The 56,854-nt window shown below is 68.5% G+C and carries 49 protein-coding genes, 2 tRNA genes, 2 rRNA genes and 1 pseudogene (2 of these 54 cut by a window edge); 33 read left to right on the top strand and 21 right to left on the bottom strand.

Translation table 11 applies throughout. The features are described from left to right. The 7 genes from acsF to ABN401_RS09725 all read left to right on the top strand — a co-directional run. A protein-coding gene (gene acsF / locus ABN401_RS09755; RefSeq protein ID WP_349684649.1) for a magnesium-protoporphyrin IX monomethyl ester (oxidative) cyclase crosses the window boundary here: on the top strand, positions 1 to 184 show its 3' end. 938 nt of this gene lie to the left of the window's left edge; 184 of the gene's 1,122 nt are visible here — the last part of the coding sequence; the start codon falls outside the window, past its left edge; it ends in the stop codon at positions 182 to 184. 2 nt (positions 185 to 186) lie between these two features. Next, complete coding sequence (puhE, locus tag ABN401_RS09750) at positions 187 to 1,167, top strand: putative photosynthetic complex assembly protein PuhE (protein WP_349684648.1); 981 nt, start codon at positions 187 to 189, stop codon at positions 1,165 to 1,167. 29 nt (positions 1,168 to 1,196) lie between these two features. Further along, on the top strand, positions 1,197 to 2,414 hold the full coding sequence (gene hemA / locus ABN401_RS09745) for a 5-aminolevulinate synthase (protein ID WP_349684749.1): 1,218 nt from the start codon (positions 1,197 to 1,199) through the stop codon (positions 2,412 to 2,414). Positions 2,415 to 2,629: 215 nt separating this feature from the next. Then, on the top strand, positions 2,630 to 3,424 hold the full coding sequence (xth, locus tag ABN401_RS09740) for an exodeoxyribonuclease III (RefSeq protein WP_349684647.1): 795 nt from the start codon (positions 2,630 to 2,632) through the stop codon (positions 3,422 to 3,424). A 15-nt stretch (positions 3,425 to 3,439) separates the two neighbouring features. Then, the gene (locus tag ABN401_RS09735) at positions 3,440 to 3,952 is read left to right on the top strand and encodes a hypothetical protein (RefSeq protein WP_349684646.1); all 513 of its coding nucleotides are present in this window, start codon (positions 3,440 to 3,442) and stop codon (positions 3,950 to 3,952) included. 229 nt (positions 3,953 to 4,181) lie between these two features. Beyond that, positions 4,182 to 5,093 carry a cobalamin biosynthesis protein CbiG gene (locus ABN401_RS09730; RefSeq protein ID WP_349684645.1) on the top strand — a complete coding sequence of 304 codons (912 nt, stop codon included), beginning with the start codon at positions 4,182 to 4,184 and terminating at the stop codon, positions 5,091 to 5,093. Between the two features lie 93 nt (positions 5,094 to 5,186). Next, a complete protein-coding gene (locus tag ABN401_RS09725) occupies positions 5,187 to 5,594 on the top strand; it encodes a hypothetical protein (RefSeq protein ID WP_349684644.1) in 408 nt (135 codons plus the stop codon). A gap of 4 nt (positions 5,595 to 5,598) precedes the next feature. Here the strand turns inward: ABN401_RS09725 and recN are convergent, their stop codons facing one another. The 4 genes from recN to ABN401_RS09705 form a co-directional block, all read right to left on the bottom strand. Continuing rightward, the gene (recN, locus tag ABN401_RS09720) at positions 5,599 to 7,311 is read right to left on the bottom strand and encodes a DNA repair protein RecN (RefSeq protein WP_349684643.1); all 1,713 of its coding nucleotides are present in this window, start codon (positions 7,309 to 7,311) and stop codon (positions 5,599 to 5,601) included. A 70-nt stretch (positions 7,312 to 7,381) separates the two neighbouring features. Continuing rightward, the gene (locus tag ABN401_RS09715) at positions 7,382 to 7,660 is read right to left on the bottom strand and encodes a BrnA antitoxin family protein (RefSeq protein ID WP_349684642.1); all 279 of its coding nucleotides are present in this window, start codon (positions 7,658 to 7,660) and stop codon (positions 7,382 to 7,384) included. Next, positions 7,641 to 7,925, bottom strand: coding sequence for a BrnT family toxin (locus ABN401_RS09710; protein ID WP_349684641.1), 285 nt, complete (start codon positions 7,923 to 7,925; stop codon positions 7,641 to 7,643). The genes ABN401_RS09715 and ABN401_RS09710 overlap by 20 nt, the downstream gene beginning before the upstream one ends. 50 nt (positions 7,926 to 7,975) lie before the next feature. Further along, positions 7,976 to 8,818 carry an outer membrane protein assembly factor BamD gene (locus tag ABN401_RS09705; protein WP_349684640.1) on the bottom strand — a complete coding sequence of 281 codons (843 nt, stop codon included), beginning with the start codon at positions 8,816 to 8,818 and terminating at the stop codon, positions 7,976 to 7,978. A 201-nt stretch (positions 8,819 to 9,019) separates the two neighbouring features. Between ABN401_RS09705 and ABN401_RS09700 the strand changes: the two genes are divergently transcribed. From ABN401_RS09700 to ychF, 9 genes and pseudogenes are all read left to right on the top strand, one after another. Then, on the top strand, positions 9,020 to 9,952 hold the full coding sequence (locus tag ABN401_RS09700; protein WP_349684639.1) for a ribose-phosphate pyrophosphokinase: 933 nt from the start codon (positions 9,020 to 9,022) through the stop codon (positions 9,950 to 9,952). An 82-nt stretch (positions 9,953 to 10,034) separates the two neighbouring features. Continuing rightward, entirely contained in the window at positions 10,035 to 11,222 is a 1,188-nt protein-coding gene (locus ABN401_RS09695) for a hypothetical protein (RefSeq protein ID WP_349684638.1), read from the top strand. Positions 11,223 to 11,329: 107 nt separating this feature from the next. Next, positions 11,330 to 12,397 (top strand): hypothetical protein, encoded by a 1,068-nt coding sequence (locus ABN401_RS09690; RefSeq protein ID WP_349684637.1) that lies wholly within the window; start codon positions 11,330 to 11,332, stop codon positions 12,395 to 12,397. Positions 12,398 to 12,525: 128 nt separating this feature from the next. Continuing rightward, positions 12,526 to 13,155, top strand: a pseudogene (locus ABN401_RS09685) (50S ribosomal protein L25/general stress protein Ctc); the annotation flags it as partial. 159 nt (positions 13,156 to 13,314) lie between these two features. Then, positions 13,315 to 13,560: an antitoxin MazE-like protein gene (locus tag ABN401_RS09680; RefSeq protein WP_349684636.1), complete on the top strand. Its 246-nt coding sequence runs from the start codon at positions 13,315 to 13,317 to the stop codon at positions 13,558 to 13,560. Continuing rightward, positions 13,557 to 13,883 carry a type II toxin-antitoxin system PemK/MazF family toxin gene (locus ABN401_RS16360; RefSeq protein WP_432763546.1) on the top strand — a complete coding sequence of 109 codons (327 nt, stop codon included), beginning with the start codon at positions 13,557 to 13,559 and terminating at the stop codon, positions 13,881 to 13,883. Before ABN401_RS09680 ends, ABN401_RS16360 begins: the two co-directional genes overlap by 4 nt. Beyond that, entirely contained in the window at positions 13,883 to 14,512 is a 630-nt protein-coding gene (gene pth, locus ABN401_RS09675; RefSeq protein ID WP_349684635.1) for an aminoacyl-tRNA hydrolase, read from the top strand. Before ABN401_RS16360 ends, pth begins: the two co-directional genes overlap by 1 nt. A 69-nt stretch (positions 14,513 to 14,581) precedes the next feature. Then, positions 14,582 to 15,082, top strand: a complete 501-nt coding sequence (locus tag ABN401_RS09670) for a copper chaperone PCu(A)C (RefSeq protein ID WP_349684634.1) — start codon at positions 14,582 to 14,584, stop codon at positions 15,080 to 15,082. A 203-nt stretch (positions 15,083 to 15,285) separates the two neighbouring features. Beyond that, positions 15,286 to 16,386 (top strand): redox-regulated ATPase YchF, encoded by a 1,101-nt coding sequence (gene ychF, locus ABN401_RS09665; RefSeq protein ID WP_349684633.1) that lies wholly within the window; start codon positions 15,286 to 15,288, stop codon positions 16,384 to 16,386. Between the two features lie 1,155 nt (positions 16,387 to 17,541). Here the strand turns inward: ychF and ABN401_RS09660 are convergent. Continuing rightward, entirely contained in the window at positions 17,542 to 18,027 is a 486-nt protein-coding gene (locus ABN401_RS09660; protein ID WP_349684632.1) for a hypothetical protein, read from the bottom strand. 100 nt (positions 18,028 to 18,127) lie between these two features. On the opposite strand from ABN401_RS09660, the gene ABN401_RS09655 reads away from it, so the two are divergent. Together ABN401_RS09655 and ABN401_RS09650 are read left to right on the top strand one after the other, a co-directional pair. Beyond that, on the top strand, positions 18,128 to 20,341 hold the full coding sequence (locus ABN401_RS09655; protein WP_349684631.1) for a TonB-dependent hemoglobin/transferrin/lactoferrin family receptor: 2,214 nt from the start codon (positions 18,128 to 18,130) through the stop codon (positions 20,339 to 20,341). Between the two features lie 32 nt (positions 20,342 to 20,373). Beyond that, a complete protein-coding gene (locus ABN401_RS09650) occupies positions 20,374 to 21,351 on the top strand; it encodes a DUF6607 family protein (RefSeq protein WP_349684630.1) in 978 nt (325 codons plus the stop codon). 202 nt (positions 21,352 to 21,553) lie between these two features. Here ABN401_RS09650 and ABN401_RS09645 read toward each other — a convergent pair whose 3' ends face one another. Both ABN401_RS09645 and acs read right to left on the bottom strand, forming a co-directional pair. Next, on the bottom strand, positions 21,554 to 23,203 hold the full coding sequence (locus tag ABN401_RS09645) for a M28 family peptidase (protein WP_349684629.1): 1,650 nt from the start codon (positions 23,201 to 23,203) through the stop codon (positions 21,554 to 21,556). Positions 23,204 to 23,292: 89 nt separating this feature from the next. After that, positions 23,293 to 25,224, bottom strand: a complete 1,932-nt coding sequence (gene acs / locus ABN401_RS09640) for an acetate--CoA ligase (protein WP_349684628.1) — start codon at positions 25,222 to 25,224, stop codon at positions 23,293 to 23,295. A gap of 115 nt (positions 25,225 to 25,339) precedes the next feature. Here acs and ABN401_RS09635 point away from each other — a divergent pair, with 115 nt between their 5' ends. The 4 genes from ABN401_RS09635 to ABN401_RS09620 all read left to right on the top strand — a co-directional run bounded on the left by ABN401_RS09635 (position 25,340) and on the right by ABN401_RS09620 (position 29,068). Further along, positions 25,340 to 26,230 (top strand): DUF4232 domain-containing protein, encoded by an 891-nt coding sequence (locus ABN401_RS09635; protein WP_349684627.1) that lies wholly within the window; start codon positions 25,340 to 25,342, stop codon positions 26,228 to 26,230. A gap of 39 nt (positions 26,231 to 26,269) precedes the next feature. Continuing rightward, complete coding sequence (locus ABN401_RS09630; RefSeq protein WP_349684626.1) at positions 26,270 to 27,466, top strand: glycine C-acetyltransferase; 1,197 nt, start codon at positions 26,270 to 26,272, stop codon at positions 27,464 to 27,466. After that, positions 27,463 to 28,515, top strand: coding sequence for an L-threonine 3-dehydrogenase (tdh, locus tag ABN401_RS09625; RefSeq protein ID WP_432763545.1), 1,053 nt, complete (start codon positions 27,463 to 27,465; stop codon positions 28,513 to 28,515). The genes ABN401_RS09630 and tdh overlap by 4 nt, the downstream gene beginning before the upstream one ends. Before the next feature lie 106 nt (positions 28,516 to 28,621). Next, on the top strand, positions 28,622 to 29,068 hold the full coding sequence (locus tag ABN401_RS09620) for an opioid growth factor receptor-related protein (protein ID WP_349684625.1): 447 nt from the start codon (positions 28,622 to 28,624) through the stop codon (positions 29,066 to 29,068). Between the two features lie 43 nt (positions 29,069 to 29,111). Here ABN401_RS09620 and ABN401_RS09615 read toward each other — a convergent pair whose 3' ends face one another. Then, complete coding sequence (locus ABN401_RS09615) at positions 29,112 to 30,131, bottom strand: DNA topoisomerase IB (RefSeq protein ID WP_349684624.1); 1,020 nt, start codon at positions 30,129 to 30,131, stop codon at positions 29,112 to 29,114. Positions 30,132 to 30,222: 91 nt separating this feature from the next. Here ABN401_RS09615 and rlmJ point away from each other — a divergent pair, with 91 nt between their 5' ends. Beyond that, positions 30,223 to 31,041, top strand: a complete 819-nt coding sequence (rlmJ, locus tag ABN401_RS09610; RefSeq protein ID WP_349684623.1) for a 23S rRNA (adenine(2030)-N(6))-methyltransferase RlmJ — start codon at positions 30,223 to 30,225, stop codon at positions 31,039 to 31,041. Positions 31,042 to 31,172: 131 nt separating this feature from the next. Here rlmJ and ABN401_RS09605 read toward each other — a convergent pair whose 3' ends face one another. Further along, a complete protein-coding gene (locus tag ABN401_RS09605) occupies positions 31,173 to 31,478 on the bottom strand; it encodes an antibiotic biosynthesis monooxygenase family protein (protein WP_349684622.1) in 306 nt (101 codons plus the stop codon). A gap of 113 nt (positions 31,479 to 31,591) precedes the next feature. Between ABN401_RS09605 and ABN401_RS09600 the strand changes: the two genes are divergently transcribed. Further along, positions 31,592 to 32,281 (top strand): type 1 glutamine amidotransferase, encoded by a 690-nt coding sequence (locus ABN401_RS09600; protein ID WP_349684621.1) that lies wholly within the window; start codon positions 31,592 to 31,594, stop codon positions 32,279 to 32,281. Between the two features lie 12 nt (positions 32,282 to 32,293). Here ABN401_RS09600 and hemF read toward each other — a convergent pair whose 3' ends face one another. After that, positions 32,294 to 33,181 (bottom strand): oxygen-dependent coproporphyrinogen oxidase, encoded by an 888-nt coding sequence (gene hemF / locus ABN401_RS09595; protein ID WP_349684620.1) that lies wholly within the window; start codon positions 33,179 to 33,181, stop codon positions 32,294 to 32,296. Positions 33,182 to 33,278: 97 nt separating this feature from the next. Between hemF and ABN401_RS09590 the strand changes: the two genes are divergently transcribed. Together ABN401_RS09590 and ABN401_RS09585 are read left to right on the top strand one after the other, a co-directional pair. Further along, a complete protein-coding gene (locus ABN401_RS09590; protein ID WP_349684619.1) occupies positions 33,279 to 34,571 on the top strand; it encodes a M20/M25/M40 family metallo-hydrolase in 1,293 nt (430 codons plus the stop codon). A 53-nt stretch (positions 34,572 to 34,624) separates the two neighbouring features. Next, complete coding sequence (locus tag ABN401_RS09585; RefSeq protein ID WP_349684618.1) at positions 34,625 to 35,881, top strand: dipeptidase; 1,257 nt, start codon at positions 34,625 to 34,627, stop codon at positions 35,879 to 35,881. Between the two features lie 5 nt (positions 35,882 to 35,886). On the opposite strand, the gene ABN401_RS09580 is transcribed toward ABN401_RS09585, so the two are convergent. Beyond that, complete coding sequence (locus tag ABN401_RS09580; RefSeq protein ID WP_349684617.1) at positions 35,887 to 36,294, bottom strand: hypothetical protein; 408 nt, start codon at positions 36,292 to 36,294, stop codon at positions 35,887 to 35,889. Positions 36,295 to 36,611: 317 nt separating this feature from the next. Between ABN401_RS09580 and ABN401_RS09575 the strand changes: the two genes are divergently transcribed. Next, positions 36,612 to 37,091, top strand: coding sequence for a TspO/MBR family protein (locus ABN401_RS09575; protein WP_349684616.1), 480 nt, complete (start codon positions 36,612 to 36,614; stop codon positions 37,089 to 37,091). Here ABN401_RS09575 and ABN401_RS09570 read toward each other — a convergent pair. After that, positions 37,072 to 37,530, bottom strand: a complete 459-nt coding sequence (locus ABN401_RS09570; RefSeq protein WP_349684615.1) for a tRNA (cytidine(34)-2'-O)-methyltransferase — start codon at positions 37,528 to 37,530, stop codon at positions 37,072 to 37,074. The two genes, ABN401_RS09575 and ABN401_RS09570, sit on opposite strands and share 20 nt — an antisense overlap. A 197-nt stretch (positions 37,531 to 37,727) precedes the next feature. Here ABN401_RS09570 and petA point away from each other — a divergent pair, with 197 nt between their 5' ends. From petA to ABN401_RS09545, 5 genes are all read left to right on the top strand, one after another. Then, the gene (gene petA / locus ABN401_RS09565; protein ID WP_349684614.1) at positions 37,728 to 38,285 is read left to right on the top strand and encodes a ubiquinol-cytochrome c reductase iron-sulfur subunit; all 558 of its coding nucleotides are present in this window, start codon (positions 37,728 to 37,730) and stop codon (positions 38,283 to 38,285) included. A gap of 11 nt (positions 38,286 to 38,296) precedes the next feature. Beyond that, the gene (locus ABN401_RS09560; RefSeq protein ID WP_349684613.1) at positions 38,297 to 39,625 is read left to right on the top strand and encodes a cytochrome b; all 1,329 of its coding nucleotides are present in this window, start codon (positions 38,297 to 38,299) and stop codon (positions 39,623 to 39,625) included. Positions 39,626 to 39,630: 5 nt separating this feature from the next. Further along, a complete protein-coding gene (locus ABN401_RS09555) occupies positions 39,631 to 40,500 on the top strand; it encodes a cytochrome c1 (protein WP_349684612.1) in 870 nt (289 codons plus the stop codon). Positions 40,501 to 40,643: 143 nt separating this feature from the next. Further along, entirely contained in the window at positions 40,644 to 41,345 is a 702-nt protein-coding gene (locus ABN401_RS09550; protein WP_349684611.1) for a TMEM175 family protein, read from the top strand. Between the two features lie 33 nt (positions 41,346 to 41,378). After that, a complete protein-coding gene (locus ABN401_RS09545; RefSeq protein WP_349684610.1) occupies positions 41,379 to 43,022 on the top strand; it encodes a M28 family metallopeptidase in 1,644 nt (547 codons plus the stop codon). A 4-nt stretch (positions 43,023 to 43,026) separates the two neighbouring features. On the opposite strand, the gene ABN401_RS09540 is transcribed toward ABN401_RS09545, so the two are convergent. The 4 genes from ABN401_RS09540 to ABN401_RS09525 form a co-directional block, all read right to left on the bottom strand. Further along, positions 43,027 to 46,377 (bottom strand): S41 family peptidase, encoded by a 3,351-nt coding sequence (locus ABN401_RS09540; protein ID WP_349684609.1) that lies wholly within the window; start codon positions 46,375 to 46,377, stop codon positions 43,027 to 43,029. Between the two features lie 109 nt (positions 46,378 to 46,486). Continuing rightward, on the bottom strand, positions 46,487 to 47,605 hold the full coding sequence (locus ABN401_RS09535; protein WP_349684608.1) for an osmoprotectant NAGGN system M42 family peptidase: 1,119 nt from the start codon (positions 47,603 to 47,605) through the stop codon (positions 46,487 to 46,489). Between the two features lie 10 nt (positions 47,606 to 47,615). After that, complete coding sequence (gene ngg, locus ABN401_RS09530) at positions 47,616 to 49,385, bottom strand: N-acetylglutaminylglutamine synthetase (protein ID WP_349684607.1); 1,770 nt, start codon at positions 49,383 to 49,385, stop codon at positions 47,616 to 47,618. Then, positions 49,375 to 51,150, bottom strand: a complete 1,776-nt coding sequence (locus tag ABN401_RS09525) for an N-acetylglutaminylglutamine amidotransferase (RefSeq protein ID WP_349684606.1) — start codon at positions 51,148 to 51,150, stop codon at positions 49,375 to 49,377. Before ABN401_RS09525 ends, ngg begins: the two co-directional genes overlap by 11 nt. A 65-nt stretch (positions 51,151 to 51,215) precedes the next feature. Here ABN401_RS09525 and ABN401_RS09520 point away from each other — a divergent pair, with 65 nt between their 5' ends. After that, on the top strand, positions 51,216 to 51,701 hold the full coding sequence (locus ABN401_RS09520; RefSeq protein ID WP_349684605.1) for a MarR family winged helix-turn-helix transcriptional regulator: 486 nt from the start codon (positions 51,216 to 51,218) through the stop codon (positions 51,699 to 51,701). 18 nt (positions 51,702 to 51,719) lie between these two features. Here ABN401_RS09520 and ABN401_RS09515 read toward each other — a convergent pair whose 3' ends face one another. The 5 genes from ABN401_RS09515 to ABN401_RS09495 form a co-directional block, all read right to left on the bottom strand. Beyond that, on the bottom strand, positions 51,720 to 55,421 hold the full coding sequence (locus tag ABN401_RS09515; protein ID WP_349684604.1) for a class I SAM-dependent DNA methyltransferase: 3,702 nt from the start codon (positions 55,419 to 55,421) through the stop codon (positions 51,720 to 51,722). Between the two features lie 150 nt (positions 55,422 to 55,571). Beyond that, positions 55,572 to 55,677 (bottom strand) — tRNA-Met (locus tag ABN401_RS09510). 44 nt (positions 55,678 to 55,721) lie between these two features. Beyond that, positions 55,722 to 55,798, bottom strand: a tRNA-Met gene (locus tag ABN401_RS09505). 61 nt (positions 55,799 to 55,859) lie between these two features. Further along, positions 55,860 to 55,974 (bottom strand): 5S ribosomal RNA (rrf, locus tag ABN401_RS09500). Positions 55,975 to 56,047: 73 nt separating this feature from the next. Further along, positions 56,048 to 56,854 (bottom strand): 23S ribosomal RNA (locus ABN401_RS09495); it runs 1,976 nt beyond the window's last position.

The raw sequence follows: 56,854 nt of genomic DNA, 5'->3' as shown, positions 1-56,854 counted from the left end.
CATGGAGACGCTGCGCCGGACCTCGGACGCCATCGGCGCGGCCAAGGCCAGGGGCGGCGTCATGGGGGCGATCGCCCGCGTGGGTTTGACGCTGAAGGCGGGGGCGACCTTCCTGAGCCTGTACCTGCTGCCGGTCGACAAGCACCCCCTGCCCGCCGACGTGCGGATGGAGCCGCGCTGGTAGTCATGGTCGTCGCCCAGCCCCTGATCGTCGCGGCCGTGCTGTGGTGGATCTCCACCGGCGCGATCCTGTGGCTGGTGCGCCGCGACGCCGCCGGCTTCGGGGTGTCGCTGGCGCTGGGCGGGATCGTGGCGGCGGCGGCGGTAGCGGGTCTGTGGCAGTCGGCCGACGATGCCTCGGCCAACGGGGCCTATGTCGCCTTCGGCTGCGCCCTGGCCGTCTGGGGCTGGCACGAGATGGGCTTTCTGATGGGCAAGCTGACGGGCCCCCGTCGCACTCCCTGCCCGGATGACGCCACCGGCTGGCGTCGCTTCGCGGTGTCGGCGCAGACGGTGATCCACCACGAGATCGCCCTGGCCCTGACCGCCGTCTTGTTCGTCGCCCTGACCTGGGGCCAGCCCAACCAGACCGGCACCCTGACCTTCCTGTTGCTGTTCGGCATGCGGCTCTCGACCAAGCTGAACATCTTCCTGGGCGTGCCCAATCCCCCTGCGGACCTGTTGCCGCGCGGCCTGTCCTATCTGGGCAGCTATTTCCGCCGCGCCCGGTTCAACGCCCTGTTTCCCGTCTCGCTCGCCGCCTCGATCGTCGTGACGATCCTGCTGGCCGAGGCGGCCCTGACCAGCACGGGCGGCGAGCGGACCGGCTATATACTTATGCTGTCGCTCGCGGCCCTCGGCCTGCTGGAGCATGGCTTCCTCATGCTGCCGAAGTCGCACAGCCGCGCGCCCGAAAGCGCCCTGTGGGCCTGGGCGCTCGGGCCAGACACCATCTCGGATGTCCGCTCATCCCTGCGAAAGCAGGGACCCAGTGCTTTGGGCGATGACAAGCTGAACGCGAGTCTCAACGACCGATCGACCCGCCCTGTCTCACAAAAGGACTGGGTCCCCGCTTTCGCCGGGATGAGCGGAGATTGGGAGACGGCGGAATCGGGCTCGGGCCGGACGCCAACAAACCACGTCGTTCTCAATGAGGCCGACCGATGACAAGAACCATGACCGGGGGGAAATCCGCCATGAACTACGAGACCTTCTTCAAGGCGGAACTGGACAGTCTGCGCGACGCCGGCAACTACCGCGTCTTCGCCGACATCGAGAGGAAGCGCGGCAGCTTTCCCAAGGCCACCAAGCACGGCGACGGACCCGACGAGGTCACCGTCTGGTGCTCCAACGACTATCTCGGCATGGGCCAGTCCGCCCACGTCCTGAAGGCGATGCACGAGGCGCTGGACAGCTGCGGCGCGGGTGCCGGCGGCACGCGCAACATCTCGGGCACCAACCACCATCACGTCCTGCTGGAACGCGAGCTTGCCGACCTGCACGGCAAGGAAGCCGCCCTGCTGTTCACCTCGGGCTACGTCTCCAACTGGGCGGCGCTGGGCACCCTGGCGGCGCGGCTGCCGAACTGCGTGGTCCTGTCCGACGCCTGCAACCACGCCTCCATGATCGAGGGCATCCGCCACAGCCGCGCTGAACGCCAGATCTTCCGCCACAACGACCCGGAACACCTGGACCGCCTGCTTTCGGCCATCGACCCCGACCGGCCCAAGCTGGTGGCGTTCGAGAGCGTCTATTCCATGGACGGCGACATCGGCCCGATCCGCGAGATCATCGAGGTCTCCGAAAAGCACGGGGCCATGACCTATCTGGACGAGGTCCACGGCGTGGGCCTGTACGGGCCGCGCGGCGGCGGCGTGGCCGAACGCGAAGGCCTGATGGACCGGATCACGGTCATCGAGGGGACGCTCGGCAAGGCGTTCGGCGTCATGGGCGGATACATCGCCGCCTCCTCGGCCCTGTGCGATTTCGTCCGCAGCTTCGCCTCCGGCTTCATCTTTACCACGGCGCTTCCCCCCGCCGTCGCCGCCGGTGCCTGCGCCAGCGTGAAGCACCTCAAGGCCTCGGAGATGGAGCGCGCCCGGCACCAGGACCGCGTGGCGCGCGTGCGCCAGCGTCTGGACCTCGCGGGCATCCCGCACATGCCGAACGACAGCCACATCATCCCGGTGATGGTCGGCGACCCGCACAAGTGCAAGATGATCTCCGACTGGCTGATGGAGAACCACGGCATCTATGTGCAGCCGATCAACTATCCGACCGTGCCGCTGGGCACCGAGCGGCTGCGGATCACGCCCTCGCCGGTCCATTCGGACGAGGACATCGATCGCCTGATCGACGCCCTGTCGGAGATCTGGAGCCACTGCGCCCTGGCCCGGACCGCCGTCGCGGCCTGACGCCACGTTCCTCTTCTAGCTCACTTCAACTCCGCTCATCCCCGCGAAAGCGGGGACCCAGTTCTCAAATGAGGCACATCAGCGGGATGAGGGTCAGCGTCGGCACGCTGCCAGTCATCGCCCAAAGCACTGGGTCCCCGCTTTCGCGGGGATGAGCGGATAAGAAAGGGTGCCGCTGCTTGCCGGGCGAGCCGACGCTCCTTACCGTCCCGGCGATGCGTATCGCCACCTGGAACGTGAACTCGGTCAACGCCCGCCTGCCCACCGTGCTGGCGTGGCTGGAGGCGGCCGCGCCCGACGTCGTCTGCTTCCAGGAGATCAAGACCGTCGACGAGAAGTTCCCGCGCGAGCCGTTCGAGAGCCTGGGGTACAACGTCGAGGTCCACGGCCAGAAATCCTACAACGGCGTCGCCCTGCTCTCGAAGTTCCCGGTCTCGGAGGTGCGGCGAGGGCTGCCGGGCGAGGATCTGCTGACCGAAGGGGCGGAGGACCAGGCCCGCTATATCGAGGCCCTGATCGAGGCGCCTCGACCGGTGCGCGTCGGCGGCCTCTATCTGCCCAACGGCAATCCGATCGGCACCGAGAAGTTCGATTTCAAGCTGCGCTGGATGGCGCGGCTGAACGCCCATGCCCGGTCCCTGCTGGCCCAGGAGGAAGCCTTCACCCTGTGCGGGGACTACAACGTCATCCCCACGCCGGACGATGCGAAGAACCCGAGCGCCTGGGTCACCGACGCCCTGTTCCAGCCCGAGAGCCGCGCCGCCTTTCGCGCCCTGAGGGGCCTGGGGCTCTATGAGGCGGGCGAACTGGGCAACCAGCCCCCCGGCACCTACACCTTCTGGGACTATCAGGCCGGTGCCTGGCAGAGGGACCACGGCATCCGCATCGACTTCCACCTGCTGTCGCCCCAGGCCGCCGACCGCTTCGTCGGCGTCGAGACCCACCGCGACGCGCGCGACATGGACAAGCCGTCGGACCACGTCCCCGTCGTGGTCGAGCTGGCCGACTGATGGACGAGGCCCGGAATGGATGAGGCCCTGCGCGTCATCCTGCTGGTCGCTCTGGCGGCGGCCGCCCTGACGACCGCCGCCCTGACGCTGAACTGGTGGATGGAGCCGCAGCGCCGCCTGCGTCGCGCCCTGCTGAAATCCCTGGGCCGCCCGCCGGAGGTCGAGGCCATGGCTCCGGCGGAGGGCAAGGCGGCAGGGCTCGATTTCGACAGCGGACAGGTCGCCGTCCTGTGGGACCGGGGCGCGCACGGCCTGGTCTATGGCTTCGACGAGGTCGAGGGCGGCGAGATCATCGTCGACGGCCATGTGGTCGCCCGCATCCGTCGCGGCGAGCCCCGGAAAGCCCTGGACGTCATGGCCCCGGACGCCGAGCTGGTGACGCTGCGGCTGCTGTTCGCCGACGCGCGCTGGCCGGAGTTCGAACTGGCGCTGTGGAACGCGCTCGCCCCCGCCCACACCAGCACCCCGCCCGAGGCCCTGCGCCTGGGCCGCCGCTGGCTCAGCCACCTGGAGGCGCTGCTGAAGTAGGTCCGTCTCTTTCCCTCCCCCTCGGGGGAGGATGGTCGGAGCGAAGCGCAGACCGGGTGGGGGCGGCCCGGCGAGCCAGACACTGACATCGCCTGTGCATCGCCCTGCCGCCCCCACCCGGCCGCTTCTCGGCCTGCCCTCCCCCGAGGGGGAGGGAGAGGGTTGGCGCATGGGGCCTGACGGACTAAACGTCCGCCACCCCTCCCCGCGACTGCCCCAAGGAGCCCCCGTGGCCCGCCTGTTCGACGCCTATATCATCGCCGACTGGACCGCCGCCGAGGGCAAGAAGCTGGGCGAGAACTCGGTCTGGATCGGCGTGGCCAAGCGCGACGTGCGCTTCCGCCTCTATACCGAGACCCACAATGTCGCGACGCGCACCGAGGGTGAGGCCATGATCCGCACCCTGCTGGCCGACCATGCCAAGCGGGGCGACCGGGTGCTCTTGGGATTCGATTTCTCGTTCGGCTATCCGGTCGGGACGGCCGCGCGGCTGGGCCTGACCGAGACGCCGGCCTGGTCGGCCGTGTGGAAGTTCGTGGCCTCCAACGTCGTCGACAAACCCGACAACACCAACAACCGCTATCAGGTCGCGGCCAAGATGAACCGGCTGATGACCGACGAGGCGTATCCGCTCTGGGGCGCTCCGGCCAAACAGGCCCAGCGCTGGTTGACCACCACCAAGCCGCCTCAAGGGACCGGCGACATCCCCGAATACCGCGCGACCGAGAACGCGGTGCGCAAGGGCAAGCTGCAGCCCAAGTCGAACTGGCAAATGCACGGCGCGGGCGCGGTCGGGGGCCAGACCCTGGTCGGCATTCCGATGGTGCGTCGCCTGCTGGAGCACCTGGGGCCGTCGGCGGCCGTCTGGCCCTTCGGCACCGGATGGCGGGCGCTGGACACGGCCGACGTGGAGCCCCTTTCGGTGCTGGTCGCCGAGGTCTGGCCCTCGATGTGGCCGACCACCGCCGCCGAGGGCGAGTTCAAGGATCAGGCCCAGGTCCGCACGACCGCCGAAGCCTTCGCCCTGATGGACGAGAAGGGGGACCTGTCGAAGGCCTTCGCCCCGCCAAAGGGCACGGATGAGGCTCTGATCGCGCAGGTCGAGGGTGAAGAAGGCTGGATCCTGGGCGTCGGAGCCTGACACTTTCCGACGCGTCGTCGCGGCCGCTGGACCTGCGGCCACGCTTGACTATGGTTCGCTGAAACGGCGCACCGCGCGTCCGTGGAGGGGCCCATGCTGAAATCCATCCTGGCCGTCGCGGCCGTGTCGCTCGCCCTGACGGCCGCGGCCGTCGAAGCCGAAGCCTCGCCGGTGGCCACGCCACAGCAGGGCTATTCGGTCGTGCCGGTGGCGCCGAGCGAACGCTCGGGCCGGTCGCGCCAGATCCGCTGCAGCGTCGGCCAGATGCGCGAGACCAACTGCACCTTCACGCCCCTGTTCGGCGACGGCAGCTTCCAGCTGGACGGGCCCGACATCGCCTACCGTCTGATCATCTCCGACGGCGAAGGCTATCTGTTCGAAGTGTTCAGCCGTGACGAGCGCGTCGCCGTCGGCGGCACCTATCGCCGCGACAACCGCGACCGGGCCTGCTGGGTCGCGGTGGAGCGGACGCCGGCGCCGTCCCGCATCTGCGCGCGCTGAGCCTCTAGCCGATCAGGGCGCGGGCGGCACCCCGCGCCTCGTCGGTGACGACGGCGCCGGACAGCATCCGGGCGATCTCCTCGCGGCGCTCGGCGTCGGACAGGGCGTCGACGGTCGTGGTCGTCTGGCCGTCGGCGTCGGCCTTTCGCACCTTCCAGTGGGCCTGGCCGCGTGCGGCGACCTGGGGACTGTGGGTCACGACCAGGACCTGGCCGCCGGTCGATAACCGCTTCAGCCTCTGACCCACGGCCTCAGCCACGGCACCGCCGACGCCCTGATCGACCTCGTCGAAGATCATGACGGGCTGACGCTGGTCCTCCCGGCCGGCCAGCGCCGCCTTCATGGCCAGGGCGAAGCGCGCCAGCTCGCCGCCCGAGGCGATGGCGTCCAGCGGACCGAACGCCGGATGGCCACTTGGCCCGGCATTGGTGGCGATCTCGAAGCGCGCCGTCTCGACGCCGAGCGGACCCCGCCGCCCCTCGGCCACCGGCTCCAGCGCCACGCGAAACCGCGCCCGCTCCAGCTTCAGCGGCCCCAGTTCGCCGGCCACCGCCTCCGACAGTCGCTCGGCCGCCGCCTCGCGCGCGGAGCTCAGCAAGGAGGCGGCCACGTCATAGGCCTCGCGCGCCGCCGCCGCCTCGCGCGCCGCGACCGTCATCGCCTCCGCCCCATCCTCGATCAGCCGCAGCTGTTCGCGCAGGGAGACGCGCAGCGCCGGCAGGGCGTGCACCGTGGTGTTCAGCTTGCGCGCGGTGGCGCGGAGCGCGAACAGCCGCTCCTCGGCCTTGTCCAGCCGCCCGGGCTCGAAGTCGAAGGCGGCGGCGGCGGCGTCGACCTCGGCGATGGCCTCGGCGGCCTCGACCATCGTGCGGTCGATGGCCTCCGCAGCACTGGTCAGGCGGACCAGCACCGGATGGTCGTCGCCGACGCCCGCCTGGGTCGCCCTCTGGCGGGCATGTTCGACGGCCCTCAGCGCCGCCGACAGCTTCTGGCTCAGCTTGTCGCCACCCAGGTTGGCGCGGGCATCGGCCAGATCCGCCACGGCCTTCTCGGCCGCGCCCAGCACCGCGCGTTCGCCGGCCAGTTCGGTCTCCTCGTCCTCGCGCGGATCGAGGGCGTCCAGTTCGGCCAGGTTCAGCGAAATTTCTTCGGCCCGCGCCGCTGCGTCGGCCGCCTGGGCGCGCAGGGCCTCCAGCCGGGCCTCGGCCGCCTTCACGCGTTCGGCCGCCGCGGCCACGCTCGACAGCTGGGGTGTCAGACCGCCATAGGCGTCCAGCAGCCCGCGGTGCGTCTTCCAGTCCAGCAGGCCCACCGTCTCGTGCTGGCCATGCACCTCGACCAGACGCGATCCGATCTCGCGCAGCGCCGCCACGCCCGCGGGCTGATCGTTGACCCAGGCGCGACTGCGTCCGTCGGCCGAGACCACGCGGCGCAGGATCAGGTCCTCGCCCGGCGTGACCTCGAAACCCTTGTCCTGGATCAGGGCGATCAGCTCGGCGTCATCCGGCGCGGTGAAGACGGCGGTGGCCACGGCCTGCCGGGCCCCGGCCCGCACCAGTCCGGCCTCCCCCCGCCCGCCGAGCGCGAGCCCCAGGGCGTCCAGGATGATCGATTTGCCCGCGCCGGTCTCGCCGGTCAGCACGGTCAGCCCCGCCTCGACCTCCAGGTCGAGGACATCGACCAGCACCACGTCGCGGATCAACAGTCGGGTCAGCATGAGAGCGCCAGAAGGACGTGGGTGCGATTCGGCATCCCGTGCAGTCTAGCCGAGAACAGGCGGAGAACGATCAGTCCGTGAATCCCGCGCCCTTGCGAAGCGCCGCGTTCATCCGCGACTGCCACCCGGAGCCGCCCGCCTTGTAGAAGTCGATGATCTCGGCATCAAGGCGCAGCGTCAGTTGGACTTTAGGCGAGGGCTTACGGGGGCGACCGGGAGAGCGCGCGAATTGAGCGAGGACGTATTCCGGGAACACCTCCGACGCGGGACGCAAGTTCGCAGCGCGCTCGGCGGTCAACTCCGGTGCCTGGTCCAGATCCAGATCGAACTCAGCTGGAGCTTCGGACACGCCTGATGCCTTCGACATAACGCACCTCCCGGTGATTGGCCTTCCTCAAACTGATCGCCCGAGTGATGTCATCGCGTCGCGTAAAGACCAGCACATGCAGGCGACCATCGAGGTCTCCGTAAGCGAGCCAGCGTGACTCCCGATAGCCGAAACGTTCATCGGCTTCGATGAGCGCTTCTTCGAAAACAACATCTCCGGCTCGCCGCAACGACACGCCGTGCTTGGCGATGTTGGCAGCGTCCTTGTCCGGGTCGAACCCGATCATTTATGTAGCTACAAAAACGACCAGACGCAAGGCAGGCTCGCGCCGTGAGATCAGCCCGGAATGATCCGCTGCAACCAGCTCTCGCGGCGACCCGTCGGCTCGGTGTCGGGGCGCTGGCCATCCTCGGTCAGCAAGGCATAGGCCTCGGCGTACCAGGGGCTGCCCGGATAGTTGAAGCCCAGCACGGCGCCGTTGCGGGTCGCCTCGTCCTTCAGGCCCAGCGCCAGATAGACCTCGACCAGTCGATACAGCGCCTCGGGCGTGTGCGAGGTGCGTTGGAAGGCCTCGTTCTCGACCACGGCCTGATAGCGGCCGATGGCGGCCAGCGGCTGCCGGGCGCGCTGATAGTAGCGGCCGATGGCCATTTCCTTGCCGGCCAGCTGGTCGTTGACCAGGTCGATCTTGACCACCGCGTCGGTGGCATAGGGCGTTCCGGGATAGCGGCGCGCGACGTCGCGCAGCCCGGCCAGGGCCAGTTCCGCCCGCCCCTGGTCGCGACCCACGTCGACGATCTGCTCGAAGTGACAGGTGGCGCGCATATAGAAGGCGTAGGCGGCCGAGGGGCTGCCGGGGAACAGCTGGATGAACCGGTCCGCTGCCGCGATCGACTCTTCGTAGCTGCCGTTTCGATAGTAGGCGTAGATCTGCATCAGGATCGCGCGACGCGACCACTCCGAATAGGGATGCTGGCGCTCGACTTCCTGGAAATAGTCGACGGCGTCGGCCCAGCGGTTGCGCTGCAGCCGCTCGTAGCCGGTGTTGTAGAGCAGCTCGACCGGCCGCTCCTCATAGGCCAGGCGAGGACGCTGGCTCCCGCCGTTGCACGCCGCCACCGTCAGGGCGGCGACGACCGAGAGGGCCAGAACGGACGAGGACCGCAGGGAGATCGGCAAGTCGAAACCTCATGACGCGCAACCGGACCCGCCTGACGGCGGCAGCCGGATTTTCAGACCGCGTTCTCTAGCACCGGCATTCGCGCCGCGCCATGCGCCGCACGAGGCGAACACGGCTTGCGACGAACCCCCCGGCTGGTAAAGAGCGCGCCAGACAGACCGTCGTCATTGGCGGAGTGATGACGGCGAAAGGATGACCGGATGAAGCTGCTCTCTGGCAACTCGAACCGGACGCTGTCCAAGGCCATCGCCGATCACCTCGACATGCCCCTGACGAAAGCCCAGGTGAAGAGGTTCGCCGACAACGAGGTTTTCGCCGTCATCGAGGAGAACGTCCGGGGCGAGGACGTCTTCGTCATCCAGTCGACCTCCTATCCGGCCAACGACAACCTGATGGAGCTGCTGATCTGCATCGACGCCCTGGTGCGGGCGTCGGCGAAACGGATCACGGCGGTCATGCCCTATTTCGGCTATGCCCGTCAGGACCGGAAGACGGGCGGGCGCACCCCGATCTCGGCCAAGCTGGTGGCCAATATGATCACCCGCGCCGGGGCCGACCGGGTGCTGACCATGGACCTGCACGCCGGCCAGATTCAGGGCTTCTTCGACATCCCGACCGACAATCTGGTGGCGACGCCGGTCCTGGCCCAGGACATCAAGGATCACTATCAGCGCGGCAATCTGATGATCGTCTCGCCCGACGTGGGCGGGGTGGTGCGGGCCCGGTCCCTGGCCGAGCGGCTGAACGTCGACCTGGCCATCGTCGACAAGCGTCGACCCAAGGCCGGCGAGAGCGAGGTCATGAACATCATCGGCGACGTCCAGGGACGCGAATGCATCCTGTTCGACGACATCGTCGATTCGGGCGGCACCCTGGTGAACGCCGCCAAGGCCCTGATGGAGGCCGGCGCGACCCAGGTCTCGGCCTATATCAGCCACGGGGTCCTGTCCGGCCCGGCGGTCCAGCGCGTCACCGACGGCCCGCTGAAGGAACTGGTCATCACCGATTCGATCGAACAGCCGATGGAAGTCGCCAACTGCGCCAAGATCCGCACGGTCCCGGTCGCTCCGCTGATCGGAGAGGCCATCCGTCGCATCGCCAACGAGGAGTCGGTGTCGAAACTGTTCGACTGATTGGCCGTTGGATTTGGACTTCGCCTCAAAACCGCCGATTGTGGCGCGTCTGGTCGTCACGAGGTCCAGGGGAGTTCCTGACATGCGTTTCGCCTTCGCGCGGCTTTCCGCGTCCGTTCTTGCCCTGACACTGGTCGCGAGTTGCGCCTCCGGCCCGACGGAGGAGGAGCGCGCCGAACAGGCCCGGGTCGCCGCCGAACAGGCCCGTCTGGCCGCCATCCCGAACGTCTCGCTGAACAGCAATGTGATCCAGGAAGCGGCCGTCTACCTGGCGTTCACGCGCGACATGGGCACGCTGCGGGGCGGCTTCGCCGACGCCGCCTCGATCCAGGAGGCGCTGCGGCGCGGTGCGGCCTATGACGCGCGGCAGGTGTCGCGGGGGCTGGTCGCCTATGCCTCCATCCTGGCCATGCAGTCGCCCGAGTTCGTGGCGGGGGTGCGCGCCAACGCGACCGACCGCGAAAGCCGCAACGCCCTGGTCGCACGCATCGTCGCCGACCCGGCCTCAGCGGGACGCCTGCCCGGGGCCGACGTGGCCGCCGGTCTGATCATCGGGACCCTGGAAAACGACATCCGCCTGCTCCGCGAAGCCGCCGATTCGGTCGAGAACGACGCCTATGCCATCCAGGCGGACGGTCGTCGCGACTGGGCCCGGGTCGCCGTGCCCGAGCGCGAAGCCCGTCTGAACACGGTGCGGGGTCTCAGCCGGCCATCGCTCGCGCCCGCCGAGGAGGCCGCGCGCCTGTCGGCGGCGGTCCAGTCGGGTTCGGGCCTGAACGTCGCGGCGGCCCGCCCCCGGACGCCGCCCTATCCGCAGTCGGTCGAGAACGCCCTGGCCCTGGCCGCCCTGGCTCTGCTGGACGGCGCCGGCGAGAACGCCCGGTCCAACACCGACGCCCTGATGTACGACCGCGCAAGTCTGGACTGTTTCGAAAGCTCCAAGCTGAACCTGTTCCAGTGCCTGGCCGCCTCGCGCCCCAGCTACGAGGACATGTTCTGTCTCGGCCGGCACGTCGTGCGCGATCTGGGCCAGTGCGCGCGCGGCGCCGCCCTGCCGACCGGTCAGATCACCGTCGGCGCCCCGACCCAGAGCCGGGCCGACACCACCCCGCGCATCACGCCCCGGACGCTGGACGCCGAAAGCCCGGTGGTCGCTCGCGAGCCGGAGGCGACGCCCTCGTCCGCCGCTCCGGCGATCGTCACGCCCCAGACCGCTGTGCCCACCCCGACGCAGCGCCTGAACGCCCAGACCCAGGCGCCGCAAAGTTGAACTCGCCTGTCGCGATTAACGGACGGCAAACCATAGCGACGGCCTTATAACCCCTTCAGTAGCCCGGCGACGCAGAGCGCCGGGGTGTTCTCGTGGGGAAATCGTCCATGCGTCTGGCTTATCCGCGCGGCCTCGTGCTCGCCGCCATCGCCGCCGCCGCCGTGCTGTCGGCCTGTTCCAAGCCAGAACCCGTCGTGGTCGTCGAGGCCCCGCCGCCCCCACCCCCACCCGTCACCCTGAACCAGGGCGTCGCGGACGCGGCCTCCATCTACGTCAGCTTCATCCGCGACGTCGGAACGATCCCGGCGGGCGGCTTCCAGGACGCCGAGTCCATCCAGGCCGCCATGCGCCGGGGGGCCGCCTACGATCCCGCGACCCTGTCGCGCGGCATGATCGCCTATGGCTCGATCCTGGCGCTGCAGTCGCCCGAGTTCGTCCAGGGCGTCCGCACCTATGCCGTCGACCCGACCGTTCGCGCCGAGATGATCGCCAACATCTCGCGCGACCCGGCCTATGCCGCCGGACTGCCCGGAGCCGCCGCCGCCGCAGGGCTGATCGCCGCGACCCTGGGCCAGGACATCGTCACCCTGACCGCCATCGCCGAGGGCGTGGAGGGCGACGCCTACACGATCCAGGAGCGCCGCGATCCGCGTCGCCGCTGGGCCACCCAGCCGATCGCCAGCCGCGAAGTCCGGCTGGAGTCGGTCAAGACCATCTCCGCCGGCCAGATGCTGCCGTCCGCCGAGGATTCCGCCCGCCTGTTCGCCGCCGCCAACGCCGGGGCCGGCCTGTCGCTGACGGGTGGGGCGGTCGAGGCGCCGTTCACCCCGGCCGTGGTTCACTCCCTGGCCATCGCCGCCCTGGCCGCCCTGGGCGCGGCGGGCGATGAGGCGCGGTCGAACACCGAGGCCCTGTCGATCGAGGCGAACGCCCAGTTCTGCCTGGACATGTCCAAGCTGAACCTGTTCCAGTGCCTGGCCGCCTCGCGTCCCAGCTATGAGGACATGTTCTGCATCGGTCGCCACATCGTGCGCGACCTGGCCACCTGCACCACCGAGGCGGTCGTCCGTCGCGCCCCGACCCTGGAGCCGGGAACGGTCGTGGCCGAGGTCACGCCGGTCGCGGCCGAGGCCACCACGGCGGCGCTGCAGGCCACGGAACCTCAACCCAACTGAGGCAGGGTTGCCCGGTTGCGTCCACCGACGCTTGCGTGTAATAGCCCGCGCTCTTGAATTCGAGGGTTGATGACCCCGCCTGTGCGCGCCCTGACGGCGCAGGCGCTTTTGTTGTTGAGGCGAGCCCGATGGCCGAGATCATTCTGAACGTGGACGTCCGCGAAAACACCGGCACCGGCGGCGCCCGCGCGGCCCGTCGCGCCGGCATGGTCCCCGGCGTCCTGTATGGCGGCGACAAGGCCCCGGTGGCCATCTCGGTCAACGAGAAGGACTTCCGCAAGAACCTCTACACCGGCAAGCTTCTGGGCCACCTGGTGACCCTGAAGTACGGCCAGGAAAGCCAGTCGGTCATCGCCAAGGACGTGCAGTTCGACCCCGTGTCGGACCGCCCCCTGCACTTCGACCTGATGCGCGTCGACGAGAACCAGACCATCAAGATCGAAGTGCCGATCCACTTCATCAACGAAGATCAGTGCAAGGCCTTCCGCCAGGGCGGCACGCTGGAGATCGTCCGTCACTCGGTCGAGATCCTGGTCAAGGCCAACCACATCCCCGAAGACCTGATCGTCGATCTGGCCGGCCACAAGCTGGGCGACACCATCCGCTGGTCGGACGTCAAGGTCCCCTCGGACGTCGAGGCCACCATTACCGACCGTGACTTCGTCATCGCCTCCATCAAGGTCTCGTCTGCCGCCATCGCCGCCGATCAGATCGAGGAAGCCATCGCCGAAGAGACCGCCGAGGCCGAAGCCGCCGCCGTCGAGGCCGGCGAGGTTCCAGCCACCGAACAGGGCGGCGACGACGCTGCGGAAGACGGCGAAAAGACCGAAGGCTGATCCCCGGATCGTCGCTGAACATCGGCCCGCCCGGCTCCGGCCCGGCGGGCTTTTGTTTGCCTGCCGTTTGCGAAAGCGACGGTGGCGCGCTACCATCCACCCATGAACGTCCACGCGCCCAAGCCGAACAAGTACAAGGCCTACCGCGAGCGCAAGAAAGCGGCGGGGTTGAAGCAGGTCCGCATCTGGACGCTCGATCCCGATGTTCCGGGATTTCGTGAGGCGATGAAGGCTGCCTTCGAGCGAGAAAGGAACAGCGTGGAAGCCGGGGAACTGCAGGATTTTCTCGATGCAGCCGCTCTTGAGACCTGGCCACCTTACGAATGAACCGAGGCGACGTCGTCACCGCCGTCTTGCCCCGCGAACAGGGTAAACCACGACCGGTGGTGATCGTTCAATCAGACACGCTGACTGGCTCCAACACCGTGATAATCTGCCCTCTCACAAGCCGGGTGGAGTTCCAGGCACCACACCGCCCCCAGATCGAACCTTCCGAGGCAAATGGACTGCGCTCTACGTCTCTGGCGATGACCGATAAGCTTCAGGCAACGCCACGCGATCGCTGCGGCTTCGTCATCGGGCGCTTGGAGGACGGAGATCTGTCCTTGATCGAGGCTGGAATTGTATTCGTCCTCGGAATGCAGCGCTGATGCTCATCATCGCCGGCCTGGGCAATCCGGGCACCAGATACGAGAAGAACCGCCACAACATCGGCTTCATGGCCGTGGACGAGATCGCGCGTCGTTGGCGGTTCGGCAGCCCTCGCGCCAAGTTCCAGTCGGTGATCGCCGAGGGCGAGGTCGAGGGCACCAAGGTCCTGCTGATGAAGCCCCAGACCTTCATGAACGAGAGCGGCCGCGCGGTCGGAGAGGCGGCGCGGTTCTACAAGGTCGACCCGGCCTCGGTGATCGTCTTCCATGACGAGATCGACCTGGCCCCCGGCCGGTTCCGCATGAAGACCGGCGGCGGCGCGGCCGGTCAGAACGGCGTGCGCAGTCTGATCAGCCAGCTGGGCCCCGACTTCCGCCGCGCGCGGATGGGCGTCGGCCACCCCGGCGATCCGAAACGGGTCCACGGTCATGTGCTGAGCGACTTCCACAAGGCCGAACAGCCTTGGCTGGAGGCCCTGCTGACCGCCTGCGCCGACGCCCTGCCCTTCGCCGTGCGCGGCGAGGACGACCGCTATCAGGGGGAGGTCCTGCGCCTGGCCCCCGCCCCCAAGTTCAGCCCCCGCCAGGCGGCGCAAGGCGGCGGAACCGGGCAGACCTCGGGCGAATAGTCGCGATGGCGTCGGAGGACGCGCAACGCTATGGCGAACTCTCGACGTCCCCTGACCGGATGCCATTGGATGACTCTGAACGTTTCGACGGCCGCGAGGCTCTCCCTGCTCATCACGACGTGCTTCGCCGTTGCCGCTTGCTCGGAGCCCAGCGGCGGGAGCGCGGCCAGCGACGCCGCCGCGACCGTCGCCGTCACCGACGCCCTGTGCCGCCCGACGCCGAACGGGCGTCAGGTCACCGGCTGCTACATGACCGTCACCTCGCCCGTCGCCGACACCCTGGTCTCGGTCGCCAGCCCGGTCGCCGCCCTGGGCCAGATCCATGAGACGCGCATGGAGTCCAACATGATGATGATGCGCGAGCTGGAGGCGGGCCTGCCCCTGCCCGCCGGCGAGACGGTCGAGCTCAAGCCCGGCGGCACCCACATCATGCTGATGGGCGTGGCCGAGCCGCTGCGCGCGGGCCAGAGCGTGCCCCTGACCCTGACCTTCGCCACGGCGGCCGCGGTCGAGGTCGTGGCCAGCGTGGGCCAGCCGACCGTCGCGGACGAGGACCACAGCGGGCACTGAGGCGCAACAGAACGGCGCGCCTGACAAACCGCACCGAACCCGCTAGACCTTGATCGGTTGAGGAGAAATCGCTTCGCGATTTCGCCGATGCCGTGAATCAAGGTCCAGCATGACCCGTGGGGCCTGATCCGACCGGAAAACCGCTCGCACTTTTCCGGATCAGGCCCTATGGGCTCGCCCTTCCCTGAAAGCGTCCGAGACCCATGGCCCTGAAAGTCGCGATCGTCGGCCTGCCCAATGTCGGCAAGTCCACCCTGTTCAACGCCCTGACCAAGACGGCGGCGGCCCAGGCGGCCAACTATCCGTTCTGCACCATCGAGCCGAACACCGGCGACGTCGCCGTGCCGGAACCGCGCCTGAACGTCCTGGCCGAGATCGCGGGGTCCAAGGAGATCATCCCCTCGCGCATCACCTTCGTCGACATCGCCGGCCTGGTGCGCGGCGCCTCCAAGGGCGAGGGGCTGGGCAACCAGTTCCTGGCCAACATCCGCGACTGCGACGCCGTGGCCTTCGTCGCCCGCTGCTTCGTCGACGACGACATCACCCATGTCGAGAACCGCATCGATCCGATCTCGGACCTGGAGATCATCGAGACCGAGCTGATGCTCGCCGACCTCGAGAGCCTGGAGCGTCGTCGCGTCCAGATGGAAAAACGCGCCAAGGGCGGCGACAAGGAGAGCCAGCTGAGCCTGAAGCTGGTCGACCTGGCCCTGTCGAAGCTGAACGCCGGCAAGCCCGCCCGCACCGCCCTGCCCGAGGTGTCCAGGGAGGACCGCAAGGCCTGGGACATGCTGCAGCTGCTGACCGCCCTGCCCGCCCTCTATGTCGCCAACGTCGACGAGACCTCCGCCGACAAGGGCAACGACCTGTCCGACAAGGTGGCCGAGCGCGCCAGGGCCGACGGCGCCAACACCGTCGTGATCTCGGCCAAGATCGATTCCGAATTGGCGGTGCTCGACGAGGCCGAGCAGCTGGAGTTCCTGGAGAGCATGGGGCTGGCCGAGCCCGGCCTGAACCGCCTGATCCGCGAGGCCTATGCCCTGCTGGGGCTGCAGTCCTATTTCACCGTGGGCCCCAAGGAGGCCCGCGCCTGGACCATCCACATCGGCGACACGGCCCCCCAGGCGGCGGGCGTGATCCACACCGATTTCGAGAAGGGCTTCATCCGCGCCGAGACCATCGCCTACGACGACTACGTCGCGCTCCGCGGCGAGGCCAAGGCCCGCGAGGCCGGCAAGCTGCGCGCCGAGGGCAAGAGCTACGTCGTCAAGGACGGCGACGTGATGAACTTCCTGTTCAGCTGAGGCAGGCGTGCGAGCCGCTTTATCGACGTTGCGGCTGTCCGCCACGGGTGGGAAGCGGTCATCGACCTCAGACCCGAAAGTCGCAACCATGCCCTGCCATCAATATCGAAGGCTGTTCGCCCGTTTGGCCTCCGCCTCTAGGCGGCGCTCGACCATCACGGAGCGAATTTCGCGGACACGGTTTCGGGTTTCTTGAGCCTGCCGACAGATTGCCTTCGATCGCGCCACGGCCACCTTTGCTTTTTCGATAGCGTCGCTCCACCCATCCATGCCATCCAGCCTTCCGTCGGTCTGCCTGTTCCAACGATGAGCATGACACAACGATCCGAGGTGCCGCCACCAGCCCCGTGCAGCGACAGCACATCCTAGACGGTTCGCTTTGGGTCGGGACCAGACGGTCGCCTATGGGTGGCTAGCGGACGTTGCGATCACCGTTGAGCGTCGCGGGTAACTTCGGCCCAGTTGGCGTCGTAAGAGAAGTCAGTCATTGATCGATCTGAGATGAAGCCGATCCGCAGTCACATCGCCTCGTTAGTTGGAGCCGCGTTCGCGGTTCTCGCCATGCTGATGGTTTCATCGGTCAGCGTCGCAGCGCCTGCGTCGATGATGAAGGTCACGTCCGATGAGCCCTGCGCGGATATGACTTCGAAGAAGGGCTCCCCACCATGTTCGCCAGACTGCGCGGTTATCTGCCACGCCCTGCTGGTAGCCCCGGTTGTTGTGGGTGAGGTGAAGGTCTTCGAGCCTGTGTCCTATCTGAGCGGCTACCCAAGATTGACGTCAGTGATCGTTGAAGGCGATGACCCGCCCCCCCGATAATGCTGGGCGGCAACGAACTCAAATCACCCATCACATCTGGAATAATCAAATGAAGAACGTTTTTGCTGTGGCAGGTCTGATCCTGCTCGCATCCGGAACCGCCGCTTTTGCGGCGTCTCCCGAGACCGTGATCCAGGCCGTCGCCTCTTGCTGCGATGCCCTGGCGGCCTGCTGCCAAGGCGCTTCGATGCCTTGCTGCCCCTAGCTCTTTGCTGAGTTAGGTGTGGAACGCCCGGTCGAAAGGCCGGGCGTTTTGCTTGTGTAGATGTCTGCATTGGGTCGGAAGCAGACCTTGGGTTTCACAATCGGACTGAAGATCCTTTGGGATCACGCTGCCTACGGCACCGCAACCGCCGACACCGCCGTCTCCTCCAGCGTCGTGCATTTGTTCAGCGTCACCGCCTCCGTTCCCCTGTCCAGATAGGTCAGGCGCATGACGTCACCCGTTACCTGAAACCGCACGCGCTCCGAGGCCATCTGGCCTTCAGCCACGCAGGCCAGGGTGGCGATATAGCCATCGACGACCTCGTCGATCGCGGCGATCGAACAGCTGTTCTCATAGCCTTCGAAGCGGGTCGGCGTGATCTCGATCGGCCGCTCCGCTCCCTGCGGCGCGGCGCACCAGGCCACGTTCGCCGCCCATCGGCCGACGAAGCTGGTCGGGCCCCGTCCGGACATCATGGACACGGTGCCGTCGTCGGCGGGCGCGGCGGGGTCGGCGACCTCGATCGGCTGGGCGGGCTCGGTCGGCGGATTGACCGGTCCGCTCTCGCCGCAGGCGGACAAGGCGGTGGCAGCCAGCAGCGGCAGGAGCGTTTTCATCCGCCCTGAACGCGAACGGCTCAGCTCGGTTCATAATTGCGATTGAATTGCAGAAGCATTCGCATTACCCAGAGCGCCGTCCTCAAGCGGAGCCTTGTCCATGCGTGCCCCCCTGTCCCTGTCGGTGTCCGCCGCCGCCCTGATCCTCGCCCTGCCCGCCCTCGCTGAGCCCGACGCGACCGATCCGTCCGAGACCCGGCTGCCGCCCGTCACCGTCGTCGCCACCCGCACCGAGACCCGCGTGGACGAGGCCCCTGCCACCGTCAGCGTCTTCACGGCCCAGCAGATCGAGCGGCTGCTGATCTCCGACATCAAGGATCTGGTCCGCTATGAGCCGGGCGTCAGCGTCCCCAGCCAGCCGGCCCGCTTCGGCGCGGCGCTCGGCACCACCGGCCGGGACGGCAACGCCGGCTTCACCATCCGGGGCCTGGGCGGCGACCGCGTGCTGATCGTCGTCGACGGCGTTCGCAGCCCCGACGGCTTCACCTTCGGGGCCCAGAGCGTGGGGCGCGGCGGCTATTCGGACCTCGATCTGATGCGCTCGGTCGAGATCCTGCGCGGCCCGGCCTCGGCGCTGTATGGCTCGGACGGGGTCGCGGGCGCGGTCAGCTTCACCACCAAGGACCCCGCCGACCTGCTGACCGACGGTCGCCCCTTCGCCGCGCGCGGTCGGGTCGCCTACAGCTCCGCCGACGAAGGCTGGACCGAAGGCCTGGCCGTGGCCGGTCGCGCCGGGGCCGTCTCGGGCCTCCTGGCCTACACCCGCCGCGACGCCCGGGAGACCGAGACCGGCGGCGACAACGACGTCATCGGCGCCCTGCGGACGACCGCCAACCCGCAAGACATCCAGTCCAACGCCGTGCTGGGCAAGATCGTCTGGGACGTCGCGCCCGGCCACGCCTTGCGCCTGACCTATGACCACTATGACGTGGACGTCGCCGCCGATGTGCTGAGCGGCCGCACCGCCTCGGTGCTGGAATTGCTCGCCGAGGACGAGACCACCCGTGACCGCATCGGTCTGGACTGGCGCGGCACCGACGTCTTCGGCCTGGAGCGGGCCCAGATCGCGGCCTGGTGGCAGGACGCGACCACCCGCCAGTTCACCTTCGAGGATCGCACCCCCGCCGTCGACCGCACCCGCGACAACCGCTTCGACAACGCGGTCTACGGCCTCGCCGCCGACGCCCGCACGACGCTGAACCTCGCGGGCATTTCCCACCGCCTGACCTTCGGCGGCGACGGGTCGAGTACCCGCCAGCAGGGCATCCGCGACGGCACCGTGCCGCCGTTCGGAGAGACCTTCCCTACCAGCCCCTTTCCCGTGACCGACTATGTGCTGGCCGGCGTCTTCGTGCAGGACGAGATCAGCCTGCTGGGCGATCGGCTGCGGATCATCCCGGCCCTGCGATATGACGCCTATGAGCTGTCGACCGACGCCGACCCCCTGTACGTCGGGGCGCGCGCCGATCAGTCCGACAGCCGCCTGTCGCCCAAGCTGGGCGTCGTCTGGCAGACGACCCCGACGTTCCAGCTGTTCGCCAACTATGCCGAGGGCTTCAAGGCCCCGACGCCCAGCCAGGTGAACAACGGCTTTTCCAACGCCGCGTTCGGATACGTCTCCGCTCCCAACCCCGATCTGGAGCCCGAGACCAGCCGCAGCGTCGAAGCCGGCCTGCGGTTCCGCGACGTCGATTTCGCCGGGGGCCGCATGGCGCTCCAGTTCGTCGCTTTCCAGTCGGACTACGAGAACTTCATCAGCCAGCAGGTGGTGTCGGGCGGCTTCACTCCGGCGAACCCGGCCGTGTTCCAGTTCGTCAACTTCACCGACGTCGAGGTCTCGGGCCTGGAATCCCGCGCCAGCATCGACTGGGACAACGGCTTTCGCCTGAACCTGGCCGGCGCCTGGGCGGAAGGGCAGCAGACCACCGCCGGCGCGACCACCCGCCTGCCGACCATCGATCCGATCAAGCTGGTCGGCGGCCTGGGCTGGGACGAGCCCCGTGGACGCTTCGGCGGCGAGGTCATCGTCACCTGGTCCGACGCCAAGAAGGCGCGTGACACCAGCGGCCTGGCCTGTTTCAACGCCGTGCCCGCCAACGGCTGCTATGTCGGCGAGGCGTTTCAGCTGGTCGACGTCACCGGCTACTGGAACGTGACCGACAGCGTCACCGCCCGCGTCGGCGTCTTCAACGTCTTCGACGAGACCTATTCCTGGTGGAGCGACGTCCGGGGCGTCGCGAACACCTCGGCCGTCGTCGACGCCTACACCCAGCCGGGCCGCAACGTCGGCCTGTCGCTGTCACTGCGTCTGTGACGCGCCCCCTTCGCAAAGCCAGAGAGGTTCCGATGCGCAGTCTTATGATCGCCGCCGTGCTGATGACGACCCCCGCCCTGCCCGCCTGGGCCGCCGCCATCCAGCCGACCCCGGTCCAGGCCGAGGCCGCCGCCTTCGAGCGCGACCGACAGGCCATCCTGGCCCAGGTCGGCGACTACCGCGTGCGCTTCGACATGCGCGAGACCGTCTCCTTCCGCCCCGGGTACGACCCGCTGGAGCCCAAAACCTCGAGCGGATTCGAGAACGTCCGCGTCGTCGAGGACACCGGCCGCCACATCGTCCTGCAGCACACCCTGGTCATGGAGCACGAAGGCCAGACCCTGGTCATCAAACACTGGCGCCAGGACTGGACCTATGAGCCCTCGACCGTCCTGACCTATGCCGGACCGAACCGCTGGGTGGTGAGCGAGGTTCCGGCTGGCACCCGCGCCGGGGCCTGGTCCCAGACCGTCTGGCAGACCGACGACAGTCCCCGCTACGGCGGCGTCGGCCGCTGGAGCCATGAGCAGGGCCTGGTCCAGTGGACCAGCGATCCGACCGCCCGTCCCCTGGCTCGCCGCGATGCCACGCGCGACCCGATCTACGACCGCTACGTCGGCACCAACCGCCACGCCCTGCTGCCGGGCGGCTGGGTCCATATCCAGGACAATCTGAAGCTGGCCCCGGCCGAGGGCGACGACACCGGCGTGGTCGCCGTGGTGCATGAGGACGTGGTCAACACCTACCGCGTCTCGACCGACTACGACCCCGCGCCGGGCGACGCCTACTGGGCCGCGACCGCCGACTACTGGGCCGCCGTCCGCGCCGCCTGGGACGAGACCATCGCGCGCCACGGCGGCATCGGTCTGGAGGAAGAACCGCAGGCCGGGGCCATCACCGGCCCGGTCCTGATGAACCTCGCCGATCAGATCGCCGAGGGCGCGGTGACGACCGGGGCCGCCGTGGACCAGGCCCGGGCGCTGATCGCGGAATCGACGGCGGCACCTTGATAATCTCCGTGCACCCCGGCGAAGGCCGGGGTCCAGAGGCGCACTCGGTTGCGGCAGTTCCCCCTGGTGGCCAAGCGGTCAGCAAAGAGTCCGCGATCTGGACCCCGGCCTTCGCCGGGGTGCACGGAAGTGGGGGCTACTGCCGCGTTCGCGAGGACACTGAAAAGAGCCTCATCTCGCCGGGGTGCTCGGCGTGTGGGCTCTACTGACGCTCGCCGGCCGTCCGTTCCCGCACGCTGCCGAACTCCGACATCGGCTTCCAGCCGGGCCAGTCGCTGCTGTTGGCCAGTTCCAGACCCAGCCGATAGAGCAGCGTCAGATTCTCCACCGCCGAACGGAAGTCGAGGTCCTCGGACCACTCGTCGGACGGACGGTGATAGTCGGCGGCGAACTTGGCCTTCCACGCCGCCTCGCCGGCCTCGCGGCCACCCTCGTCCCAGTCCCAGCCATGCCAGGTCATCAGGGCCGGCACGCCTGCCCGCGCGAACGGGAAGTGGTCCGAACGATAGTAGAAGCCCTGTTCGGGCATGCCGTCACCGCCGACGTAGCGGCCCTCGGACTCGGCCAGAACCGCCAGCCGGTCCTCCAGATCGTTCTGACCCTGGCCGAAGATGGCCACGTCGCGCGTGGGGGGCGACAGGGGCAGCATGTCGATGTTGATGTCGGCCACCGTCTTGGCCAGCGGATAGACCGGGTCGGCCGTATAGGCATAGGCCCCCAGCAGGCCCATCTCCTCGGCCGCCATATGGGCGAAGACGAAGGTGCGTTCGGCGCGCGGCGCGGCCGACAGCTGGCGGGCCATCTCGACGATGCCGACGGTGCCCGAGGCGTTGTCCCAGGCCCCGTTGTAGATGTTGTCCTCGGTCGTCGAGACCGGGCTGACGTGATCCGCACCGACGCCGACGTGATCCCAGTGCGCGGAATAGACGATGACCTCGTCCGGATGGGTGGTCCCCTCGATCTTGGCCAGCAGGTTGTGGGTGCGCAGGGTGTCGATGGTCTCTTCGGTCGCGACCGACAGGGTCACGCCCGGCAGTTCGACCGCCTTGAACTCACCGCTCTGGAGCGAGGTCAGCACCTCGTTGCCCAGACCCGCCGCCATGGCCAGGCTATGCGCCACGTCCATGTTGATGCCGCCCGAGACTTCCAGATCCGCCGCGCCCGGCGTCAGGGTGCGCTGGCGATTGTTGAACTGGGCCGCGCGCTGCCAGTTGGGATCGCTGGCGGGCACGGTGAAGACGGTGATGATGCCCACGGCGCCGCGACGGAAGGCCTCGTCGGACTTGAAGGCCGCCGATTGATAGTGGGTCGCATAGGCCCCGTTGAACCGCTCGGTGACGGCCTCGGCTGTCGGCTCTCCGCCGACGACCATGACGATCTTGCCGCGCACGTCGATGTCGCCGTAGTCGTCCCAGCCGCGCTCGGGCGCATGGATGCCGTAACCCGCGAACACCAGGCCGGCGTTCTCGACGCTGGCCCGACCGTCGTTCGAGACGGCGCGCAGGGCGATGTCCTGGCCGATGGTCAGCGGATGGACGGTGCCGTCCGGCCCGGTCCAGCTGGCCGAAGCCGCGCCCTCGACCGGGGTATAGCGCTTCAGGTCGACGACCTGCAGCCACTGGCCGTCCGGACCACCGGGCTGAAGACCCATCTCCTCGTACTGGGCCTGCAGCCAGGCCAGGGTCAGCCGCTCGCCCTCGGTGCCCGGATAACGGCCCTGGAACTCATCGGACGAGATCGTGCGGATGCTTTCCGACAGCCGCTCGGCGGTGAAGTCCTGCGCCTGGGCCAGGCCCGCGCTCGCTATCAGCACCAGGGCGGCCGCGCCGCCGAACAGTCCACGCAGGGTCAAGGGGTCATTCTCCAGATTTCGGCGCGCACCCTAGGAGGACAGCGCGACCATGCCGCATTACGTTTCCGTCATGTTTCGGATGGCGTCGCTCAGCCTCGCCCGGCCACCAGGGCCTCGACCACGGCCGGATCGGCCAGGGTCGAGGTGTCGCCCAGCGCGCCCGTCTCGCCCTCGGCGATCTTTCGCAGGATGCGCCGCATGATCTTGCCCGATCGGGTCTTGGGCAGGCCCGGGGCCCAGTGGATCACATCGGGGGCCGCGATGGGCCCGATCTCGGCCCGGACGTGCCTGACCAGATCGGCGCGCAGGGCCTCGGTCGCCTCGACCCCGGCGTTCAGGGTGACATAGGCGTAGATGCCCTGGCCCTTGATGTCGTGCGGAAACCCGACGACCGCCGCCTCGGCCACGTCCGGGTGCAGGACCAGGGCGCTCTCGACCTCGGCGGTTCCCATCCGGTGGCCCGAGACATTGATCACGTCGTCGACGCGGCCGGTGATCCAGTAGTCGCCGTCCTCGTCCCGGCGGCAACCGTCGCCCGTGAAATACTTGCCCGGATAGGCGCTGAAATAGGTGTCGAAGAACCGTTGGGGATCGCCCCAGACCGTCCGCATCTGCCCGGGCCAGCTGTCGGTGATGACCAGGTTGCCGCTCGTCGCGCCCTCCAGCACCCCACCCTCGGCATCGACCAGCTGAAGCTCGACCCCGGGCAGGGGCCGCGTCGCCGATCCCGGCTTCAGGTCGGTCGCGCCCGGCAGGGGCGAGACCAGCACGCCCCCCGTCTCGGTCTGCCACCAGGTATCCACGATCGGCAGCCGGCTCTCACCGACCACCTCGTGATACCACCGCCAGGCCTCCGGATTGATCGGCTCTCCGACAGTCCCCAGCAGCCGCAGGCTCGCCCGGCTCGTCGCCTTCACCGGGTCGTCGCCCTCGCGCATCAACGCCCGCAGCGCCGTGGGCGCCGTGTAGAAGATCTCGACCCTGTGCTTGTCCACCACCTCCCAGACCCGGCTGACGGTCGGATGGTTGGGCACGCCCTCGAACATCAGCGTCGTGCCCGCATTGGCCAGGGGGCCATAGACGACGTAGCTGTGGCCGGTCACCCAGCCCACGTCCGCCGTGCACCAGAACACCTCTCCGGGCCGATAGTCGAACACCAGTTCATGCGTCCAGCTGACCCAGAACAGGTATCCGCCCGTGGTGTGCAGCACTCCCTTGGGCTTACCCGTCGAGCCCGAGGTGTAGAGGATGAACAACGGGTCCTCGGCGTTCATCGGCTCGCACGGACAGTCGTCCGAAACGCCTTGCTTCAGCTCACCGTAGCGAAAGTCCCGACCGCCGGTCATCGGCACGTCGGCGTTCGTGTGGCTGATGACCAGCACCGTTTCGACCGCCACCTTCTCCAGCGCCGCGTCGACATTGGCCTTCAGCGGCACCCGCTTGCCGCCCCGCAGGCCCTCGTCGGCGGTGATGACCAGCCTGGATCCACAGTCCTCGATCCGCCCGGCGATGCTGTCGGGACTGAACCCGCCGAACACCACCGAATGGATCGCCCCGATCCGCGCGCAGGCCAGCATGGCCACCGCCGCCGCCGGAATCATGGGCAGGTAGATCGTCACCCGGTCGCCCTTCTTGACCCCCAGTGATTTCAGCACATTGGCCATCCGGCACACCTCGCGGTGCAGCTCGACATAGGTCAGGCCGCCCGACTGGTCCGGCTCGTCGCCCTCCCACAGGATGGCCATCTGGTCCGCCCGCTCCGGCAGGTGACGATCCACGCAGTTGAAACAGACGTTCAGAGCCCCGTCGGCGAACCAGCGGATGCGGAAGTCGTCCTTGTCGAACGACACGTCCTTGATGACCGTCGGCGGTGTGATCCAGTCCAGACGCCGCGCCTGCTCCGCCCAGAAGGCCTCCGGCGTCTCGCGCGCCGCGACGCGGGCGGCCTCATAGGCCTCGCGGTTCATATGGGCCCGGGCCGCCCACTCCGGCGAGACGGGATAGAGGTCGCGATCGATCATGAGGGCTCCTTGGCCGGAACCCTAACCGGACGCAGCGCCACTGGCCAAGCGCCACCGTCAAGCGGAGCCATTGCCGCCGAACCGCGTTAAGCTGAGGCATTCAAGGGGGATCGCCATGACCAGCCACCGTCCGCTCGCCGTCGCCCTGATGGGCGCCTTCGCCCTATCCGCCTGCGGCCAGGGCACCGAAGAGACCCCCGCCGTGGTCGCGCCGCCGGTCACCCCCGTCGCCGCCCCGACAGGCCCCCTGCCCCCGCCCATCGCCTATGCCTGCCAGAGCGACCAGGCCATCCAGGTCCAGTATCCCGACACCGAGACCGCCCAAATCACCTGGCGGGGCCAGGCCTACACCTTGCGGATCGCGCCCTCGGGCAGCGGCGCGCGCTACGTCGGCTCGGGCCTCGAGTGGTGGACGGCCAGCCGAAACGGCCAGGAGAACGCCACCCTCAGCCGCATCGGCCCCAACGATCAGGTCGGCACGACCGTGCTCGAGACCTGCAGCCGCCCATCCGCCAACCCCGACCTGCCGCCGCCGGGGTCCGACCCGGCGTCGACCACGGGCGCGGTCGCCACGCCCTGCCGGGTCGCCGACCTGCGGCTGTCGGTCGAGACCGCCGACGCCGGTGCCGGCAACCGGGCCCAGGTCTTCGGGTTGACCAACACCGGGGCGACGCCCTGCGCCGTGTCCGGCTATCCGGCGGTGTCGCTGCTGGACACCCAGGGTCGCCCGCTGTCCACCGTCCGCTCCGACCAGAACCCTGGCACAGCGACGCCCGTCGCCGTTCCCGCAGGCGGCCGAGCCTATTTCGACATCGCCTGGAATGTCGTGCCGAACGAGGCCGAGGGCCAGACCAGTTGCCCCTCGGCCGCGCGGATCAGCATTCGCATCGCGGGCGACGCCTCGGCCATGACGACACCCCTGGCCCTGACGCCCTGCGGTGGCCGCATCCGCGTCAATCCGCTGCGGGCGACCGAGGAGGTCGCGGCCCCTCCGGCGTCGACCTGACGCTTTCATCGTCCCCGGCCAGGGTCTAAGAGGCGGCCCATGCAGACAGCCGCCTTTCATGACCGTGTCGCCGCCGAACTCGCCGACATCGACGCCCAGGGCCTGACCAAGCCCGAACGGGTGATCCAGTCGCGCCAGGGCCCGGTGATCCAGGTCGGCGGTCGCAGCGTGCTGAACTTCTGCGCCAACAACTATCTGGGCCTCGGCGGCGATCAGCGCATCGTCGACGCCGCAAATGCCGCCACCGAACGCTGGGGCGGCGGAACGGCCTCGGTGCGCTTCATCTGCGGCACCCTGGATATCCACAAGGAGCTCGAGCGCGCCATCGCCGACTATCTCGGCTTTGAGGACACCATCCTGTTCGCCGCCGCCTTCGACGCCAACGGCGGCCTGTTCGAGCCCCTGTTCGGGGCCGAGGACGCCATCGTCTCGGACAGCCTGAACCACGCCTCGATCATCGACGGCGTCAGGCTCTGCAAGGCCAAACGCTATCGCTTCGCCACCTCCGACATGGCCGATCTGGAGGCCCAGCTGAAGCAGGCCCGGGCCGACGGCGCGCGCGACATCATCATCGCCACCGACGGCGCGTTTTCCATGGACGGCTATATCGCCAAACTGGACCAGATCAGGACGCTCGCCGACCAGTACGGCGCGCTCGTCATGGTCGACGACTGCCACGCCACGGGCTTCCTCGGACCGCAGGGTCGCGGCTCCTACGCCCATTGCGGGGTCAAGGTCGATTTCGTCACCGGCACCTTCGGCAAGGCCCTGGGCGGGGCCATGGGCGGCTTCATCTGCGCGACCAGGCCGGTCGTCGAACTGCTGAAGCAGCGGGCGCGCCCCTACCTCTTCTCCAACGCCCTCGCCCCGTCCGTCTGCGGGGCCAGCCTCGAGGCGATCCGCATCGCCCAGGGTCCCGAGGGCGATGCGCTCCGCGCCCAGCTGTTCGCCAACGCCGAGCGCTTCCGGGGCGCGATGCAGGCCGCCGGGTTCGACCTCCTGCCCGGCCAGCACCCGATCATTCCGGTGATGCTGGGCGACGCCAAGCTGGCCCAGACCATGGCGGCCCGCATGCTGGAACTCGGCGTCTATGTCATCGGGTTTTCGTTCCCCGTCGTGCCGCGCGGCCAGGCCCGCATCCGCACCCAGATGTCGGCGGCGCATACCTTCGAACATATCGATCAAGCGGTCGCGGCGTTCACGACGGCCGGCAAGGAACTGGGAGTTATTGCATGACCACCACCATGAAGGCCCTGGCCAAGATGCGGCCCGAGATCGGCCTCGACCTGATCGACGCCCCCATCCCCGAGGCAGGACCCGAGGACGTGCTCATCAAGGTCCGGCGCGCGGCGGTCTGCGGCACCGACATCCACATCTGGAACTGGGACGAGTGGTCCCAGAAGAACGTGCCGGTCCCGATGATCACGGGCCACGAGTTCAGTGGCGACATCGTCCACATCGGCAAGGACGTGGATCGCCGGCTGAAGGTCGGCCAGCGCGTCTCGGTCGAGGGCCACGTCATCGACCTGAACTCCGAGGCCGCCCGCGCGGGCCATTTCCACCTCGACCCCGCCACGCGCGGCATCGGGGTGAACCGCCAGGGGGGCTTCGCCGAATACGTCGTGGCCCCGGCCTTCAACGTGATCGAGCTGCCCGAGGACGTGCCCTACGAGATCGGCTCGATCCTCGACCCCTTCGGCAACGCGGTCCACACGGCGCAACAGTTCGACCTGCTGGGCGAAGACGTCCTGGTCACCGGCGCCGGTCCCATCGGCATGATGGCGGCAGCCGTGGCGCGCCACGCCGGCGCCCGCACCGTCGTCCTGACCGACATCAACGACTTCCGGCTGGAGCTGGGGGCCAGGGTCGCGCCGGGCGTCCGCACCGTGAACACCACCCGCGAGGACCTGCACGACGTCATGCACGAGCTGGGGCTCAAGGTCGGCTTCGACGTGGCGCTGGAGATGTCGGGGTCGCCCATCGCCTTCAAACAGTGCGTCGACACCCTGATCATGGGCGGCGGCATGGCCATGCTGGGCATTCCGTCCCGGCCCATGGAGACCGACTGGGGCGCGATCATCCTCAAGGCCCTGACCATCAAGGGCGTCTACGGCCGCGAGATGTTCACGACCTGGCGGAAGATGCTGGGCCTCTTGAAGGCCGGCCTGGACCTGACGCCCCTCATCACCCACACCCTGCCCTACGACCGCTATGCCGAGGGCTTCGAGGCGATGCGCTCGGGCCAGTCGGGCAAGGTCGTGCTGGACTGGGACAAGGCCGCCTGATCGTCCCCCGGGCTTGACCTCGTAACGGCGATCCCCGACCACCCCGCATCATGGGGCTCGGGACTGATTCCATCGCGGAGGTCCGGACGACCGTCCGGTCGCGCCGATGAGCGCGATCGTCGATTTCCTCAAGGGCGCCGGCGACGACGAGGCGGGCCGCAACGTCTTCGAGGTCGTGGCCATGTCCGACCAGCAGATCGAGACCACCCACGACTTCATCCAGTGGCTCTTCCCCCTCGATCAGCCGTCCGGCGCCAACCGCCGCGCCCCGGTCCTGACGGCCGACGACGTTCAGGCGATCCACGCTTCCGGCCTGGCCCAGATCGCGCTGGCGGCCGGCACCGACCGGATGGCGGCCTTCTATCAGTCCAACGGCCACTGGCGGGTGGCCCAGGATCACAACCACCTGCGGATCACCCGCATCATCAGGTCGCTGCGCCTCCTGCGCGGTCCCGGCGAGGCCGAGGATTTCCGCCAGCTGATCCTTCGCCTCGACGAGCGCGCGGGCCGCCCCGTCAGCATGGGCAGCCGCCAGCACTGGGAAAACGCCTGAGCGCGGCATGTCTCCCTCCCCTTCATGGGGAGGGAGAGCCGCTCTACGCTTTCAGCACCTTGATCAGGGCCGCCTCGAATCCCTTGGTGTCAGCCCCGGGCAGGACCTCGGCGATCCGCCCCGTCTCGTACAGGTCGAACACCGTGGGATGGACATAGCTGGACCGGCACACCGTCGGCGTATTGCCCAGCAGTCCCGCCACCGCCTTCACGCACAGGGTGATCTTGCGCTTCGTGTCCGTGGCCGAGGTCGGCGGCTCCATGTCGCGCAGGGCCCGCGCCGCCGAGACCGTGCCGGCCCAGGTGCGGAAATCCTTGGCGGAGAAATCCTCGCCCATGGCCTCGCGGATATAGGCGTTCACGTCGTCCGAGGTGACGGGGCACAGGTCGCCCTCGGCGTTTCGATACTTGAACAGCTGCTGTCCAGGCAGTTCGCGAAGGGTCCGCACCACGGCCGCCAGGCGACGGTCGCGGACGCTGACCTTGTGCTCGACCCCCGACTTGCCGCGAAAGGCGAAGGCCAGGCCGGCGCCGTCGACCTCCAGGTGCCGCTTGTGCAGGGTCGTCAGGCCGTAGCTGCGGTTCTGTTTGGCGTACTGGGCGTTGCCCACCCGGATCAGGGTGATCTCCAGCAGCCGGACGGCGGTGGCCAGGACCTTCTCGCGGCTGGGCCCGCGCGATCCCAGGTCCGCCTCGACCCGCTCTCGCAGCTTTGGCAGTCGCCGCGCGAACGCGGGCATCCGATCGAACTTTCCGCCCGAGCGATGTTCGGACCAGTCGTTGTGATAGCGGTACTGTTTGCGCCCCTTCACATCGCGGCCGGTCGCCTGGATGTGGCCGGTTCCTTGAGGGCAGATCCAGACGTCGGTCCAGGCCGGCGGGATGGCCAGGGCCCGGATGCGCGCCAGGGTCTCCTTGTCCCCGACCAGCCGCCCCTCGGGGTCGCGATAGCGGAAGCCCCTGCCCGAACGCACCCGCGTCAGGCCGGGGAAGCGATCGCTGCAATAGGTCAGGCCCTTGGGGACCTCGGTCTCGGCGACGAAGGCGTGACTACCGTCGGGCATCAATCGAAAGTCCGGATCATGGACGGCGAACGTCGCGTGAGGATCGCCGGTTCCTCTTGACCCGGACGAGCGACCGGAGGACGCAGACGCCATGAACTATCGCCACAGCTTCCACGCCGGGAATTTCGCCGATCTGGTCAAGCACGCCCTGGTGCTGTGGCTGCTGACGACGCGTCAGGCGGCCGGGCCGGTGACCGTGCTGGACACCCACGCGGGGGCGGGTCTCTACGACCTGACCGGCGACGCCGCCCGCTCGCGCGAGGCCGAGGCGGGCATCCAGCGGCTGATGGCCGCCGCGGCCCGACCCGCGCTGATCGAAGCCCTGGCGGCCGAGGTCGCGGCGCTCAATCCCAACGGCCGGGTCCGCTTCTACCCCGGGTCGCCGGTCCTGATCGCCCGGGCCCTGAAGACCGCCGACCACTACGTCGGCTTCGAACTGCGCGAGGAGGTCGCCGGTCTGCTGCGCGACAGCCTCAAAGCCTTCCCCGGCGCCCGGGGCGAGATCGGCGACGGCTACGACATGGTCCGGGCCGAGGCGAAACAGGCGCGGGGTTCGCTGGTGCTGATCGACCCGCCGTTCGAACGCCCCGACGACTATCTGCGCGCGGCAGAGACCGCCGGCGGGATCGTCCGGGCCGATCCGGATGCCACCGTGGCGATCTGGACGCCGCTGAAAGACATGGAGACCTTCGACGGTTTCCTCAGACGGCTCGCGTCGGCGACGGCGGCGCCCACCCTGGTGGCCGAGGCCCGACTGCGGCCCTTGACCGATCCAATGAAGATGAACGGCTGCGCCATGGTGGTGGTCAACCCGCCGAAGGGCGCGGACGCGGCGGCCACCGAAATCTGCCGCTGGGTGGCCGGGACCCTGGGCGACGCCGGGGCCAGGGCCGAGGTCTGGCGGGCCTGACAACGACCGTCACCACGTCCGATTCTGACGCACCACGGTGCTAGGCAGGCGTTCGCGCGGCAGGCTCAGGAGGCCGAATGAGAGAAGTGAGAGTCACTCCCACACCCCTTTCCGACTCTCACGACCAAGGCTCAGTCGATGACCTCGCCGGCCTCGTACAGATTGGGCTCGAAGGTCGCGATGGCCATGATCGGACGCATGGCGGCGGCCACCGCCTCGTTCCGCGTCATCGCCTTCCAGTCCTCGACCGAGCGCCAGACCGCGTGGTTGGCCACCGTCTTGCCGTTCAGGCCGCGGTGCAGGGTGGCGGACATGAAGCCCGGCAGCCCGACCTGGGCCCGGGCCAGGCTGGTCAGCATCTCGATCAGGTCGTCCTGCTTCTCGGGCTGGACCTTGAAGACGTTGATAAGGACGACGGGTGCGGCGTCGGCGTCCATGGCGAAACTCGCTGGCGGCTGTCGACGAACAAGGCCGACGGGTGCCCTCTAGCGCATTCCGCCGGGCGACACCCCATGTGAGCGGCGTTCATCCCCAGCCGATCGGAGCCCCCATGCCGACTATCGCCGTGCTCGAGACCGGTCGCCCGCCGTCGGCGCTTCAACCCGACCATGGCGACTATCCCTCGATGTTCGCGGACCTGCTGGGTGACGCGTTCCAGACCCGGTCTTTCGACGTCCAGGCCGGCGACCTGCCCGAACCGGCCGCCTTCGACGGGGCCATCATCACCGGTTCGGCCGCCGGCGTGTACGAGGATCACGCCTGGATCCCACCCCTGCTGGACTGGATCCGCGACGCACGCGGACAGACCCGGCTGGTCGGTGTCTGTTTCGGCCACCAGGCCATGGCCCAGGCTCTGGGCGGCCGGGTCGAGAAATCCGGCAGCGGCTGGAGCGTCGGCCTGCATCGCTACCGGGTCGTCGAGGTCCAACCCTGGATGGCACTCGCCCCGGCCGAGATCGCCCTGTCGGCCTCGCATCAGGATCAGGTCGTCGCCCGGCCGGCCGACGCCCGCGTGATCCTGGCCAGCGACTTCACCCCCTTCGCCGGCCTGGCCTGGGGCGACGACGCCATGTCGCTCCAGCCCCACCCCGAGTTCACCCGCGCCTTCACCGGGGCCCTGGTCGAGGGCCGGCGCGGGCGGATCGAGGATGTGGTGGTGAACCGGGCGGTCTCCAGCCTGAGGGCGGAGGATGACCGGGCGGTGGTCGGCGACTGGATCAGACGGTTTCTGGCAACCTGACCCGTGCGGGCATCACGGCCACTTCACCACCGGCGGCATCGAACTGAGGATCGATTCGACGTTCCCGCCGGTCTTCAGGCCGAACGTCGTGCCCCGGTCATACAGCAGGTTGAACTCGACGTAGCGGCCCCGGCGAATCAGTTGTTCCTCACGCTCCTCGGGCGTCCAGGGCTCGGTCATGCGACGACGCACGATGGCGGCGTAGGTATCGAGGAACGCCATCCCGACGTCCCGCGTGAAGGCGAAGTCCCGGGCATAGTCCCCGCTGTCGTGATGGTCGTAGAAGATGCCCCCGATGCCGCGCATCTCGTTGCGGTGCGGCAGCATGAAATACTCGTCGCACCACTGCTTGTACTTGGGATACCAGGCGGGGTCGTGGGCGTCGCAGGGAGCGCGCATCCCGGCGTGGAAGGCGACCGTGTCCGGGGCCTCCTGGGTGCGCTCGCCATCCAGAACCGGCGTCAGGTCCGCCCCGCCGCCGAACCAGCTCCTGGTCGTGGCGATGAAGCGGGTGTTCATATGCACCGCCGGAACCCGGGGGCTGACCGGGTGGCAGATCAGGCTGATGCCGGTGGCGTAGAACCGCGGGTCCTCCTCCGCGCCGGGAACGGTCTTGGCATAGTCCGCCGGAAAGGTGCCGTGGACGGTCGAGACGTGGACGCCGACCTTCTCGAACAGCCGCCCGTGCATCATGCCCATGACCCCGCCGCCGCCCTCGTGCCGCGACCAGGGCGTGCGCGCGAACCGGCCGGGTTCGCCCGGAAACAGGTCGGCCGGCGCCGCGTCCTCCAGCGCCTCCAGGCCCGCGTGGATGCGGTCGCGCAGGGTCTCGAACCAGGCGCGGGTCTCCACCTTCTTCTGGTCGAGCGAGGGGGCGTCGGAGGCGTGGGCGTGGCTCATGACCACGTTCAATCATGCTTCGCCCAGCGCGTCACCGGGGCCGATGCTTTACGCCGCGCGGACGCCGGGCCAAGCTCTGCCGAACCCGGAGCCCGCCATGCGTTTCATCCTGCCCCTCATGCTCGGCCTGACCCTGTGCGGCCCCGGCCTCGCCCAGACGCCCGAGGCCGAGCGGACCATCGTCTCGACCGTGGTCGCCGAGCACGACCGGCACATCGATCTGCTGGAGCGGATCGTCAACCAGAACTCGGGCACGCTGAACCTGGCGGGCGTGCGCGCGACCGGCGAGAGGGTCCGGGCCGAGCTGGAGCCTCTGGGCTTCGACGTCCGCTGGATCGACATGGCCGAGACGGGTCGGGCCGGCCATCTGGTCGCCACCCATGACGGCGGCGGCAGGAACATCCTGCTGATCGGTCACCTGGATACGGTGTTCGAGACCGACAGCCCGTTCCAGACCTTCGTGCGCGACGGCGCGCGCGCGACCGGCCCAGGCATCGGCGACGACAAGGGCGGAGTGGTGGTGATCATCGCGGCTCTGCGCGCCATGCAGGCGGCGGGAACGCTGGAGGGGTCGAACGTCACCGTCTTCCTGACCGGCGACGAGGAGCGGCCGGGCGTGCCACTCGACGTCGCGCGGCGCGACCTGATCGAGGCCGGGCGCGTCGCCGACTATGCGCTGGAGTTCGAGAATCTGGCGACCGAAGGCGGCGCCGAGTTCGGCACCATCGCCCGGCGCAGCGCCGCCAGCTGGACGCTGACGACCGGCGGCGTGACCGGCCATTCCAGTGGGGTGTTCAACGACACCCTCGGCTATGGCGCGATCTATGAGATGGCGCGGATCCTCGACGGGTTCCGACGTGAGCTGCCCGAGCCCAACCTGACCTACAACGTCGGTGTCCTCGCCGGCGGCACGCCGGCCGAGATCGATGCCGACGGCTTCCGCGTCCAGGCCTCGGGCAAGACCAACATCGTCGCCGAGACGGCCATCGCCCGGGGCGATCTGCGTACCCTGACGCCCGAGCAGGACGCGCGGGCCCGGGCGCGGATGGAGGCGATCGTCGGCCAGAACCTGGCCCGGACCACCGCCGACCTGGTCTTCGGCGACGACGGCTATCCGCCGATGGCGCCGACGCCCGGCAATCTGGCCCTGCTGGAGCGGCTGAACGCGGTCAATCGCGACCTCGGCCTGCCCCAGATGTCGCCCTTCGACCCCGCCCGACGCGGCGCGGCCGACAGCGGCTTCGTCGCGGCCGACGTCGACACCCTGGGCGGCCTCGGCATCGCCGGTGGCCTGGCGCATGCCGAGGGCGAGTGGGTCGATCTGGACAGCCTGATCCGCCAGTCCCAGCGCGCGGCCGTCCTGATCGGGCGGCTGAGCCTGGGGGAGTGACGGGCCTCCTCAAGGTCTGCAACAGTGGCGTATCGATACCCGGAGACCACCCCATGATCCGCGCCCTGACCCTCGCCGCATGTTCTCTCGCCCTGGTCCTGCCGGCCGCTGCCCAGGACGCGGGAGAGGCCCGTGCCCGGCGTATCCTGGAGCGCACGCCGCTGATCGACGGCCACAACGACCTGCCCTGGGCCCTGCGTCAGGCGCACGGCTCGGACCCCTATGCGGTCAACCTGACCACCGATCTGGCGGGTTCGACCCGTCTGCACACCGACATTCCGCGCCTGCGGGCCGGCGGCGTAGGCGGGCAGTTCTGGTCGGTCTATGTCCCCGCCAGCCTGACCCCGGTCGAGGCGGCCAAGGCGACCTTCGAACAGATCGACGTCGTCCGCCGCATGGTCGACGCCCATCCGGACGTGTTCGAACTGGCCACCACCGCCGACGACGTCGTCCGCATCCATCGCGCCGGGCGGATCGCGTCGCTGATGGGCATCGAAGGCGGCTATTCGATCGACGATTCGCTGGGCCTGCTGCGCGAGTTCCACGAGGCGGGCGTGCGCTACATGACCCTGACCCATTCGCGGACCACGTCCTGGGCCGATAGCGCCACCGACGCCCCGCGCCACGGCGGCCTGTCGCCCTTCGGCGAGGCGGTGGTGCGCGAGATGAACCGGCTGGGCATGCTGGTCGACCTCAGCCACGTCTCGGAAGAGACGATGCTGGACGCCATGCGGGTGTCGGACGCCCCGGTGATCTTCTCCCATTCGTCCGCGCGCGGCGTGACGGACCATGCCCGGAACGTCCCTGACACCGTCCTGCGCGCGATGCCCGAGGACGGCGGGGTCGTCATGGTCACCTTCGTGCCCGGTTTCGTCTCCGAGACCTTCCGCGCCTGGAGCGCCGCCCGCGCCGCCGAACAGGCCCGGCTGGGCTCGCTGGAGCCCGGCGATCCCGCAGCCGTGACGGCGGGGATCCAGGCCTGGGACGCCGCCAACCCCGTGCCCGCCACCGGCATCGCCGACGTCGTGGCCCACATCCAGCATGTCCGAACCGTGGCCGGCATCGACCACGTCGGCCTGGGCGGAGACTTCGACGGTGTGCCGCGCCTGCCGACCGGGCTGGAGGGGGTCGACGCCTATCCCCGGCTGCTGGCCGCCCTGATGGCCGAGGGCTGGACCGACGCCGATATCCGCAAGCTGGCCGGCGAGAACGTCCTGCGCGTCATGCGCGCCACCGAGGCGGTGGCCCGCGCCAGGGCGGCCGAGCGCCCCTCGCTGGCGGCGATCGAGACGGACGAGACGCCGGAGTAGGGCCCTCAGACCGGCGGCGGGACCAGGCCGATCGACTTCAGCACCACCGCCTGGGTGACCATGATCGCCAGCCAGCTCAGACCGTCGGTGGCCATGGCACCCGACGGCAGGCCGCGCTGAGCGTGGTTCACGACCGTGGCGGGCACGACGAAGCCGATCCAGATCACCACGGCGCTGCCGATCGCCATGGTCCATGCCCCGGCCTCGGATGGCGCCAGGATCAGCGCCCCGGCCAGGATCGCGCACAGCCAGGCCTGGGCCAGAACGATGGCGACGATGACGGCGGGTGCCAGCGCCGGACCCGCCGCCCCGCGCCCCACCCGCCCGATCAACCCACGGACCAGCAATCCGGCCGCCAGCCCGCACCCGCTTGCCACCGCGATCGGCAGGGCGTTCAGTACGATATAGATCATCCGGGCCTCCCTCGTCGCCCGACAGGACCACTGCGCCTACGCCCTGACAATGCCGAGCGTCCGCCCTGCGGCGTGGAGCCGCGTGACAGCCGGACGCGCGACATCGTCGCCGCTGGCTTGGCCATAAGCTCTGGTCCAAGGCCGGGCGATGCAAACACCGACCGATCCGAAGCGCCGCCGCCTGGTCCAGGCCGTCGGCTGCCTCAGCTACATCGTGGGCGCGGCCGCCGTCGCGGGCCTCGCCGTCATGATCTGGCGTATCGTCTAACGACGACTTCACCCGCGCCGTCCGCGCGGCCTTCCGCTAGGATGCCCGCATGAGCACCGAAATGTGGATCGCCGTGGCCGTGTTCGCGGGCCTGAACCTGGCCGCTGCCTCCAGCGGGGGCATGTTCAAGCCGGGGGTCTGGTATGCCGGCCTCAACAAGCCCTCCTGGACCCCGCCGAACTGGGCCTTTCCCGTCGTCTGGGGCCTGCTGTTCGCCCTGAACGCCTGGGCCGGCTGGATGATCTGGGAGGTCGCGGGCGAGACGCGGCCGCGCGTCTTCATCCTCTACATCCTGTCGCTGATCCTGAACGCCGCCTGGTCGTGGCTGTTCTTCGGCCGCCGCCGGATGGATCTGGCGATGATCGACGTGGCCTTCCTGTGGGTGTCGCTGGCGGCGATCGTGGCCGTCTTCTGGATGATCCGTCCGATCGCCGCCCTGCCGGTCCTGCCCTACCTGCTCTGGGTCAGCATCGCCGCGCTGCTGAACTGGCGGATGATCCAGTTGAACCCTAACGCCCGCCGCGCCTGAGCCCTGTCTGACGCAGCGCCTCGAACAGGCCGATCCCGGCGCTGACCGCCAGGTTCAGCGAGCGGGCCTCCGGCCGGATGGGAATCACCACGCGGGCGTCGGCCGCCGCGTGGACATCATCTGGCGCGCCCGAGGGCTCGGAGCCGAACAACAGGGTGTCATCCGGCCGGAAAGCGAAGTCGGTCAGCGGCGTCGCCCCTTTCGTCGTGAACAGGACCAGCCGCCCCGGCCCCCGCGCCTCCTGAAAGGCGTCCCAACCGGCATGGCGGGTCATGTGCGACAGTGGTCCGTAATCCAGCGCCGCCCGCTTCATCGCCCGGTCGTCGAAGGTGAAGCCGGTGGGCTCGATGATGTGCAGGGACACGCCGAAACAGGCCGACAGGCGGATACAGGCCCCGACGTTCTGGGGGATGGCCGGTTGAAAAAGGGCGAGACGCATTCTAAGGCCCTCATTAGGCGCGGGAAGGGGTCCTGTCGCGGTACCGGTTTTCGATCGTTTCATTGAGCGGCGAAATCTTGCGGCGATGCGCCGCAAAGCGGGATCGGGTCATGTCCGCCGGATGGCGCTATAGGAACGCTCTCGTGCGCGGGGCCCTGTTCGGGCACCCGCCTTCGCAGTTTTTGGAAAGGTGAGCCGTGGCCGAATCGGTCGTGAATCCAGAAGGCCCCCATGGCGAGGCGCCCGAGGGCGAAGCCACCCGTCGGGACTTCATCCACATCGCGGCGGGCGCCGCGGCCGCCGGCGCCGGCGTGATGGCGGCCTGGCCGCTCATCAACTCGATGAACCCGGCCGCCGACACCCTGGCGCTGTCGACGGTCGAGTTCGACACGTCCAAGGTCGCCGAGGGCATGCAGCTGGTCATCACCTGGCAGGGCAAGCCGGTGTTCATCCGTAACCGCACCGCCGCCGAGGTCCAGCAGGCGACCTCCGTCAACTTGAGCGACCTCAAGGATCCCCAGACGGACACCGAGCGCACCAAGGAGGGGCATCAGTCCACCCTGGTCGTCCTCGCCAGCTGCACCCACCTGGGCTGCATCCCCACCTTCGGCACCGGCGACTACGGCGGCTGGTTCTGCCCCTGCCACGGCTCGCACTACGATGTGTCGGGCCGCATCCGCAAAGGTCCGGCGCCCATCAACCTGGTCGTGCCGGAGTATGAATTCACCGCCGGCTCCACCATCCGGATCGGCTGAGGCACACATCGATGAGCGGACACGAATCCACCTACGTTCCCAAGACCGGCGTCGAGAAGTGGCTGGACAGCCGGCTTCCGATCGTCCGGTTCGGCGCTGACTATCTGTCGCTGCCGACGCCCAAGAACCTGAACTACTGGTACACCTTCGGCGCGATCCTCAGCATCTGCCTGGTCGTGCAGATCGTCACCGGCATCTTCCTGGCGATGCACTATCAGCCGAACACCGAGATGGCCTTCGCCTCGGTCGAGCGCATCATGCGCGACGTGAACGGCGGCTGGCTGATCCGCTACGTCCACTCCAACGGCGCGTCGATGTTCTTCGTCGCCGTCTACATCCACATGCTGCGCGGTCTCTACTACGGCTCCTACAAGGCGCCGCGCGAGATGATCTGGATCCTGGGCTGCATCATCTTCTTCCTGATGATCGCCACGGCCTTCCTCGGCTACGTCCTCCCCTGGGGCCAGATGTCCTACTGGGGCGCCGAGGTCATCACCAATCTGGTCGGGGCCATCCCCCTGATCGGCGAGCCGATCCTGATCTGGCTGCGCGGCGGTCCGGCGATCGACAACGCGACGCTGAACCGCTTCTTCTCGCTGCACTACCTGCTGCCGTTCGTGATCTTCGGCGTGGTCGTGCTGCACCTGTGGGCCCTGCACACCGCCGGTCAGAACAACCCGGTCGGCATCCTGATCCCCAAGGACCGCGAGAAGAAGGACACAGTTCCCTTCCACCCCTACTACACGGTCAAGGACGGCTTCGCCCTGATCCTGTTCCTGATGATGTTCGCCGTGTTCGTCTTCTTCATGCCGAACGCCCTGGGCCACGCTGACAACTACATCCCGGCCAACCCGCTGGTGACGCCGGCGCATATCGTGCCCGAGTGGTACATGCTGCCCTTCTACGCCATCCTCCGGGCGATCCCGGACAAGTTCGGCGGCGTCGTGGCCATGTTCGCGGCCATCGGCATCCTGTTCGTCCTGCCCTGGCTGGACACGTCCAAGGTGCGCTCGATGCGCTATCGCCCGACCATGAAGATCTTCTACGCCCTGTTCGTCCTGAACGGCCTGCTGTTGGGCTGGTGCGGGGCCCAGCTGCCGGACGCCGCCGTGGTGCCGGGCATGCCCAGCTTCACCCTGATCGACGGCCAGCTGAACTCCTACCTGTGGCTGACGCGGCTTTCGACGCTGTACTACTTCGCCTTCTTCGTCGTGGTCCTGCCGCTCGTGGGGCTGAGGGAAACGCCGCTGAAGATACCGCTGTCGATTTCCGAACCCGTGCTCAAGGGTCCCGACGCCATGAGCGGCGCGGTCCCCGCCTCGGCCGAGAAGAAGGGCTGATACCGATGACCCAGTTCCTTCACAAAGCCATGCCCCTTCGCAAGATCGCAGTGGCCGTCCTGGCCTTCGCCACCCTGTCCTCTCCGGCCTTCGCGGCCGGTGAGGCCAAGCACCCCCGCTCGGGCGGATTCTCTTTCGAGAGCCCGTTCGGCACCCACGACCAGGCCCAGCTGCAGCGCGGCTACAAGGTCTATCGCGAGGTCTGCTCGGTCTGCCACTCGATGGACCTCCTGTCGTTCCGCACCCTGGGCGAGCGCGGCGGCCCCTTCTATGATTCCCATGCGGCGAGCCCGGCCGAGAACCGCTTCGTCCGCGCCATCGCGGCCGAAGCCCAGATCGCCGATATCGACACCGAGACCGGCGAGCCGATCATGCGTCCCGGCATCGCCGCCGACCGCTTCCCCAGCCCGTGGCCGAACCGCACGGCCGGAGCCGCCGCCAACGGCGGGGCCTATCCGCCCGACCTGTCGGTCATGACCAAGGCTCGCGCCGGCGGCGCGGACTACATCTACTCGCTGCTCAGCGGCTATGTGGACCCGCCCGCGGGCCTGCGCGTCGGCGTCGGCCAGTACTACAACCCCTATATGGCCGGCGACATGACGCCCTTCTGGGACGGCGATCCGGACAAGGTGCCCTATGGCGGCTTCATCGCCATGCCGCCGGTCCTGTCGGACGGCCAGGTGACCTTCGACGACGGCACCGTCGCCAGCGTCGATCAGATGGCCAAGGACGTCGCGGCCTTCATCTCGTGGGCGTCCGATCCCCGGGCGACCGAGCGCAAGCAGACCGGCATGGGCGTCCTCGCCTTCCTGGCCATCTTCGCCGGCCTGACCTACGCCAGCTATCGCAAGATCTGGAAGAACGTGGCCCACTAGGGTCGCCTTCCAGCCAGTCCGACCAGGCCCGCCGGAGTTCGCTCCGGCGGGCCTTTCGTTGTCCAGGGCGGGCTCTCGAAGGCCATGCGACGGCTTGCCGATCCTCTGCTAGTTTTCCGACCCTGAGCCGCGAGGGACGAAGGATGGCGGACGCGAAACTGGACATGGCCCGACGGCTCGACGCCTTCGTCGATGCCGCCTTCGCCTTCGCCGTGACCCTTCTGATCGCCGGCGGTGGAGACCCGCCAGGCAGCCTGACGGAGCTCAAGGCGGTCGCCCTGCGCGCCCCGGCCTATGCCGCCAGCTTCGCGCTGATCGCCATGTTCTGGCTGGGCTACCGCGATCTCGGGCGCCTGTGGCCGACGCGGGATCGACTGTCGACGGCGCTCAGCCTCGGCGTCGTCTTCCTGGTCCTGCTCTATGTCTTTCCGCTCAGATTGATGGTCGAGTCCGCGTTTCACGCCCTGTCGGGCGGTCGCCTGCCCGGAGGCGAACTGGCGGGCAGCTTCGTCGAGGTCCGCGACCTTTATCTGATCTACAGCTCGGGCTTCCTGGTCCTCTCGGGCCTGTTCGCGGCTCTCTACGGCCATCATCTGCGGCTCAGGCCGATCACCCGGGCCCAGGCGTCGGATGGGCGATCCTGGCTGATCAACTGGACCATTCTGATGAGCGTCGCGCTCCTGTCGGTGCTGACGGCCGCTCTGGCGCCGCCCCGGATCGCCGTCTGGGCGGGCGGCATGGTCTATATGCTGATCCCCCTGGCCATCGGCGTCGCCTCCTGGCTCGAGGAACGCAAGGCGAGCGGCCACCCGGCCACCGTCGACACGGACGGATCGACCCCCTAACCTTCTTCCCTCTCGTCACACGAAGGTCCGCCCATGCGTTTCGTCACCGCCGTCGCCGCCATGACCAGTGTCTGGGCCCTCGCCCTGCCCGCCGCCGCCCAGGAGACCGCCTTCGATCCGGCCCGCCTGGATCAGCACATCCGCACCCTGTCCGCCGACGACTATCAGGGTCGCGGCATCGCCACCCCGGCCGAGGAACGGGTCATCGGCTATATGGCGGGCGCGATGGCCGCCGCGGGCCTGGAACCCGGCGGCGAGAACGGCGGCTGGACCCAGGCCGTCGCCCTGAACCGCTTCTCCGCCTCCAACATCCAGGCCGCGCTGTCGGTCGGCGACTGGACCCTGCCCCTGACCCAGGGCGAGCAGGCCGTGATCTCGACCCGCCGGCCGGGCCTGGACCAGGTGACGGTCGCGGACGCGCCGCTCGTCTTCGTCGGCTATGGCATCAAGGCGGCCGAGCGGAACTGGGACGACTTCAAGGGCCAGGACATGACCGGCAAGATCCTGGTCGTCCTGGTCAACGACGCCGACTTCGAGGAGCCGGGGCTGGACACCTTCGGCGGCCGGGCCATGACCTACTACGGCCGCTGGACCTACAAATATGAGGAGGCGGCCCGCCTGGGCGCCGCCGGCGTCATCATCGTGCACGAGGACGCGCCGGCCTCCTACGGCTGGACCACGGTCCGCAACAGCTGGTCGGGGCCCCAGTTCGACATCGTCCGCGACAACGCCAATGAGCGGGTGCCGGTCGAAAGCTGGATCCAGCGCGATGTCGCCGTCGAGCTGTTCCGCCGCGCCGGGCTCGATTTCGACGCCCTGAAAGTCCAGGCCCGCAGCCGCGACTTTCAGCCCGTGCCCCTGACCGGCGCCACGATGGACGCCACCTTCGACGTGGCCTCCGAGCGGATCGAGACCCAGAACATCATCGGCCGCCTGCCCGGCACGACCCACCCGGACGAGACCATCCTGTTCACCGGCCACTGGGACCACATCGGCGTCGGCACGGCGGACGCCGACGGCGACGCCATCTTCAACGGCGCGGTCGACAACGCGTCCGGCATCGCCGGCTTGCTGGAACTGGCCCGCATCGCCGGAGCCGCGCCCCGCACCGAACGGTCCCTGGTCTTCATCGGCTTCACCGCCGAGGAAAGCGGCCTGCTGGGGTCGGAATACTACGCCGCCAACCCGCTGTATCCGCTGGAGACCACCGTCGGCGGCTTCAACATGGACTCGGCCAACGTCTATGGCCGGACCCGGCATCTGGGCGTCATCGGCTACGGCCAGTCCGACTTCGACGCCCGGCTGGAGACGGTGGCGGCGGCGCAGGGCCGGACCCTCGAGCCGGACCAGTCGACCCAGGCCGGCTTCTACTTCCGCTCCGACCACTTCCCGCTGGCCAAGCGCGGCGTGCCGATGGTCTATGCCGACTCTTCCGGGGCCTTCGTGGACGAGCCGATCGCCGAGCGCACGGCGGCGCGCGCGGAATACACCGCCGACCGCTATCATCAGGCCAACGACGAATGGTCCGCAGACTGGGACTATCGCGGCCAGATTCAGGACCTGGAGGTCTACTGGACCATCGCCCGCGACCTGGCCAACGGCCGCGACTGGCCCCAGTGGCAGCCGACGTCCGAGTTCGCCACGGCCCGGGCCACCAGCGCGGCGGCCCGGGACTGATCCCCTATCGCTGCGGATAGACCGGATAGGCCGGTCGCCGCGGCTGGGCCGGTGGCTGGGCCTCCAGCGCCCTCAGCGCGATCGCGACCGCGGTTTCCAGCTGCGGATCGCGACCGGCGGCCACGGCGGCCGGGTCCTGATCGACCTCGACATCCGGGGCCACGCCCGCGTTCTCGACCTCCCATTCGCCGCGCGGGTTGAAGAAGCCGACGTTGGGCGAGGTCACCTGTCCGCCGTCCATCAGCGGCGGCATGGGCCCGATCCCGACCAGTCCGCCCCAGGTCCGCTTGCCGACCAGGGTGCCCAGCCGCTCCTCCTTGAACATCCACGGCAGGGCGTCGCCGCCCGATCCCGCCACCTCGTTGGCGATCATGACGTGCGGCCCCAGGATGGCGTGGGCAGGGGTCCGGTCGATGGCGCCGTAGCGCGGCGACCACCAGCTCTGCAGATCACGCCCCAGCACCTCGATGATATAGTCCGCCATCTGGCCCCCGCCGTTGAACCGCTCGTCGATGACGGCGCCCTGGCGATCGGACTGGGCGAAGAAGTAGCGGTTGAAGCTGGTGAAGCCGCCCTGGCCGGTGTCGGGCAGATGCACATAGGCCAGCCGCCCGCCGGACAGTTCGTCGACCCGCCGTCGGTTGCCCTCGATCCAGTCCAGGTACCGCAGCCGTGCCTCGCTCGCGATCGGCTGGACGCTGACGTCGCGCGCGCCCGCGCCTGAGGCGCTGCCCAGCCGCAGGGTCACCAGACGCCCGGCCGTGCCTTCCAGCGCCTGCTGGATGTCCATGTCCGTCGTTACCGCCATGTCATTGACCGACAGCACGCAGTCGCCGACCCGCGCATCGATCCCCGGCTGGGCCAGGGGTCCGACCACGTCGGGCGAGAAGACCGTCGGGCCATAGATCCGGGTGATGCACCAACGGCCGCCCTGGACGGCGTAATCCGCCCCCAGCAGCCCCCCGGGCACGCGCCTCGCCGTGGCGATGGTGCCGCCCCCGCCGCGCAGATGCCCGACCGACATGCCGGTCAGGGCCTCGTGGAACACATAGTTCAGATCGGTCCGCGACAGCACCGCGTCGGCGAAGGGCTGAAGCTCGCGCTCCACCGCCGCCAGGTCCGAGCCATGGAAGCCGGGGTCATAGAAATAGGCCCGCTGCATGCGGAACACTTCGCGATACATCTGGGCCCACTCGGCGCGGGGGTCGATGCGGACGTCCAACTGGTCGAAGCTGACGGCCCCCTCCCCGGCCTTGATCGGCGCATTGGCCGGCACGACGGCATAGGTCGGCGGGCGCGGCGGCGTGCCCGGAGCCGCCTCCCCGCCCCCGGCGCGGGTGGCGACCAGCATGGTCTCGCCATTGGCCGACAGGTCGAAGGACATGACCCGCTCGGCCAGACGCTCGACCTTGCGGTCCTTCAGGGTGAAGCGGTTCAGCGCCATGTCCGCCGGCCCCGTCGCCCCGGCGGGCGTCGTCTCCTCCAGGAAGAACAGGACGCCCGGCTTGCCCGCCGTAAGCCCCGCATAGGGCCGCACCGGGATCGGCAGGGCGACGGTCCGGCGCTGGATGGCGTCCAGCGACTGACCGGCCAGATCGACCGCGATCGGGCCGCTGGGCGGCGGGGTGGGCTGAGGGCCGGTGGACGGAGGGGCCTCGGGCGTCTCGGGCGGGGCTGCGCCTTCGTCGTCGTTCAGCGGCGCGACCGGCGACGGCGTCCCGGCGTTCAGCGCCACCGCATAGATCGAATGCGTCGGGGTATAGAGGTTGCTGGACATGTCCAGCCGATAGGTCGCCGCCCCGAAATTGTTCGACCCGACGTAATACAAATAGTCCCCGCCGCGATCGAAGGTCGGGAAGCGCGCGTCGCCCATGTCCGACGTGATCTGGGTCGAGGACCCGCTCTCGACGTTGAACAGATGCAGCGCCGTCAGCCGGTTCTCGCCATTCCTCGAATAGACCAGCCAGCGCGAGTCCGGCGACCAGGCCATGTCGCTGGACACTTCGGTGAAGCCGCCGTGCGTCTGGGCCTGGCCGACCTGCGTCAGACGTCCGGTCGTGGTGTCCAGCACCCAGTTGCGCAGGGCGTTGTCGTAGAAGGCGACCTTGCGCGAATCCGGCGACCAGACCGGCTCGAAATAATAGGTCGGCTCCGGCGCCAGCGGGAATCTGCGGACCTCTCCCTCGCCGTTCTGGGGCGCGACATGCAGGGCGTACAGGCCCGATTCGTCCGAGAAATAGGCGACCTTCTGACCGTCCGGGCTCCAGGCCGGGCTGCGCTCCATGACGCCGGGGGTGTTGGTCAGGTTGCGCACCGCGCCCCGCATCGCCGGCACCGACAATATCTCGCCGCGCGCCTCGACCGCCACCCGCGCCGCGCTGGGCGACAGCACCACCGACTGGATCTGGTCGGCGACGTTCAGGATGCGCGGACGGGCATCGGGCATGTCGCCGGCCACATCGACGCGGATCGCCTGCGGCTGGCCTCCGGCCGTCAGGGTGAAGATCTCGCCCAGCCGGTCGAACACCAGGGCCGTGCCGTCGGTCGACAGCGACCGGATCTGGGGCCCGTCATTGGTCCAGACCGACGCCACCGCCTGGCTCGCCGGGTCATAGCTGTAGATGGAAATCGGCCCATCGCGGTCCGACAGGAAATAGATCATCCCGCCCATCCAAACCGGGGACAGATCGTTGGAGCCGTCGACCTGCGGGATCTCGATCGTGTCCAGACCGTCCAGCGTCGTCACATTGATGGTCGAGGCCCGCCCGCCACGATAGTTGCCCCAGGCCACATAGCTGGAAAAGTCGAAGCCGAACGCGGCCTGGAACGGGCTGTAGGCGATCGCCCGGCCGTCGCCGGACATGTGGCCCGCATAGGCATAGGGCAGAGGCATGGCCTCGGGCGCGCCACCCTCGGCGTCCACGGCGAACAGCTGTGTATAGCGGCTGGCGGCCGATCGGTTGGATCGGAACAGCACCTTCGCCCCATCGGGCGACCAGCCGACGGCGGCGTCATTTCCGGGGTGGTAGGTGATCCGCCGGGGCAGGCCGCCGGCCACCGGTACGGTATAGACGTCGATGTTGCCGTCGTATTCTCCGGTGAAGGCCAGGGTCCGGCCGTCGGGCGAGAAGACGGGCCCGGACTCGACCCCGACCCCGACCGTCAGCCGCTGGGCCCGGCCCCCGGCCCGTGGCACCGTCCACAGGTCCCCGCCGTAGACGAAGGCGACCTGCGAGGCGCTCATCGTCGGCTGCTGCAGGATGGCGCTCTGGGCCTCGGCGCTGCCGGCCGTGAGCGCCAGGACGGACGCCGAGGCCATGGCGGCGACAGCGAAACTACGGAGATCGAAGACCATTTGAACCACCCCTCAAACCAGGACGGGACAGTCCGACAGCGGAGGGGTTCTGGCAAGCGCCCAGGCAGAACCAGCGGGCGGGTGGCACCCTTGATCCGTCGGTCAGGCGCTAGTGGTCATCCACGGGCTGGTGGGTGAAACCCTTGACGCCGCCCAGCGGTTTGGCGTCACGACCGATCTCGACCTCGCTTTCGGCGTAGGCCACGATCAGACGCGCCAGATCGACCAGGGCGCTCTCGTGGATCCGCTCATAGCCGTGGCTGGCGTCGATGCCGAAGGTGATCAGGGCGGTGCGGATATCGGCCCCCGCCTCCAGGGCCGAGGCCGAGTCCGAGCGATAGTATCGGAACACGTCCTTCTGGTGCGGGATCTCGTGATCGCGGGCCAGCTGGACCAGCTTTCGCGTCAGGTGCCAGTCGAACGGCCCGGTCTGGTCGGCCATGGCGATGGTGACGCCGAACTCGGACGAGTTCTGCCCGGGCGCCGTCGTGCCGTTGTCGACCGTCACCATGGCGGCGACGTCGGGGATCAGCACCGAGGACGCCCCCAACCCCACCTCCTCGGCGATGGTGAACAGCCACCAGGTGTCGACCGTCGGCGTGCGCTCCTCGCGGATCATGCACTCAAGCGCGGCCAGCAGGGTGGCGACGCCGGCCTTGTCGTCCAGGTGGCGCGAGACGATGAAACCCGTGTCCATGAACTCCGGCTGCGGGTCGATGGCGACGATGTCGCCGATGTCGACGCCCAGCGCCAGGGTGTCCTCGCGCCCATGCGTGACGGCGTCGATCCGCAGTTCGATCTGCTGCCAGTTGACCGGCTGGGTATCCACCTCGTCGTTGAAGGTGTGGCCCGACGCCTTCAGCGGCAGGATGGTCCCGCGCCAGGACCCGCCCTCGGAGAAGACGGTCGCTCGCGCCCCCTCGGCGAAGCGCGACGACCAGTGGCCGATGGCGACCAGCTCCAGCCGCCCGTTCGACTTCACCGCCTTGACCTGGGCCCCCAGGGTATCGACGTGCGCGACCAGGGCCCGGGCCGGCTTGGCGGCGCTGCCCGGCAACCGGGCCCGGATCGCGCCGCGCCGCGTCAACTCGTAGTCGAGCCCCAGGCGGCCGAGCTCGCGGCACAGCAGCCAGACGGCCTCGTCCGTATAGCCCGTCGGGCTGGGCGTGTTCAGCAGGTCGGCCAGACGGGCCTTCAGGTAGTCGAGATCGATCTCGGGGCGGGCCAAAGGGCCTCCTTCAGGCTTCGGACCGGGGCGCGGCGCGCGCCGAAGTCGGGGCGGACAGGGGAAACAGCAGATCGATGAACCGCTCGGCCGTCGGCTGGGGCTCGTGGTTGGCCAGGCCGGGGCGCTCGTTCGCCTCGATGAAGGCATGGTCCGGCTCGCGCGGCGACTTCACCATCAGGTCGATGCCGGTCACGGGAATGTCGATGGCCCTTGCCGCGGCGATGGCGGCGCGGATCAGCGCCGGATGGACCTCGTCTGTGACGTCGTGAATGGTCCCGCCCAGATGCAGGTTGGCGGCCTTGCGCACCATGACCTCGGCCCCGTCCGGCGCCACGTCGTCCAGCCGATGGCCCGCCTCGGCCAGGGTGCGCTCCGTCTCGTCGTCGATGGGGATGGTCGATTCCCCGCCCGTCGCCGCCGCCCGTCGCCGGCTCTGATGCTCGATCAGGGCCCGCAGGGTCGAGCGCCCGTCGCCGACGACGCGCGGCGGACGTCGCAGGGCGCAGGCCACGACCTTGTAGTCGATGACCACCAGCCGCAGATCCTCGCCCTCGACCTGTTCCTCGATCAGCACCTGCGGACAGATGCGGCGCGCGCGCTCGACGGCGGTCCGCACCGCCTCCGCGCTGGACAGGCCGACGGCGACCCCCTGCCCCTGCTCGCCCCGCGCGGGCTTGACCACCAGGCTGCCGTACTGCTCCAGCGCCGCCTTGATGGCCTCGTCGTCGTCGGCGTCGATCCGGGCGGGCACCCGCACGCCGGCGGCCTCGACGATCCGGCGCGTCATCCGCTTGTCGTCGCAGACGCTGAGCGCCACGGCCGAGGTCAGCTCCGACAGGCTTTCGCGACACCGCACCGTCCGCCCGCCCCAGCTCAGCCGGAACAAGCCCCCCTCGGCGTCGACGATCTCGGTGTGGATGCCGCGCCGGCGCGCCTCATCGACGATGATCCGGGCATAGGGGTTCAGGTCGTGGTCGTCTGTCGGCCCGACGAACAGGGCCTCGTTGATGGGGTTCTTGCGCTTGACCCCAAAGAACGACACCCGGCGAAAACCCAGCTTGTCATAGAGGGCGATGGCCTGGTCGTTGTCGTGCATGACCGACAGGTCCATGTAGGCCAGCCCCTGGGTCTTGAAGTGCTCGGCCAGCCGTCGCACCAGGGCCTCGCCGATCCCCGGCTGGGTCGCCTGCGGGTCGACGGCCAGGCACCACAGGGACGATCCGCACTCGGGATCATCGAAGGCGCGGACGTGGTTCACGCCGGTCACCGTCCCGATCACCCGGCCGGTGGTGGTGTCCTCGGCCACGAAATAGGTCAGGGTCCGGTCGTCGCGCCGCGACCAGAAGAAGTCGGGCGGCACGGGCACCATCTTGCGCCGGGCGTAGATGTCGTTGACCGCCTCGGCGTCGCGCTCGGACGTCAGCCGGCGCACGGTGAAGCCCCTCGGCTGGCGACGGCTGGCGCGATAGATGGCCAGGTCCAGCCGATAGGTGTGGGACGGGTCCAGAAACACCTCCTGCGGCGCCTGGGCCAGCAGGACGTGCGGATTGCGGACATAGAAGGCGATGTCGCGCCGGTCCGGCCCCTCGGCCCGCAGCGCCTCGATCAGGGGCTCGGCCGTGGCGAAGGTCTGGGCGAAGAGCAGCCGCCCCCAGCCGCAGTCCAGCACCGCGTTGGCCGACGGTCCCTCGCCCGAGCGCACCGGCGGCTTCAGCCCCTCGTGGCGCAGCCGCTTCAGCCGGTGCGCCTTGGTCCGGGTGGGGCGGACGTCAGACGCCATGTTGCTGCATCCACATCTCGAGCACGGCGACCTGCCACAGCTCCGACCCGCGCAGGGGCGTGATGTGCGCCGTCGGATCGGCGAACAAGGTGTCCAGATATTCGGGGTCGAACAGGCCCCGGTCGCGCGCCGCCTGATTGGTCAGGGCCTCGCGCACCATGTCGAGGTAGGGCCCCTGAATGTATTTCAGGGCGGGCACGGGGAAATAGCCCTTCTTCCTGTCGATGACCTCGGACGGGATGAGCAGACGCGCCGCCTCCTTCAGCACCCCCTTGCCGCCCTGGGCCAGCTTGTGCTCGGGCGGGATGCGCCCCGCCAGCTCGACCAGTTCGTGATCGAGGAAGGGCACGCGCGCCTCCAGACCCCAGGCCATGGTCATGTTGTCGACCCGCTTCACCGGGTCGTCGACCAGCATCACCTGGCTGTCCAGACGCAGGGCCTGATCGACCGGCGTATCGGCGCGGCCTTGCGCGAAATGGGCCTCGACCAGGGCGCGGCTGACGTCGGTGTCGGCCATGTATGCGCCGTTCAACTGGGTCTTCAGCGTCACGTGGCTGCGGTCGAAGAAGGCCCTGGCATAGGTCTCGACCGGGTCGTTGGTCTCCAGCATCGGCGGATACCAGTGATAGCCGGCGAACACCTCGTCCGCGCCCTGTCCCGACTGCACCACCTTGATGTGTTTCGAGACTTCCTGGCTCAGCAGATAGAAGCCGACGTTGTCATAGCTGACCATCGGCTCGGACATCGCGCCGATGGTCCCGGGCAGGGCCTCCATCAGCCGGGCGTGCGGAACGAAGATCTGGTGGTGCTTGGTCCCGTAGTGTTTGGCGATCAGGTCGGAATAGACGAACTCGTCGCCCTGCTCGCCGTTGGCCGCCTCGAACCCGACCGAGAAGGTCATCAGATCGGTCTGACCCAGTTCCGCCAGCAGGCCGACGATCAGGCTGGAATCCACGCCGCCCGACAGCAGCACGCCCACAGGCACATCGGCGACCATGCGCCGCTTCACCGCCGCGCGCAGACTGTTCAGCACCCGGTCGCGCCAGTCCTCGGCGCTCAGGGACGCGTCTTCGGCGTGACGGGTCATGTCCGGCTGCCAGTACAGCCGGTCCCTCGCCGTCCCGTCCGCCTCGATCACGCGGAGGGTCGCCGGCGGGAACTTCTTCACCCCCTTCAGCAGGGTGTGCGGCGGCGGCACCACGGCGTGGAAGGTCATATAGTGGTGCAGGCCGACCGGATCGATCGTCCTGTCCACGTCGCCCGCCGCCAGCAGCGCCGGCAGGGTCGAGGCGAACCTCAGCCGCTTGCCCTGCTCTGCCAGATACAGGGGCTTGATCCCGAACCGGTCGCGGGCGATCACGGTCCGGCCCGTGTCCCGCTCGTGCATTACGAAGGCGAACATCCCCTTGAACCGATCGACGCAGGCCTCGCCCCAGGCCTTCCAGGCCTTGATGATGACCTCGGTGTCGCCGTGCGAGAAGAACCGGAACCCCATCCCGATCAGCTCCTCGCGCAGTTCGGGATAGTTGTAGATGCAGCCGTTGAAGGCCAGGGTGACGCCCAGATCGGCGTCGACCATCGGCTGCTGGGCCTTTTCACTCAGGTCGATGATCTTCAGACGGCGATGACCCAGGCCCACCGGCCCGCGCATGACGATCCCCGACCCGTCCGGTCCCCGTGGCGAGAGCGCATCGGTCATGCGTTGCACGGCGCCGGCATCGGCCGGTCGTCCGTCGAAATTGATCTCGCCGCTCAGACCGCACATGGGCCCTCCTTGAAACGTGGAAGCAGCGTGTACAAATGGTTCGTGTGCGAAAGAGTTTCAACCCGATGACGGCCTTTTCTCCCGAACAACCGCCCGATCCCACGGCGTCCCTGGTCCGATCCGTCCGGCGGATCGCCCAGGCGATCGATGTGCGGTCCCGCGAGATCGCGCGCCTGACGGGTCTGACCCTGCCCCAGCTGCTGGTGCTTCAGTCGATCCGCGCCATGGGCGAAGTCAGCACCAGCGCGATCTCGCGCGATGTGTCGATGTCGCCGCCCACCGTCGTCGCCGTGCTGGACCGGCTGGAGGCGCACGGCATGATCGTCCGCTACCGCTCGACGACGGACCGCCGCATCGTCCACGCCCGGCTGACGGATCAGGGTCGCGACGCCCTGACCACGGCCCCGGGCTTTCTGCGCGCGGACGCCCTTGCGCGCTGGTCGGCCCTGCCGCTGGACCAGAAGCAGGCGCTCGCGGACGCCATGGAGATGCTGTCGGCCCTCATGGCCGCCGAGCCCCCCGACCGAGATGCGGTCAGCGCCCCGGCGTGATCCCGCGCGGTGGCCCGCTCACGCCGCCCGCCGCGCGGCGAAGCGACCGTCCACCAGGGCCGTGATCTCCGCATAGCGGACCAGGGTGTTCAGCGCCTGGACCACCCGCTGCTCGATCTTCCTGCCCCCGCCCTTGAAGGCGCGCGCCACGGCGGCGGCGTCCATCGGCGCGGACGACGCCTGCAGCACGGCGCGGATCGCCATGACCTGTTCGCCCTTGTCCTTGGGAAAGGCGGGCAATCCCCCATCCTTTTTCGAGCCGATGGCGACGACCTGGGCCCCCAGGTCCAGCTCGCCGGTCCTGGGCGCGGCGGCGCCCTTGGCGAAGCGGGGGATCTGATAGTCGGGGCGCAGCCAGCGGACGTGGCCGGCGGCCTCCTCCGCCGCCCGCTCGGCGTTCAGGGCGACCAGGCGTTCGAGAATGAGCTCGTCCAAGTTCTTTCCTTCTCCCCTTGCGGGAGAAGGTGGCCCGCGAAGCGGGTCGGATGAGGGGTGAGACTCGGTGTCAACCGGGTGCGACCGCTGCGCCGTATCGGGGCGCGGCTCCGTACCCCTCATCCGGCGCTCCGCGCCACCTTCTCCCGCAAGGGGAGAAGGGGACAGGAGGGGAATCAGGTCGTCCCAGCCGTAGGCCTGAAGGGTCGCCCGATCGATCTGCTCGTGCAGGTCCTTCAGGATCAGCACCCGCCCGCGCGCCTTCACATCGGCCTCTGCGGCCGTCAGCTCGGCCCCCGCCCGGACCTTCTCCAGCACATTGTAGAGGCCGGTCAGCGTCAGGTCCGGATGCTCGCCCTGCACCGTCTTGCGCGTGGCGTCGAGCTCCTCGCCCAGCGCCCGGAGGCGAGCGCGGGTGGCCTCGTCGGGGTCGGGGAAGGGGAAGGGATCGAAGCAGCGGGACTTCGAGTAGCGGGGATCGTTGCCGTAACCGAGCCAACCGCCAAGAATCGGGGCCCAAGACGTGTGGACCCGGCTCGACAAGACCGCCAGATGCCACGCGTCCGAACTTGCTATGGCCACGAGCATATTGTCGGGAAGGATGCTCGTCTCGAGGAACTGAAAGATCCGGTGCTTAGCAGTTTCAACGGTCGCGACGTAACGCGTCAGGTCGCGCCAAGCGGTGCGAGCTTCAGGGACGTTCTCGCCAAACAGCCACCACCCTTCTCGGCGATAAGCGCGTGCGTTCTTGTCTCGCTCCGGTTTCAGGTGCTCAAGAACGTGCTGGTAAACTTCCGGATAGTCTTGGCGCACCCGTTCTGCAGATAGACCGAACAGGTCGATCACCATCACCCCACGCGGATAGGCCGTGAGGTCACGGCCGTTCCGATAGTGTCGAATATGATGCTCAAGACCGTCGCGCCGACCGAGCCCGAGTTGCTCAGCTTCTGCCGGCGTTACGATGAATCCCGCCCCATGCAGGACAACGCCACGCGAGGACAAGCCGGCGTTGGCCACAAGTTTTCCTGCGCTAGCAACGTCGATACCTACAGTGAGGTCCGGGTTGATTCTTCCGCGGCTATCGCTGAAGAACAGCGTCGGCTCATCCGTGTCCAGCCCAGCTTCCGTCATCACCTCGCGCAATTCGCCCTCGAACGCCCCCGCCCGCGCGGCCGTCATCGCGATCCTCACCGCCGCGCTGTCCTTGGTCGCCTTGGTCCACGGATGGTCCGGCACGGCAAAAATGATCGACACCGGAGCCTTCGCGTTGAGGTGACGCTCCATCACCCGGCGCTGGAACACCTGGCTGATCGAGTTGGTGGTGACGAGGCCGAAGCGGCGCAGCGGCGTCTTCTTGCGGGTCAGCAGTTCGGCCGCCCGGTCCCACCAGTACATGACGAAGTCGGCGCTCTCGTTCATGTGCGGATGCGCCTTCCACAGCGCCTCGGCATAGCCGGGCTCCATTCGGGAGCGCAGGTCCTTGCCGCCGATGAACGGCGGATTCCCCACGATGAACTCCGCCTCGGGCCACTCCGGCCGCCGGGCGTTCGGGAAGACGGGGACCGGCGACGATCCTCCCCCGTTCTTCACGGGGGAGGGGGACCGCGAAGCGGTGGAGGGGGCGGAGGCGGACGCGGTGTCTGGGGTCGCCCCCTCCACCCCGTCGGCCAAGCGGCCTCCGCGGTCCCCCTCCCCCGCGTCGCGGGGGAGGATTGAAAACTGCAGCTCCGGATAGCCGTCCCAGGTCAGGACCGCGTCCTTCTGCTGGATGTTGCCGAACGCCTTCAGGATCGGCTCGGCGGGGTGTTCGGAGCGGTTGCGATAGTGCTGCTGCAGATAGCCGATCCACAGCACCAGTTCGGCGATGGCGGCGGCCCGCACATTCAGCTCGATGCCCAGGAACTGGTGCGGATCGACCGTCTCCAGCCCGATGGTCTCGGTCTCGCCCAGCTGGGCCAGCGCCTCCAGCACCGTGCCCTCCAGGGTCTTCATCAGCTCCAGCGCCACATACAGGAAGTTGCCGGTCCCGCAGGCCGGGTCCAGCACCCGGGTGGCGCACAGCTGGTGGTGAAAGGCGCGCACCCGCGCGACGGCGTCCGCCATGTCGCCCCGCTCCCGCGCGTCGCCGACCTTGACCTCCACATCCGACCAGTCGGCCCGCAGCGGCTCCATCACCGTCACCTCGACCAGCCGCTCGACATAGGACCGGGGGGTATAGTGGGCCCCCAGCTTCCTGCGCTCGGCCGGGTCCAGCGCCTGTTCCACCAGGGTGCCGAAGATGGCCGGCTCGACATAGCGCCAGTCGTGGCGACTGGCGGCCAGCAGTTCGCCGATCTCCTCGCGCGTCATGGCGAAGGCCCTGGCCTCCTTGAACAGATTGCCGTTGAACCAGCGCAGATGGGTGCGGAACAGCGAGAAGAACCGGTCCGCGTGATCGCGCGCGTCCATCTTGCGCCACAGCTCCTGCAGCAGAGGCGCGAAGCTGTCGGGGCCGTCCAGCGAGTCTTCCAGCAGCCGGGTGAACTCGCCCCTGGGCAGCAGGTCCACGTCCTCGGCGAACATGGTGAAGATGCAACGCATCAGGAAATGCGCCACCTCCTCGGCCGGGTGGTTCCTCTCCAGCCGGCGCGACACGGCCGCCAGCCGCTCGGCGATCTGACGCGTGACGCGCGCGGATTCCCGCGTGGGGTCCAGCGACTGGGGATCGCTCCAGATGGCGCGCAGCCGGTCCCGGATCTCCTCGCGCCGCAGGTCCTCCAGCCGGATGCGATAGCCCTTGCGGTCCGGAAACTCGGAGTGGCCCCGGCCGGTGCCCGAAAAGTCGGCGAAGACCTCGAACACATAGCCGACGTCGCAGACGATGATGAACGGCGGGGCCGCATGGTCGGTCGGCAGGCGAACGACATAGTCCTCGGCCTGGCGCCGGGCGCTGCGCATCATGTCGTCCCACCGGCCCTCGGCGGCGGCGGTCGAGGCGGATTCTTCGGGCCTGAACGCCAGGGACGCCGCCGCCTGGCGCTGGTCGGCGCGCGACTGTTTGGCCTCCAGGATGAAGCAGCCGCGCTTGTACAGGTCGATCCGGGTGGTCGAGGCCGTGCCCTCGGACTCGCGCCGCTTCACCCCGCGCTCGAAGACATAGTCATTGCTGGCGGTGTCGGCGCTGGCCGGATCGGGGCGCGGCAGACCCAGGGCCTCGCACATCTCCGACAGGAACATCTGGTAGTTGGCGCGCTCGGCCCCGCCTCGCGCGTCCTTCCAGCGATCGATGAAGGCGTCGACGTCCAACCGCAGTCTCCCCGCCCCACTTGGCCCGGAAAGCCCGCTCCGCGCAACCGAAGGACATCGCCGGAGTGGACGATGACGACGCCGGCGGAGGGACCTCGCCGGCGCAGAACAGCAAAAAGCCCCGAGGCGAACCATCGGGGCTTTGAGATTTGGGTGCGGGAGCAGGATTTGAACCTGCGACCTTCAGGTTATGAGCCTGACGAGTGGAGCGGAGCCGTATACGGCGACGCGACGCGGGCTGCTCCATCGGCGCGCAGAACAGCAAAAAGCCCCGAGGCGAACCATCGGGGCTTTGAGATTTGGGTGCGGGAGCAGGATTTGAACCTGCGACCTTCAGGTTATGAGCCTGACGAGCTACCGGGCTGCTCCATCCCGCGGCAAACGGTAGGCGTGAAGGAAGAATGTTCGAGAGTTCATCATCGACTGTCCGCCTGGTAGACCCGGCGGCGACCTACTCTCCCGCGCCTTGAGACGAAGTACCATTGGCTCTGGAGGGCTTAACGACCGAGTTCGGAATGGGATCGGGTGGGGAACCTCCGACATAGCCACCAGGTCAACCAGGCGGACAGCAGATGATGAGAGAAGACATTGTCGTATTCGAAAAATCGAATGAGTTTTGCTGAGAAACGATCAAGCCGATCGGATTATTAGTACCAGTAAGCTTCACGCGTCACCGCGCTTCCACACCTGGCCTATCAACGTGGTAGTCTTCCACGATCCTCAGCGAAGCCTTGTTTTGAGGTTAGTTTCCCGCTTAGATGCTTTCAGCGGTTATCTATTCCATACTTAGCTACCCTGCTGCACAACTGGCGTCATGACAGGTCCACCAGAGGTATGTCCATCCCGGTCCTCTCGTACTAGGGACAGATCCTCTCAAGCTTCGAACACCCACGGCAGATAGGGACCAAACTGTCTCACGACGTTCTGAACCCAGCTCACGTACCACTTTAATCGGCGAACAGCCGAACCCTTGGGACCTGCTCCAGCCCCAGGATGTGATGAGCCGACATCGAGGTGCCAAACTTTGCCGTCGATATGGACTCTTGGGCAAAATCAGCCTGTTATCCCTAGAGTACCTTTTATCCGTTGAGCGATGGCCCTTCCACGCGGGACCACCGGATCACTATGGCCGACTTTCGTCTCTGCTCGACTTGTCAGTCTCGCAGTCAGGCGGGCTTATGCCATTGCACTCGACGACCGATTTCCGACCGGTCTGAGCCCACCATCGCGCGCCTCCGTTACACTTTAGGAGGCGACCGCCCCAGTCAAACTACCCACCACGCCATGTCCCGGGACCGGATAACGGCCCTCGGTTAGACGTCAACGACAGTAAGGGTGGTATTTCAAGGATGGCTCCACCAGAGCTGGCGCCCCGGTTTCATAGCCTCCCACCTATCCTACACATACGGTCGCTAACGCCAAGGCGAAGCTAT

Origin of the sequence: Brevundimonas aurifodinae, assembly GCF_040195595.1 — a bacterium.
GTDB lineage: Bacteria > Pseudomonadota > Alphaproteobacteria > Caulobacterales > Caulobacteraceae > Brevundimonas > Brevundimonas aurifodinae.
Note: the sequence above shows the minus strand (reverse complement) of the source record. Positions and strands in the feature narration are given on the sequence as shown.

Excerpts from the sequence above, each read along its gene's own strand:
- ABN401_RS09570 (WP_349684615.1), bottom strand. The coding sequence starts at position 37,530 with ATGCGTCTCGCCCTTTTTCAACCGGCCATCCCCCAGAACGTCGGGGCC.
- ABN401_RS09580 (WP_349684617.1), bottom strand. The coding sequence starts at position 36,294 with ATGATCTATATCGTACTGAACGCCCTGCCGATCGCGGTGGCAAGCGGG.
- ABN401_RS09585 (WP_349684618.1), top strand. The coding sequence starts at position 34,625 with ATGATCCGCGCCCTGACCCTCGCCGCATGTTCTCTCGCCCTGGTCCTG.
- ABN401_RS09550 (WP_349684611.1), top strand. The coding sequence starts at position 40,644 with ATGGCGGACGCGAAACTGGACATGGCCCGACGGCTCGACGCCTTCGTC.
- ABN401_RS09605 (WP_349684622.1), bottom strand. The coding sequence starts at position 31,478 with ATGGACGCCGACGCCGCACCCGTCGTCCTTATCAACGTCTTCAAGGTC.
- xth (WP_349684647.1), top strand. The coding sequence starts at position 2,630 with ATGCGTATCGCCACCTGGAACGTGAACTCGGTCAACGCCCGCCTGCCC.
- ABN401_RS09635 (WP_349684627.1), top strand. The coding sequence starts at position 25,340 with ATGACCAGCCACCGTCCGCTCGCCGTCGCCCTGATGGGCGCCTTCGCC.
- ABN401_RS09525 (WP_349684606.1), bottom strand. The coding sequence starts at position 51,150 with ATGTGCGGTCTGAGCGGCGAGATCAATTTCGACGGACGACCGGCCGAT.
- ABN401_RS09615 (WP_349684624.1), bottom strand. The coding sequence starts at position 30,131 with ATGCCCGACGGTAGTCACGCCTTCGTCGCCGAGACCGAGGTCCCCAAG.
- ABN401_RS09540 (WP_349684609.1), bottom strand. The coding sequence starts at position 46,377 with ATGGTCTTCGATCTCCGTAGTTTCGCTGTCGCCGCCATGGCCTCGGCG.
- ABN401_RS09575 (WP_349684616.1), top strand. The coding sequence starts at position 36,612 with ATGAGCACCGAAATGTGGATCGCCGTGGCCGTGTTCGCGGGCCTGAAC.
- acs (WP_349684628.1), bottom strand. The coding sequence starts at position 25,224 with ATGATCGATCGCGACCTCTATCCCGTCTCGCCGGAGTGGGCGGCCCGG.
- ABN401_RS09690 (WP_349684637.1), top strand. The coding sequence starts at position 11,330 with ATGCGTCTGGCTTATCCGCGCGGCCTCGTGCTCGCCGCCATCGCCGCC.
- recN (WP_349684643.1), bottom strand. The coding sequence starts at position 7,311 with ATGCTGACCCGACTGTTGATCCGCGACGTGGTGCTGGTCGATGTCCTC.
- tdh (WP_432763545.1), top strand. The coding sequence starts at position 27,463 with ATGACCACCACCATGAAGGCCCTGGCCAAGATGCGGCCCGAGATCGGC.
- puhE (WP_349684648.1), top strand. The coding sequence starts at position 187 with ATGGTCGTCGCCCAGCCCCTGATCGTCGCGGCCGTGCTGTGGTGGATC.
- ABN401_RS09560 (WP_349684613.1), top strand. The coding sequence starts at position 38,297 with ATGAGCGGACACGAATCCACCTACGTTCCCAAGACCGGCGTCGAGAAG.
- ABN401_RS09600 (WP_349684621.1), top strand. The coding sequence starts at position 31,592 with ATGCCGACTATCGCCGTGCTCGAGACCGGTCGCCCGCCGTCGGCGCTT.
- ABN401_RS09620 (WP_349684625.1), top strand. The coding sequence starts at position 28,622 with ATGAGCGCGATCGTCGATTTCCTCAAGGGCGCCGGCGACGACGAGGCG.
- ngg (WP_349684607.1), bottom strand. The coding sequence starts at position 49,385 with ATGGCGTCTGACGTCCGCCCCACCCGGACCAAGGCGCACCGGCTGAAG.
- rlmJ (WP_349684623.1), top strand. The coding sequence starts at position 30,223 with ATGAACTATCGCCACAGCTTCCACGCCGGGAATTTCGCCGATCTGGTC.
- ABN401_RS09590 (WP_349684619.1), top strand. The coding sequence starts at position 33,279 with ATGCGTTTCATCCTGCCCCTCATGCTCGGCCTGACCCTGTGCGGCCCC.
- ABN401_RS09545 (WP_349684610.1), top strand. The coding sequence starts at position 41,379 with ATGCGTTTCGTCACCGCCGTCGCCGCCATGACCAGTGTCTGGGCCCTC.
- hemA (WP_349684749.1), top strand. The coding sequence starts at position 1,197 with ATGAACTACGAGACCTTCTTCAAGGCGGAACTGGACAGTCTGCGCGAC.
- ABN401_RS09735 (WP_349684646.1), top strand. The coding sequence starts at position 3,440 with ATGGATGAGGCCCTGCGCGTCATCCTGCTGGTCGCTCTGGCGGCGGCC.
- ABN401_RS09725 (WP_349684644.1), top strand. The coding sequence starts at position 5,187 with ATGCTGAAATCCATCCTGGCCGTCGCGGCCGTGTCGCTCGCCCTGACG.
- ABN401_RS09710 (WP_349684641.1), bottom strand. The coding sequence starts at position 7,925 with ATGATCGGGTTCGACCCGGACAAGGACGCTGCCAACATCGCCAAGCAC.
- ABN401_RS09520 (WP_349684605.1), top strand. The coding sequence starts at position 51,216 with ATGACGGCCTTTTCTCCCGAACAACCGCCCGATCCCACGGCGTCCCTG.
- ABN401_RS09555 (WP_349684612.1), top strand. The coding sequence starts at position 39,631 with ATGACCCAGTTCCTTCACAAAGCCATGCCCCTTCGCAAGATCGCAGTG.
- hemF (WP_349684620.1), bottom strand. The coding sequence starts at position 33,181 with ATGAGCCACGCCCACGCCTCCGACGCCCCCTCGCTCGACCAGAAGAAG.
- ABN401_RS16360 (WP_432763546.1), top strand. The coding sequence starts at position 13,557 with ATGAACCGAGGCGACGTCGTCACCGCCGTCTTGCCCCGCGAACAGGGT.
- ABN401_RS09630 (WP_349684626.1), top strand. The coding sequence starts at position 26,270 with ATGCAGACAGCCGCCTTTCATGACCGTGTCGCCGCCGAACTCGCCGAC.
- ABN401_RS09700 (WP_349684639.1), top strand. The coding sequence starts at position 9,020 with ATGAAGCTGCTCTCTGGCAACTCGAACCGGACGCTGTCCAAGGCCATC.
- ABN401_RS09695 (WP_349684638.1), top strand. The coding sequence starts at position 10,035 with ATGCGTTTCGCCTTCGCGCGGCTTTCCGCGTCCGTTCTTGCCCTGACA.
- ABN401_RS09660 (WP_349684632.1), bottom strand. The coding sequence starts at position 18,027 with ATGAAAACGCTCCTGCCGCTGCTGGCTGCCACCGCCTTGTCCGCCTGC.
- ychF (WP_349684633.1), top strand. The coding sequence starts at position 15,286 with ATGGCCCTGAAAGTCGCGATCGTCGGCCTGCCCAATGTCGGCAAGTCC.
- ABN401_RS09655 (WP_349684631.1), top strand. The coding sequence starts at position 18,128 with ATGCGTGCCCCCCTGTCCCTGTCGGTGTCCGCCGCCGCCCTGATCCTC.
- ABN401_RS09650 (WP_349684630.1), top strand. The coding sequence starts at position 20,374 with ATGCGCAGTCTTATGATCGCCGCCGTGCTGATGACGACCCCCGCCCTG.
- pth (WP_349684635.1), top strand. The coding sequence starts at position 13,883 with ATGCTCATCATCGCCGGCCTGGGCAATCCGGGCACCAGATACGAGAAG.
- ABN401_RS09670 (WP_349684634.1), top strand. The coding sequence starts at position 14,582 with ATGACTCTGAACGTTTCGACGGCCGCGAGGCTCTCCCTGCTCATCACG.